The sequence below is a fragment of the Dawidia soli genome (genome assembly GCF_018598185.1).
GTDB lineage: Bacteria > Bacteroidota > Bacteroidia > Cytophagales > Cyclobacteriaceae > Ohtaekwangia > Ohtaekwangia soli.
In genome coordinates, this window is record NZ_JAHESC010000017.1 from 1 (window position 1) to 57,671 (window position 57,671).

45 protein-coding genes (1 of these 45 running past the window's edge) are annotated in these 57,671 nt (G+C 53.5%); 15 read left to right on the top strand and 30 right to left on the bottom strand.

All coding sequences use genetic code 11. The annotated features are described in order from the left end of the window. Positions 1–108: 108 nt before the first annotated feature. The 12 genes from KK078_RS12915 to KK078_RS12970 all read right to left on the bottom strand — a co-directional run bounded on the left by KK078_RS12915 (position 109) and on the right by KK078_RS12970 (position 15,661). Positions 109–489: an Hsp20/alpha crystallin family protein gene (locus KK078_RS12915; protein ID WP_254090695.1), complete on the bottom strand. Its 381-nt coding sequence runs from the start codon at positions 487–489 to the stop codon at positions 109–111. Positions 490–694: 205 nt separating this feature from the next. Then, the gene (locus tag KK078_RS12920; protein WP_254090696.1) at positions 695–2,155 is read right to left on the bottom strand and encodes a glycoside hydrolase family 30 protein; all 1,461 of its coding nucleotides are present in this window, start codon (positions 2,153–2,155) and stop codon (positions 695–697) included. A gap of 47 nt (positions 2,156–2,202) precedes the next feature. Continuing rightward, positions 2,203–3,669, bottom strand: a complete 1,467-nt coding sequence (locus tag KK078_RS12925) for a RagB/SusD family nutrient uptake outer membrane protein (RefSeq protein ID WP_254090697.1) — start codon at positions 3,667–3,669, stop codon at positions 2,203–2,205. A gap of 11 nt (positions 3,670–3,680) precedes the next feature. Then, the gene (locus KK078_RS12930) at positions 3,681–6,626 is read right to left on the bottom strand and encodes a SusC/RagA family TonB-linked outer membrane protein (protein WP_254090698.1); all 2,946 of its coding nucleotides are present in this window, start codon (positions 6,624–6,626) and stop codon (positions 3,681–3,683) included. 310 nt (positions 6,627–6,936) lie between these two features. Beyond that, complete coding sequence (locus tag KK078_RS12935; RefSeq protein ID WP_254090699.1) at positions 6,937–8,826, bottom strand: 7TM diverse intracellular signaling domain-containing protein; 1,890 nt, start codon at positions 8,824–8,826, stop codon at positions 6,937–6,939. Between the two features lie 93 nt (positions 8,827–8,919). Beyond that, a complete protein-coding gene (locus KK078_RS12940) occupies positions 8,920–9,723 on the bottom strand; it encodes an ABC transporter permease subunit (protein ID WP_254090700.1) in 804 nt (267 codons plus the stop codon). A gap of 17 nt (positions 9,724–9,740) precedes the next feature. Further along, positions 9,741–10,631 carry an ABC transporter ATP-binding protein gene (locus KK078_RS12945; RefSeq protein WP_254090701.1) on the bottom strand — a complete coding sequence of 297 codons (891 nt, stop codon included), beginning with the start codon at positions 10,629–10,631 and terminating at the stop codon, positions 9,741–9,743. 57 nt (positions 10,632–10,688) lie between these two features. Then, positions 10,689–11,198 (bottom strand): DUF4252 domain-containing protein, encoded by a 510-nt coding sequence (locus tag KK078_RS12950; RefSeq protein ID WP_254090702.1) that lies wholly within the window; start codon positions 11,196–11,198, stop codon positions 10,689–10,691. A gap of 123 nt (positions 11,199–11,321) precedes the next feature. Further along, complete coding sequence (locus KK078_RS12955) at positions 11,322–11,849, bottom strand: DUF4252 domain-containing protein (RefSeq protein WP_254090703.1); 528 nt, start codon at positions 11,847–11,849, stop codon at positions 11,322–11,324. Positions 11,850–11,889: 40 nt separating this feature from the next. Further along, a complete protein-coding gene (locus tag KK078_RS12960) occupies positions 11,890–12,402 on the bottom strand; it encodes a hypothetical protein (RefSeq protein WP_254090704.1) in 513 nt (170 codons plus the stop codon). Further along, positions 12,392–12,904, bottom strand: a complete 513-nt coding sequence (locus tag KK078_RS12965) for an RNA polymerase sigma factor (protein ID WP_254090705.1) — start codon at positions 12,902–12,904, stop codon at positions 12,392–12,394. The genes KK078_RS12960 and KK078_RS12965 overlap by 11 nt, the downstream gene beginning before the upstream one ends. Before the next feature lie 48 nt (positions 12,905–12,952). Further along, the gene (locus tag KK078_RS12970) at positions 12,953–15,661 is read right to left on the bottom strand and encodes a vWA domain-containing protein (protein ID WP_254090706.1); all 2,709 of its coding nucleotides are present in this window, start codon (positions 15,659–15,661) and stop codon (positions 12,953–12,955) included. A 78-nt stretch (positions 15,662–15,739) separates the two neighbouring features. Between KK078_RS12970 and cls the strand changes: the two genes are divergently transcribed. From cls to KK078_RS12985, 3 genes are all read left to right on the top strand, one after another. Further along, on the top strand, positions 15,740–17,197 hold the full coding sequence (cls, locus tag KK078_RS12975) for a cardiolipin synthase (protein WP_254090707.1): 1,458 nt from the start codon (positions 15,740–15,742) through the stop codon (positions 17,195–17,197). Then, positions 17,194–17,685 carry a putative signal transducing protein gene (locus KK078_RS12980; protein WP_254090708.1) on the top strand — a complete coding sequence of 164 codons (492 nt, stop codon included), beginning with the start codon at positions 17,194–17,196 and terminating at the stop codon, positions 17,683–17,685. The genes cls and KK078_RS12980 overlap by 4 nt, the downstream gene beginning before the upstream one ends. A 62-nt stretch (positions 17,686–17,747) precedes the next feature. Then, a complete protein-coding gene (locus tag KK078_RS12985; RefSeq protein ID WP_254090709.1) occupies positions 17,748–18,254 on the top strand; it encodes an SLOG cluster 4 domain-containing protein in 507 nt (168 codons plus the stop codon). Between the two features lie 519 nt (positions 18,255–18,773). On the opposite strand, the gene KK078_RS12990 is transcribed toward KK078_RS12985, so the two are convergent. From KK078_RS12990 to KK078_RS13000, 3 genes are read right to left on the bottom strand one after another with little or no spacing between them, the layout of a single operon-like run. Beyond that, on the bottom strand, positions 18,774–19,064 hold the full coding sequence (locus KK078_RS12990) for a YtxH domain-containing protein (protein ID WP_254090710.1): 291 nt from the start codon (positions 19,062–19,064) through the stop codon (positions 18,774–18,776). A 28-nt stretch (positions 19,065–19,092) separates the two neighbouring features. Continuing rightward, complete coding sequence (locus tag KK078_RS12995) at positions 19,093–19,668, bottom strand: DUF4142 domain-containing protein (protein WP_254090711.1); 576 nt, start codon at positions 19,666–19,668, stop codon at positions 19,093–19,095. A gap of 37 nt (positions 19,669–19,705) precedes the next feature. Further along, positions 19,706–20,191: a PA2169 family four-helix-bundle protein gene (locus KK078_RS13000; RefSeq protein WP_254090712.1), complete on the bottom strand. Its 486-nt coding sequence runs from the start codon at positions 20,189–20,191 to the stop codon at positions 19,706–19,708. A 309-nt stretch (positions 20,192–20,500) separates the two neighbouring features. On the opposite strand from KK078_RS13000, the gene KK078_RS13005 reads away from it, so the two are divergent. Continuing rightward, positions 20,501–20,980 carry a DUF6232 family protein gene (locus KK078_RS13005; protein WP_254090713.1) on the top strand — a complete coding sequence of 160 codons (480 nt, stop codon included), beginning with the start codon at positions 20,501–20,503 and terminating at the stop codon, positions 20,978–20,980. Between the two features lie 68 nt (positions 20,981–21,048). On the opposite strand, the gene KK078_RS13010 is transcribed toward KK078_RS13005, so the two are convergent. From KK078_RS13010 to KK078_RS13020, 3 genes are all read right to left on the bottom strand, one after another. Then, complete coding sequence (locus tag KK078_RS13010) at positions 21,049–22,095, bottom strand: BON domain-containing protein (protein WP_254090714.1); 1,047 nt, start codon at positions 22,093–22,095, stop codon at positions 21,049–21,051. Between the two features lie 151 nt (positions 22,096–22,246). After that, positions 22,247–22,582, bottom strand: a complete 336-nt coding sequence (locus KK078_RS13015) for a response regulator (RefSeq protein WP_254090715.1) — start codon at positions 22,580–22,582, stop codon at positions 22,247–22,249. 93 nt (positions 22,583–22,675) lie between these two features. After that, the gene (locus KK078_RS13020) at positions 22,676–31,375 is read right to left on the bottom strand and encodes a GH36-type glycosyl hydrolase domain-containing protein (protein ID WP_254090716.1); all 8,700 of its coding nucleotides are present in this window, start codon (positions 31,373–31,375) and stop codon (positions 22,676–22,678) included. Positions 31,376–31,507: 132 nt separating this feature from the next. On the opposite strand from KK078_RS13020, the gene KK078_RS13025 reads away from it, so the two are divergent. Then, complete coding sequence (locus tag KK078_RS13025) at positions 31,508–31,975, top strand: hypothetical protein (RefSeq protein ID WP_254090717.1); 468 nt, start codon at positions 31,508–31,510, stop codon at positions 31,973–31,975. 78 nt (positions 31,976–32,053) lie between these two features. Here the strand turns inward: KK078_RS13025 and KK078_RS13030 are convergent, their stop codons facing one another. Both KK078_RS13030 and KK078_RS13035 read right to left on the bottom strand, forming a co-directional pair. Further along, positions 32,054–33,811 (bottom strand): OmpA family protein, encoded by a 1,758-nt coding sequence (locus tag KK078_RS13030; RefSeq protein ID WP_254090718.1) that lies wholly within the window; start codon positions 33,809–33,811, stop codon positions 32,054–32,056. Positions 33,812–33,918: 107 nt separating this feature from the next. Beyond that, the gene (locus tag KK078_RS13035; RefSeq protein ID WP_254090719.1) at positions 33,919–34,353 is read right to left on the bottom strand and encodes a cytochrome B; all 435 of its coding nucleotides are present in this window, start codon (positions 34,351–34,353) and stop codon (positions 33,919–33,921) included. 120 nt (positions 34,354–34,473) lie between these two features. Here KK078_RS13035 and KK078_RS13040 point away from each other — a divergent pair, with 120 nt between their 5' ends. From KK078_RS13040 to KK078_RS13060, 5 genes are all read left to right on the top strand, one after another. After that, complete coding sequence (locus KK078_RS13040) at positions 34,474–35,325, top strand: ATP/GTP-binding protein (protein ID WP_254090720.1); 852 nt, start codon at positions 34,474–34,476, stop codon at positions 35,323–35,325. A 29-nt stretch (positions 35,326–35,354) separates the two neighbouring features. Continuing rightward, complete coding sequence (locus tag KK078_RS13045) at positions 35,355–36,062, top strand: Bax inhibitor-1/YccA family protein (protein WP_254090721.1); 708 nt, start codon at positions 35,355–35,357, stop codon at positions 36,060–36,062. An 83-nt stretch (positions 36,063–36,145) separates the two neighbouring features. Next, positions 36,146–37,444, top strand: a complete 1,299-nt coding sequence (locus KK078_RS13050; protein ID WP_254090722.1) for a DUF2157 domain-containing protein — start codon at positions 36,146–36,148, stop codon at positions 37,442–37,444. A gap of 17 nt (positions 37,445–37,461) precedes the next feature. After that, positions 37,462–38,034: a GDYXXLXY domain-containing protein gene (locus tag KK078_RS13055; RefSeq protein WP_254090723.1), complete on the top strand. Its 573-nt coding sequence runs from the start codon at positions 37,462–37,464 to the stop codon at positions 38,032–38,034. 90 nt (positions 38,035–38,124) lie between these two features. Next, positions 38,125–39,264, top strand: coding sequence for a PQQ-dependent sugar dehydrogenase (locus KK078_RS13060; RefSeq protein ID WP_254090724.1), 1,140 nt, complete (start codon positions 38,125–38,127; stop codon positions 39,262–39,264). A 138-nt stretch (positions 39,265–39,402) separates the two neighbouring features. On the opposite strand, the gene KK078_RS13065 is transcribed toward KK078_RS13060, so the two are convergent. Next, the gene (locus KK078_RS13065) at positions 39,403–42,252 is read right to left on the bottom strand and encodes a CHAT domain-containing tetratricopeptide repeat protein (RefSeq protein ID WP_254090725.1); all 2,850 of its coding nucleotides are present in this window, start codon (positions 42,250–42,252) and stop codon (positions 39,403–39,405) included. A 116-nt stretch (positions 42,253–42,368) separates the two neighbouring features. Beyond that, positions 42,369–43,289: a hydroxypyruvate isomerase family protein gene (locus KK078_RS13070; protein WP_254090726.1), complete on the bottom strand. Its 921-nt coding sequence runs from the start codon at positions 43,287–43,289 to the stop codon at positions 42,369–42,371. Positions 43,290–43,376: 87 nt separating this feature from the next. On the opposite strand from KK078_RS13070, the gene KK078_RS13075 reads away from it, so the two are divergent. The 4 genes from KK078_RS13075 (at position 43,377) to KK078_RS13090 (ending at position 48,083) form a co-directional block, all read left to right on the top strand. Then, on the top strand, positions 43,377–44,570 hold the full coding sequence (locus KK078_RS13075; protein WP_254090727.1) for an RsmB/NOP family class I SAM-dependent RNA methyltransferase: 1,194 nt from the start codon (positions 43,377–43,379) through the stop codon (positions 44,568–44,570). A 91-nt stretch (positions 44,571–44,661) separates the two neighbouring features. After that, positions 44,662–45,642 (top strand): formylglycine-generating enzyme family protein, encoded by a 981-nt coding sequence (locus KK078_RS13080; protein ID WP_254090728.1) that lies wholly within the window; start codon positions 44,662–44,664, stop codon positions 45,640–45,642. Between the two features lie 145 nt (positions 45,643–45,787). Continuing rightward, entirely contained in the window at positions 45,788–47,116 is a 1,329-nt protein-coding gene (locus KK078_RS13085; RefSeq protein WP_254090729.1) for a Gfo/Idh/MocA family protein, read from the top strand. Between the two features lie 217 nt (positions 47,117–47,333). After that, a complete protein-coding gene (locus KK078_RS13090) occupies positions 47,334–48,083 on the top strand; it encodes a lysophospholipid acyltransferase family protein (RefSeq protein ID WP_254090730.1) in 750 nt (249 codons plus the stop codon). A gap of 137 nt (positions 48,084–48,220) precedes the next feature. On the opposite strand, the gene KK078_RS13095 is transcribed toward KK078_RS13090, so the two are convergent. From KK078_RS13095 to KK078_RS13130, 8 genes are all read right to left on the bottom strand, one after another. Next, the gene (locus KK078_RS13095) at positions 48,221–50,419 is read right to left on the bottom strand and encodes a TonB-dependent receptor family protein (RefSeq protein ID WP_254090731.1); all 2,199 of its coding nucleotides are present in this window, start codon (positions 50,417–50,419) and stop codon (positions 48,221–48,223) included. An 85-nt stretch (positions 50,420–50,504) separates the two neighbouring features. After that, on the bottom strand, positions 50,505–52,115 hold the full coding sequence (locus KK078_RS13100) for a phosphatase PAP2 family protein (RefSeq protein WP_254090732.1): 1,611 nt from the start codon (positions 52,113–52,115) through the stop codon (positions 50,505–50,507). A gap of 12 nt (positions 52,116–52,127) precedes the next feature. Next, positions 52,128–53,042 carry a transporter gene (locus KK078_RS13105; protein WP_254090733.1) on the bottom strand — a complete coding sequence of 305 codons (915 nt, stop codon included), beginning with the start codon at positions 53,040–53,042 and terminating at the stop codon, positions 52,128–52,130. 5 nt (positions 53,043–53,047) lie between these two features. Continuing rightward, positions 53,048–53,593 carry a carboxymuconolactone decarboxylase family protein gene (locus KK078_RS13110; RefSeq protein WP_254090734.1) on the bottom strand — a complete coding sequence of 182 codons (546 nt, stop codon included), beginning with the start codon at positions 53,591–53,593 and terminating at the stop codon, positions 53,048–53,050. 99 nt (positions 53,594–53,692) lie between these two features. Further along, positions 53,693–54,235, bottom strand: coding sequence for a hypothetical protein (locus KK078_RS13115; protein WP_254090735.1), 543 nt, complete (start codon positions 54,233–54,235; stop codon positions 53,693–53,695). Between the two features lie 104 nt (positions 54,236–54,339). Continuing rightward, positions 54,340–54,969, bottom strand: coding sequence for a 16S rRNA (guanine(527)-N(7))-methyltransferase RsmG (gene rsmG / locus KK078_RS13120; RefSeq protein WP_254090736.1), 630 nt, complete (start codon positions 54,967–54,969; stop codon positions 54,340–54,342). A 16-nt stretch (positions 54,970–54,985) separates the two neighbouring features. Beyond that, positions 54,986–55,597, bottom strand: coding sequence for an RNA polymerase sigma factor (locus KK078_RS13125; RefSeq protein WP_254090737.1), 612 nt, complete (start codon positions 55,595–55,597; stop codon positions 54,986–54,988). Beyond that, positions 55,585–56,769 (bottom strand): glycosyltransferase, encoded by a 1,185-nt coding sequence (locus KK078_RS13130; RefSeq protein WP_254090738.1) that lies wholly within the window; start codon positions 56,767–56,769, stop codon positions 55,585–55,587. Before KK078_RS13130 ends, KK078_RS13125 begins: the two co-directional genes overlap by 13 nt. A gap of 160 nt (positions 56,770–56,929) precedes the next feature. Between KK078_RS13130 and KK078_RS13135 the strand changes: the two genes are divergently transcribed. After that, positions 56,930–57,671 carry the beginning of a PKD domain-containing protein gene (locus KK078_RS13135; RefSeq protein WP_254090739.1) on the top strand. The gene runs 3,074 nt beyond the window's last position, so only the first 742 of its 3,816 coding nucleotides appear in the window; it begins with the start codon at positions 56,930–56,932; the stop codon falls past the right edge of the window.

The following is a 57,671-nucleotide window of genomic DNA, read 5'->3' on the forward strand; positions in this document are numbered from 1 at the left end:
GGGGCTCACGCCCGGAATTTACTATTTTCTTCGTACGCGGCAAGCCGCGGGGTATTTACCCGAACGTGAATAAAAAAACGCCCCGGGGTCCCGGGGCGTTATGATCTTTTAGTCTTCGTCTATTGTCAGCTTTTTATGATACCCGCTGGAAAGCTCGTTGAAGGGCATCCGCACGACAAGCTCCTGGCCTTCGTACTCGGCGCGAATGCCGCTGATGTCAACATAGTACGGTATCGTTTTGCTATATACTACTTGCGGCATTTGCACTACTTTTTCGCGTACCGTAATGGGTATGAGGTAAAATACCGACAGTGTATTATTGTGAACTTCTGCCTGCAGCACTTCCTTTTCCATACCGGGCACCCGTGCGCGAAGCTCGCGACCGTCTGCTTGTTGGTGGAAGACTACGCTTGGTTCGCTGATGCCTCCGTTTATGGTGTTCAGAACATCAACCGACGTTAACAGGTCCTGGAAATTGTTCTTTTTCATAATTCATTTCTCCTTCTTGCAACGGATAGGGTCAATCGGTGTACCAACACATTTTTTAAGACATACGGGCAGCCGGCCGGAATGCGTGCCAGAAGCGAATACGCCGTAAATGTGCGGGAAAAGGCGATCAGAAAACAAGTTCCCGGAAGAGCAAAAAAAAAGCCTGCCTTTTAGGCAGGCCATTTTGGCGTTTAACCGGAATGGTCTAGGGCCAGGTATAGGTGGCTACCGCTCCCGGCGACAGCGCCGTGGCAGCTACTTTATCATTGTAGCGAATGCCAAATCGTTTGGCTTCGTTGCTGTCGTTGACCACAATCAGTACTTTTTCGCCCGAGGCATTTAGAAACGCGACATTGTACAAGTCTCCCGTTATGGTCGACGCTATACGCACCGCACCCGGTCGTACAAACTTCGAGGCATGCGCGATAATGTAGTACGACACGTTGCGTGTGACGGCGTCGTTATCGATCGTCAATGCCCCCTGACACATGGTACATCCGCCGTCGTCGGTGTGAGGCTTGAACTCGGGGTCGGCAGCCAGGTTCCACTCCAGCACGTTGCGACTCCAATTGCGCGTAGCCCCGATGATGAGGTGACGGGTATGCCAACGCAGGTCGTCACCGAATGCACTTTGAGGTGAGGTCCACTGCTCGGTGAAATAAACATGTTTGTCGGGATGTGCCTGGTGCACTTCCGATAATGCTTCGATCTCGCCCAGGTAAAGATGGAAGGCCGAACCGTCGATGTATTTCCTGGCCTCTGCATCGTTCAACACTTCGATAGGATAGTTGGGATGATCACAATTGTGATCGAAGACCACGATCTTCGTTTTTATACCAGCCTTTTCAAATGCGGGTCCCAGATTGTTTTTTACGAACGCCGCTTGCTCGGCTGACGTCATCAGCATGCTGGGGGTATTCTTGGGGTTCTCGGGTTCATTCTGCAGCGTGATGGCGTCTATGATTACCCCTTCCGCAGCCATGTCTTGTATATAACGCACAAAGTAGTTTGCATAGGTTTCGTAAAACTCGGTCTTCAGGCTTCCCCCTTTCGGGTGACCGTTGGTCTTCATCCAAGCGGGCGCCGACCATGGGCTGCCCATGATCTTTATGTCAGGATTAATTGCCAGTATTTGTTTGAGCGCCGGTATGAGGTATTTCCTGTCTTCCTCCAGCGTAAAGCCTTTTAGCTCGGGGTCAGTTTTACCGGTGGGCAGATCGTTGTATGAGAAGACGTGGTCGTCCAGGTCGGAGGCACCCATGCTTACCCGCAGGTAGCTTATCCCAATGTTCGTGCCGTCCCACTGAAATAACTCTTTGAGCAGTGCTTCTCGTTTGGCCGGCGTCAGTCGCTGAATGTGGTAGGCACTTCCACCGGTCAGGGCGTAACCGAACCCGTCGATCGTCTGATACCGTTGGGTCGAGTCCACCTCGATTACAGGCAAGTCGCTGGGCTCCGTGCTAAATGCCAGTGGTTGCTGGTCCTTCGCCAGCAGGGATGACCTGTCGCCGGTGGTTAAGTACGAATGGAGGGACGACGCCTCAACTTCTGTTTCGGATGTTGTCTGTTTTTCCTGGTCGTTCCGTTGGCATCCTTGCCATAGAATACTTGTCAGCACCAGTGCTATGCCCAGGGCATTCGTTTTTACGTTTGAATTTATTCTCATCTTTATATGTCAGAAGAACCCTGGTTGTACAGGGCTCTTCCTTTCTTTTAGAAGTATCCGTTGTTTTGTGTCAGCTTTTCGTTCTTATCGCGTTCGTTTTGCGGTATGGGCCAGAACAGTCGGTCTTCCGTTAACGTGTAGCCCAGGCTGTTGCCGTTTCCGTCGCGGAAGGCATTCATTACTTCAAGCGCTCGTCCGGTGCGTTTCAGATCGTACCAACGCTGCCCTTCAAAGACAAGCTCTAAGCGACGTTCCTTTTCGATGGCCAGGAGCATATCGGCTTCCGTCGTCGGCGTGATCGGGTCAAGGTCTACGCGGGCACGGATCTCATTTACCAGATCGGCGGCGGCTTCGAGTTGGCCGTCATGGGTCAACGCTTCGGCCTTCAGCAGCATGATGTCCGCCAGGCGAAACAAAATATAGTTTTGCGTGCCGCTGGTGTTCCTGTATTTATAGGCATAGGGGAAGTTCGTCAGTGGCCAATAACGGTCCGACCATTTCCCGGTAACATCTGCAAAGCGGATGGATGCATCTCTGCGAATCTCATCACCCTCCGCATCAAACGCTGCCACGAGATCGTTGGTGGGTGTATTGAATTTTTTCCAGTCGATGCCGTAGAACATACCCGCGCCCCAGTTGCCTGTGCCGGCGTCCCAGCCGTCATAGGTTATTTCAAAGATTGCTTCCGATGAATTCTCATGCGTTCCGTCCCACAACTGATCGAACTCCGGCAACAGCTCGAATCCGGCCGCCAATACTGCATCGGCGTGTTCATGAACTTTATTCCAGTCGTGCGGTTCGATCGTAGCGTATACCTTTGCCAGCAGAAAATGGGCTGTGCTTTTGGTTACGATGTTCCGGTTAACAGAAGCTGCTCTTGCGTTGGCGACGGCCAGTTCCAGGTCTTGTATGATCTGCTGGTATACGTCGGCTTGCGGCGCGCGTGCTACGTATATTTTATCCAGATCATCAACGTCCCATTCTGTTATTTCATGTATCAGCAATGGCACGTCACCAAACTGACGCACTAGTTCGAAATACATGAATCCACGAATAAATGCGGCTTCACCCTTTATCTCGGCTCTTCTGGCCTCCATCAACGCCGCGTCGGTCACCTCATCGATGTGATCCAGTACCGTGTTCGTCTTGGCGATCGTGCCATACAGATAACGCCAGTCGCGAAGTACATTATTATTTACCGATTCGATAGCATATTCATCGATCTGAAAATTATTAGGGTTGTCGGCGCCAGCATAGGCGTTGTCCGACTGTGCGTCACCATTCACATAATAATCCAATTGAAAATATTCATTTCTAAAATCTCCATAACACCCCGCCAGAACGGCCTCTGCCTGATCTGCTGTTGTGAATCCGGTCGAACCTGGAGTATTCCCTAAATCATCGTTTGTTTGCCTGGAAAGCGGATCTCTTTCCAGGAAATCGTCGCATCTTTGCAGCAGCATGCCCGTTGTCAACAGCATGCTTATATAGCTATATCGCATTATTTTTTTCATGGCTCGTCTGTTTAGAATGTAACATTTAGTCCCAGGATGACCGTTCTCGATTGTGGATAAGTTCCATAGTCGATACCAAGTTCAGTCCCTCTGCCGGTAACGGTTGAATATGCATTCACTTCCGGGTCATAGCCAGAGTAGTTTGTCCAAGTCAACAGGTTCTGACCCGTGGCATAGACGGACAATTTAGTTATCCCCAATTTCTCAAACTGGCTCGTGTTTACGTTGTACGCAAGGGTCACGTTCTTTACACGAAGATAAGAACCATCCTCCACGAATCGTGTCGAATTCCGGATCGCTGCTACACCATAGCCTGCGCGCGGCATATCGGTATTGCGGTTATTTTCCGTCCAACGATTCAGCACCGCTGTCGATTGGTTCTTTGAATCATACATACCTTCCAGTTCCATGCGCGTTGCGTTGTAAATATCGTTTCCATAGGACCCCTGCAAGAAGATATTCAAATCGAAACGCTTATACGACAGATTATTGGTCAAGCCGAAGATAAATTTCGGCTGTGCATTGCCAATAACCGTGCGGTCGGCATCGTTTAACCCGTTACCGGTAAAATCGCGAAAAAGAGGATTTCCGTTGTCGGGATCTACGCCCTCGTAAACGTAGCCAAAGAATGTGCCCAGGGAGCTTCCTTCCGTCATCCGAACAAGGTATTGATCGCCGTTGCTATACATCGGCGCATAGTAATACACGTCATTGTAGTTCAGCTCCATAATCTTATTCCGGTTCATGGAGATATTAAAGTCCGTTGTCCATCGCAGATCGCTCTCTACGTTAATGGACGATATGGCAAATTCAAGACCTTTGTTCTCTACCTTACCCGAGTTTCGGCGAAGATAATCGAACCCTGTATAGTAGGGGAATCCCACGTCCAGCAACAAGCCGTCTGTCTTTTTGAGGTAGGCGTCAAACGTAAAGGTCAATCGCGAATTCAGCACAGAAAGATCGATGCCGATATTTGTCTGTGTTGTTTCCTCCCATTGGATACCCGTGCCGCCCAATGTCGACTCTTTCACAAACTCCGGTCCTTGCCCCAGGTCTGATCTGCGACGGAATCCCCATTGCGTATAGTAAGCGTAGTTATTGATGCCTTCCTGGTTTCCATTCTTACCCCAGCCCGCACGCAACTTCAGGTCGTTGATAAACGTGACACTTTGCATAAACGGCTCTGCCGAAATTCTCCAACCAGCGGATACCGAAGGGAATGTACCCCAGTGACGGCCAGGAGCAAACTTTGAGGATCCATCCCGGCGTACGGTAGCTGTAAACAGGTATTTACCATCATAGTCATAGTTCACACGTGCCAGCATCGATGCCAGCGCCCAATCGTTGGCTTCCGTGTAGGCATTCACAATTTGGTTCGCTGCGTTCAACGTTTGTACACCCGGTACACTCGGAAAGTCCTTTGCCTCGATAAACGTACGTTCCCATGTCGATTCCTGTGCCGTCATACCCGCCAACACGTTCACGTTGTGAACACCGAACGATTTTGTGTAGTTGAATGTATTCTCGCTCAACCATGCAAATGTTGTCGATTGATCCGTACGACCGATGCCGTGATTGGCTGGGTCTCTGCCGAATACGGTTCTAAATGGATCCAGGAAATAGTCATTGCGATGAATGGTATAGTCCACACCAAAGTTCGTTCGGAAGGAAAGCCCTTCGAGAATCTTCACTTCTGCATTGAGATTGCCAATCAGGCGATCATCGGTTGTGCCTTCATCGGCACCTTCCATAAATGCGACGGGGTTTTCCCATGAAGGTTGGAAGGGGTTCGGCGCAAATTGTCCGCTGCCGTCCGGATTGTAAATTGTCAGGAACGGCGGCGTTGTCAATGCACTTAAGATTACACCGCCGCGACCTCCGGCTTTGTTGTCTTCCGTGTTCTTATACTTGGAACGTACGAAGTTGAAATTCGTACCCATCTTGAGCCACTCCTTCACCTGGTTGTCGAGGTTCAGGCGCAACGTATAGCGGTTATATTCCGATGGATTTATGATGCCTTTGTTGTTGAGATAGCCACCCGACACATAGTATTGGCTTTTATCGGTACCGCCGGAATAAGACAACTGGTAGTTTTGAAATGAACCCGTTCCGTAGGTCTCATCCTGCCAATTTGTATTCTGCGTGAGCGCCGGATCCACTATCGTGTTGTTGATCTCGCTCATCAGCTCGCGATATTGTTCGGTGTTCAGCACGTCGAGCTTCCTGGTCACTTCGGTTACACCGACGTTTGCTAAGAACTGAAGCTGGGGTGTATTGGCTTTACCGCGCTTTGTTGTGACCAGTACCACACCGTTGGCTGCACGGGCACCATAGATCGCGGCAGACGAAGCGTCTTTCAATACGCTCATGCTTTCGATGTCATTGGCGTTGATACCTCGGATGTCAGTTGTAGGTACGCCGTCGACTACATACAGGGGCTCGTTGCCGGCTTGTACGGAAGTGGCACCGCGCACGCGAATGGAAATCTCGCCACCCGGCTTGCCGGATGTCTGTGTTACCTGCACACCGGCCGCTTTACCTTGCAGGGCTTCTGCCGCGGAAGTCAGGGGGCGATCTTTGATGGCGGTTTGGTCGACGATGGCCACCGCTGTGGTCAGATCCTTTTTCCGTTGGGTACCGTATCCTACCACCACGACCTGTTCGAGAGTGGTCAGGTCTTCTTCCATTTTCACATCGATGACCGAGCGGTTATCTATGGGAATCTCTAAAATCTGGTAGCCGATGAACGAAAAGACCAGCGTTCCTTCGATCGCTTCCAGTTTGTAGTTGCCGTCGCCATCGGTGATGGTACCGGTGGTCGTACCTTTTAGCACGACGTTTACGCCGGGCAGCGACTGGCCATCCGGTGAAGTAACTTTCCCGGAGACGCTGCTGTTTTGGGCCCACAGGGCGGCCGACAACAGCATGCTCCACAGTAGGAGTAAACCTCTTTTCATATTGTTTTAGTTTGGTTGAGTTGTTGAACCAAATTTAGAGGAGTGTTTTCTAATCGCGATACAACTTACTGATCGGTAGATAGTTACAAAAAATGATACGCTTCAGTCGCAAGTAAAAAATGCCCTTTCTGAGACAGTTTGAGGGATTGCGATCAGAAGCTGAAAGCGGTACTGATACGCCAGGAAAACTGCAAACGTTTACGGCAGCAGTGATGGTAAAAAAAAGAATATCAATCGATTACGATTTCGAACGCAGTGTTCGGATTTATTTTTCAAAATCGCTAAGTGTCTATTAGTCAGAGCACTAAAATCATTTCTCTTCCTCTACTAAAATGGAATTCCAGCCTTCCCGCAGGTGCAGGGCGCCATGGCGGCGTCTTTCCTTCATCGTTTTCTTGATGCGCGAACTATAGGTCCAGCAGGTGCTCTGGCGGATGCCGAGGATCTCGGAAAGTTTGTGAGAAGATATGTTTCCCTGGGAACTGTAAACCAGGAAGATCATGTAAAACGCTTTGTTGATAGGCAATCGGGTGTTCTGCAGCACGGTGTAGGCCGTCACCGACTCGTCGTACCCGCATTTGGAGCAGCGCCGGCTGTAGGGGCTTTTCCCGGCACTGTACTGTGCGTGACCACATTTACGACAGGCATAATCGTTGTGCCATTTTATGTCGGCCAGGAACTTCAGGCAGCTATCATCGTCCGGATACATCGCGCTGAATTCTTCGAAGTCTACTTCTTTGGATAGTATGCGGGCTTCTTTGACCTCGGCTACGTCGTGCTTGAGCTGGTCGTTGTCGCGGGCGAGCAGGATGTTCATGGCGGCGATCTCTTCTGCCTGCCGGGCCAGCCGGACGTTGGCTTCCTCCAACCGGTGATTCTGCTCTTCGATGAGCTCTGTCTTTTGTACGATCTGGGCCGTTTTCATCCGCACCTGCTCCTCCAGCTCCTGGTTCAGGCCGTCTTTGAGGCGTTGGTTTTCGTGCAGCTGTTCGATGGTCTTCTCCTGGGCTTCGGCTTTTTCGATGCGGAGCATGCGAATCTTATCACTGATCGCGAATGACAGGAAAAGCATTTCGAGGATAAAGCAAAAGCCCAGGCTATAATGTGACAGTTGCCCAAAGGGCATCCACTCGAAGTCAAAATACAACGACACTTTGCTTACCACACCGAATAGCAGGATGCTATAGCCTATGACCAAAAACCGGGCGGCGGAATAACCTTTGGCCCACCGGTGCACACCGGCGTAGAACGCCACTGCAAATGGTACGATCTCAATGAACCGGACGGCAAACCAGTCATGCACGATGAACAGACTTACCAGGAGGAATATGGTCCTGAATGCAAAGGCTCCCAGGATAAGCTTAAATAATGGCGGCACCTCTTTTCGGAGGTTGAGCACAGACGCTGCAAAGAAAAGCGCAAAGGTCGAGGCAAGGTATAGGGCTATGCCGGGTGCATATTGGTTCCAGGTTATTGCCCGCGGCCATAAATATTGAAACGCTATGCCGTCGGCGCTCATTTCGTATACACCGATGCCCACCAGGTAGAGCATGTATAACAGGTAGTGGCTTTCGCGCACAGCGGCATACATCAGCAGGTTATAAAAAGAGAATACCAGGATCATGCCGTAGAATATGCCAAAGAAGAAATATTCATCCGTAGCATACTCAAACAGGTAGTCTGCCGAGCGGAGTACCACGATCGCTTCGGCTTGCTGGGCCGAGCGAAGGCGGAAGTAATACGTTACCTCTTCGGCTTTGTCGTTGGCGATGGGGATGACAAAGTTTTTGTGCTTTAGCGGCCTGGCGGAGAATTCCTGGTGGTCACCGTACCTATTGCGTATGTATCCACGCGAGGTCGGTGTGTAAAAATCAATACTGTCTATGGTCTGATCAAAGAATTCAATCACCCAGCGCGTTTGCTGTGTCGGCGCGAGCTTTATTTTCACCCGGTGCCAGTATGCGGCATTTCGGTGTTTGTTTTCCGGGTTAAAGGTTACACTGGGGTTAAAGCGGCTATTCCAGGCCGGGCTGCTCACATCGTCTATGGTAAGCTTGCCTGAAAGATCTTCGAGATATTGAATTTCCTGAAAGGAGAATATGTGTTGCCCCGCTACATTTTCCAGCGCGACGGCGGGTTGAGCCTGGCCAACGTAGCATAGACTCCAACAAGTGGCAAGGGCAATTAGCTTCTTCTTCATGTCTCCCCCGGGGCTTTTCCAAATACAATGTTAAAGCACCCCGGCAAGGGAAACAACTATTGTCGACAAATGGGTTCCGCTACTGGCCGTATGTCAGATATCTGACCGTTTTAGCTTGCGGTAGCTGATATAATTAAAGACGAGTGTCCACGCGAGTACGATCGCTACTGCGCCGGGGCTGATGTAGTCACGGATCTCCGAGAACGCATACCGGGGGAACGGAAATGTGATTAGGTTCCGGATCGATTCCATCGGGAAAAACGGGATCAGACCGGGTAGATAGTCGTCAACGTTTGACGTGATGATAAACTCGATCAATTGCGACAGCAGCAGCAGAATGATGGTGAGACCCGAGCGTTGTATCAGGATGCCGAGCATCAGCGCGTATGACAGGAAGAAAAATACTTCCAGAAAATAGGCCGGGAGGAACTCCAGGTCGGTCACCATTCTGCCCCACTCCAGCGAGGGACTATAGATCATACCTGTCACGAGGCCTATCACGAAGATCATCGTTGCACTCATGAGACTCAGCAACACGTTTGTCAGGATCTTGGATAACAGGAACTCACCCCGGCTCAGGCCGTCAATAATATTCTGCCGCAAGGTGCGATAGGTGTATTCATTGGTGATCGAGATCACCACCATGACGGCCAGGATCACCTTCAGCAGGCCGGCGCACCAGATCAGGTTGAGCCATACGTCGGGAAAGTGATAGAGCGGAATCCGGTTGATGTTTATTTCCTGTCCGAAGCCATCGATGAAGCTGGCGAGCCATTTAAGAAATTCCATGCCGCTGGCGGCACCGAAGCCCAGCGTTAGAAAATATAAACCACATACTACCCAGAAGGTGCGGTAGCTGGACATTTTCTTAAGGTCTATGCGTAACAGGTGAAGCATGCGCGGCGGCGTTGTGTTTATGATTCGGCGAGTATTTCCAAGAACTGTTGTTCCAGGCTTTTCTGGCGGGTGACCAGGTGTGAGGCGACGATATCTTTCTCAAAGAGAAAGCGATTGAGGTCGGCTGCTTTGTACTGCTCACGCAGCTGCACCTGAAAACTGCCGTTTTCACGATTGACAGAGGATGTACCCGGGAAGGCCAGCAGCACGTGTGACAAGTCGGGAGCGTTGGCTTTTACTTCTACGGTCTCCGTGCCCTTGCCGACGTCATGTACGGGCCCATGGTGTATCAATGTGCCTTTCTTCAAAATAGCAAAGTGTGTACATACACGTTGTACTTCGTCGAGTAAGTGGCTGGCCAGGATGATCGTCTTTCCTCCTGCTGCAATCCGAATGATCAGCTCACGAATGCCTGCAATGCCCATGGGGTCCAAACCGTTGGTGGGCTCATCGAGGATCAGCACGTCTGGATCGTTCAACAGCGCCGAGGCAATCGCGAGGCGTTGCTTCATGCCCAGCGAGTACGTTTTGTAGGCATCGTGTTGGCGTTCCGTTAGCTCTACCAATGCCAGTACGTTGTCAATGTTTGCGACCGGGCACTGTTTGATCATGGCATTGAGCTCGAGATTTTTCCGGCCGCTGAGGTATGGATAGAAGATCGGATGTTCCAGCACAGCGCCGATCCGTCTGCGCATGTGGTCGGTCGGTGGCTGGCCAAACCAGGAGAAACTGCCGGCCGTGGGGTTTACTACGCCCATGAGCATCCCCAAGGTCGTTGTTTTGCCGCTGCCATTGGGCCCCAGCATTCCGAATACCTGCCCGGCTTTTACTTGCAAGCTTATGTTGTTGACGGCTTGTATGCGGCCGAAGTTCTTGCCGAGGTTATTTATCGCCAGTACGGTTTCCACCAGTTGAATCGGTTAGTGCTTTTATCTGTAGGTGTCTATAATACGGCTGGCAATACATCACTGGCCATCTTTATTTGTAAAATTTTTGATCTTCTCGCCGATCTCACTGTTTTCATTTACCGTACGGTAAAGGCTACTGATCTTGTCCATGGCGATCCGTCCGAGGATATCGAGTACAAACAGGTTCTCTGCATCGTTGACCAATACGAGCATGCCTTTTGTTACACCGTTCTTTTCTTTTACGAACACATCAAAGTTTTTCCCCTGGTAACGGCTGGACATCATTTCTTCGAATTGCTCGGTTTTATAGTCTGCCACCAGCTTTTGATAATCATTTATCGAAAAACCGTTTGCCTTTTTGATCATCAGGAACCGCATCTTTTCTATATCTTCGATCAGGGCATCGAAGTCCTTGTCGTTCGTCTGGTTAAGCATGCGGAGTGTATTGTTATAGAAAAACAAGGTCAGGGCGTCGCTATGTTTCTTATACAGCGCTTCGGTCACCGGGCTTTGGGCATTGGCCCAGCCTACAGCTGCCAGCAGCAGGAGTGTTATGATGTATCGCATAAGAGGTTGTTGATTGTATAGACAGTTGTTGTGGGAGCAGATACGCCCGTCTGGAGACTAGCGGACGTCACGGTGGACACAAGTCTTCGGCGATGAAGCAAAGACTTGTGCCAACCCGAGCAATTATTCCTGTTTCTTGCCGTCTTTCATGTTCTCGAGCTTTTCGAGCCCGCTCACATTCATCTTACGGCCGATGCGTGATACCTGTTTCAGGTCGATCTCGCCAAAGAGGCTCATAACCATAAAATCTTTCGTGCCACCCATGATCATCACCAGCTCCGAAATCTTGCCGCCGCTTTCTTTAATATAGAATTTCATGTCTTTGTCCTTGTCACGCACGGACATGAGCTCTTCAAACTCTTTGGTAGGAATGAGCGCAAAAGCTTCCTTGTATAGCGAGCGGGCGTCGGATGTATTTTCCTTGCCGAGGATTCGTAGCCCCTTGAGCTTGCTGATGGCGTTCAGCACTTCCTGATCTTCTTTGTTTTCCACTTCCATGTTGGTGAAGAGGCTAAACATTTTGCTGCTGATCGTCACTTGTGTGAATGATTCGTCTCCCTGATACTTATTGAAGAACTTGGAGATAACGTCTTGTGCAAAGACGCCGTGTGCTGCCATCATTACTATGATTACTATATATATCTTTTTCATGGTGTTTCCGTTTACTGTTCGTTCCTGTCTGTTACTCTTTTCAGAGCTTTTGTTCCTGTGTTGTTTTCTCTTTTCTAATTTCTTCCTGTGCCTCGTTAAACATGTTGATCTTCCGGGCTTGCTTTTCGGCTTTTCCAAAGCTTTGGGAAATGAGCAGCAGGGCCTTTTTTGTTTCTTCAAATGCCAGCTTGGGGTCGCTGTAGGTATCTACCACTTCTGGGTCTGTAGATTCCTGCATTTCTTTGTGTACGAACCATGTGGCCAGGCACAGCACCGAGACGCCCGCTGCTATCCGCAGGGTATTATAGACCAGCTTTCGCACGCGCCCTGTCCTGGCCGCGGGCAGATGGCTTACGACGGTGGCGTTAAACGAAGCGTCGTCGAGTGATTTTTTTTTGGTCTCGTCGAAGTAACGGAACATGGCGGCGGTTTCTTTCCACGGTTCTGGGGCCTCGTGGATGCGGAACCATTCGCGTAGTTGCTGCTCTTCTTCTTGCGAGGTCTCGGCCTCCCAATATTTCTTCAGCAGGGCTTCGATCTTATTAGAGTCCATAGGCGTTCATCTTGGTGAGTTTTTCGCGCACTGTGTTCCGTGCTCTGAACAGGTTTACTTTTACCTGATTCATATCCAGTTCCAGTATTTCGCAGATCTCGTTGTAGCTGTATCCTTCTACATCCCGAAGGTGTATGATCTGCCGTTGTTTTTCGGGCAGGGCTTCGATGATTTGACCGATACGGTGCATACTTTCGCGGATCTCCGTTGTTTCGTGCGGTGTCAACGCTTCCTGACGAACGTCGAAGGTCTCTTCCATCGGCCGGGTTTGCCGGCGGCTGTTGGAGCGGATGCGATCCAGCGAGAGATTGCGGGTGATGCGCATACACCAGGCCTCCCAGTTCTGTATCTCGTTCATCTGCTCGCGACCGTTCCAAACCCGAATGAATACCTCCTGGACCACGTCTTTCGCATCTTCTTCGCTCCCCAGAAAGCGTAGGGCGAAGCGAAAGAGCTTGTTTTTGGCAGGCAGCACCCGGTTTTGAAAGGATTCGAGGTTCATGTACTGAATTTCAAAGGCAAGACGCCCGCGCTTCAGGTTTGTTACACATTATTTCTTCTTTTTCGCTTTTACTTCGCGAATCAGCTTAAGATCAACGTTTTGCGGTGAAATAGCGGCGTAGTTGCCTTTGCCCGACGCAGCCAGCTTTTCGAGGCTCTGCGAGGCCCCCATTCCTTTGCCAAAGTTAAAGATGGACAGGAAGATATCTTCCCGCGAAAATTTATCGATCAGTCCTGATACGTCGCTGTCCACCGAAAACTCGCCGTCGGTCGCCAGCAGGATACGGTTGTTCCCGCCGCGTATATAGTGCTGGTCAGCCAGTTTATAGGCCAGCCTCAGGCCTGCGTTACCATCGGTTTTTCCGGATGATTGCAGATCGTCGATTGCCCGGCGTATTTTTTCCTCTTCTTTAAAGGAAGCTGCGGTCAATAGTGTTTTCGGTTTGCCTGAAAAGGCGATGATCGTCACCTGGTCTTCCGTGCGCATCATCGACAGCAGGTCGAGCACTGATTTCTTCAATAGTGGCAATTTGCCGGGTTGGTTCATCGACCCCGATACATCGAGCAGCAGCACCAGGTGGTTAGTTGCGTAGCCTTCCATGGATCGAACGTCTTCCCCGGCGTCTGACAGATAGACGGTGTCACGACGCTCGATGTAAATGGTATCATGCTGTACGGTGTGGGTGTTCTGCCCAACCCCGGGCGTGACCCCAGGGGGATTTTGTTCCGATGTTTTAGCGGGTGGGTCGCTCGCCGGCACCTTTGTCGCTGCCTGGCGCGCGGGGCGCTTCTCCGGCAACGGCTGGCCTGCGTATCGCGGCAAAAATAACTGGGGTTGTTTGACCTTCTTGAGCAGCAGGACCTCGTGCGACAGCGCACAGAATTTATTGTAGTCATCCACTACATCGTTGTAGTGGTATACCATGTAATAATACGGGTGTTCCCGGCGGGCATCGACGGCAGGTGAAAGCTTGCGCAACTCTTCGCTCAACTTGCGCGACGATTCGGGCAGGTCTTCGTATGGAGTATACGGGCAGTTGCCGTTACTACGGCCGATCTTTTCAATCCCCTTCATATTCTCATACTCCCGGGCAATTACGTTGCGGAGGCTTGCGTCAATGGCGGTTGTCGAAATGGTGACGGGGGTTTCATTGTCATAGTGCTGTTTTGCCTGGAACAAGGCATCGCGGTCGAGGTCCGCCAGGTCTTCGAGGGCTTTTCCGGCGATATACCATGACGCCGCCTTGTTTGTCGCCGGCCAGGCATTAAAGGTTTGGCGCACATCGGTGTAAAGCTTTTCCTTTTTTTCGTCCCACACCTTCATGAGCTCTTTCTCACGGTCCAACATTTCCGTCATTCTTGCCAGGCGATCTTTTTCATATCGTTTTTCCTGTACTTCGATCTGGAGTGCCGCCGCCAGGGCATCCATTTCCTGCAGGATGGTGAGTATCTGTGTGGCTTCGGCGTTTAACGTTGCCGCTACTGCGGGCGGCAGGGATTTGCTTGCCGTGATGGCCTGCTGGTGTGCGGAGAGCGGGACGGTGAAGTCGGAATAATTAAAGTTCATGGCCCCGTGCCGTTCGAAAGATTCCAATTTCCGGTAATAGTCGGCACTGCTGCTGAGGTTTGTCAATACCATTTGCATGTACCGTGTCTGGTGCCAGGTTTCATTTATGTAATCGATGTAGCGGTCCAAGGATGTGTATACGGACCTCGACATCGGCGTGGTGGACGGGGTGATGACGAGCGGCGGCACGGGAGCCTCCTGAAAAGGTTTGAGCACGACGGCCGGCGGTATTGCTCTGGTCCGGATGTCATAGAGGGGGAAGTAGGCAAATGCTTTCAGACCACGATACCCGTCGGCGGCGACGTAATCCAGCAGGCTGTTGTATCCCGAGACCAGTGTGCCGTTATAATAGTTGATCAGGTCTGCGTATACCTTGTTGCTATGAGCATCGGATTTTTGCGCATCAAAGTTATATTCATCCCAACCCCGTCGTTTTACATCGAGGATCGTGTTCCAGCTTTCTATCAGGTTGGACCAGGAAAACGACGCCGGGTATTTTAACCCGGTGGTGGTCTTTTTCAGGTCTTCGACCAGCGTCATCGTTGTTAAGACGCTCTGCTGTAGTGGCTGAACCGGCCAGCCGGTGTGCGTTTCCTGTTGCAGGTTAAATGTCCAGGCGTCGAGCAGCGCCCGCTCTTGCGCAAGGGCTGCCCGTAGTTTATCGTCGGCCTGTCGGTATGGGCCTGTGGCGGGTACCAACTTTTTATACGCGACTTCCAACGCGGCCTGCAACGCGGCTTGTTTTTCTTTATAGTCCCTCAGCAAGCCCTGCACGGTTGTTACGACGTCGCGGGCTTTGGCATAGTTGTCTTGCTTATAGTCTTCGAGCTTGTGGTAGGTATCGAGGGCCTTGCATTGGGCATCGATCTTTTCGGCCGCGCCGCGCAGGTCGTTCAGCCGGGCATTCAGGGGGGCGGCCTGGCTGCCGAGGGTGGCGCTGAGTGTCAGGGCGTTTTTGAGGTAGTAGTCTTCCAGTTGCACGGGGCAGGTGTACCGCGGCGCGGACCAACCTGTAGGCTTCGCGAGCGATGGGTAATAACCGATAAGACTTTGGACCACCCGGGTAACTTCACCCGCCGAGTGGTTGGCATATTCCACGTAGCTGTTGAGCGCTTTTTGCTGGGCGGGTGTAATGGCGGTTGCCAGACCCGGAACACATATTAAAAGGAGGGTTTTTATGAGGGGACGCATGGCCCGAACTTACCAAATAAGACAAATAATGTAAAGCCGGTTGTTTCTCTCCAGTCAAGTAACGTTCTTACGCTGGCTATGTTCGCGCTTACTCCCAAACTCGCCTTATTGATCGTTCTGTATTCCATCACGTTGTTTACGGTCGTACGCATTATTATGGATTCGCGGAATCCTTCGAAGGCGTTGGGCTACCTGGTGCTGGCCATTACTGTACCGGTCGTTGGAGCGATCGTTTATTTTTCGTTTGGGGTCAATTATCGCAAAAAGCGGATCTATAATAAGAAGCTGATTGCCAATGACCGGTTATTGCAGCGCATCCGGGAGCGGATCATTACCACTACGCACCAGATCCTGGAAAGCAACCGGCATAAGCTCGACGGCCAGCGGGATATGGTCAACTTACTGCTAAACGATTCGTTCGAGCCATTGTCATCCAACAAGGTCAAATTATTGATCAACGGCGAGTCCAAGTTTCCGGAAGTACTTGCCGAGCTCGAACTGGCTACGCAAACGATTCACCTCGAATATTATATTTATGAGGACGATGTTGTCGGCAATCAGCTAAAGGAGGTGCTGATCCGGAAAGCGCGCGCGGGTGTAAAGGTGCGGTTCGTCTATGACGACTTTGGCAGCAAGGGGTTGAAGCGGAAGTTTTTTCGCGACATGGATGCCGCGGGCGTCGAGTCGTTTCCGTTCTTTAAGGTGCACCTGCCGTTTATCGCCAGCCGGTTAAACTATCGCAATCACCGGAAGATCATCGTCATCGATGGCCATGTAGGTTTTGTGGGTGGTATCAATGTAGCCGATCACTATGTCAACGACCGCCCCGGGCAATCGTTATTCTGGCGCGACACCCATATTAAGATCTCGGGGCCGGCAGTCCAAAGCCTGCAGTATCACTTTCTGGCCGACTGGAATTTCTGCTCACAACAGGATCTGCACCCCGACACCACGATCTTCCCGGATTCCGCCAGAATGCCTAAGGGCGATTCGCTGGTACAAATTGTAGCGAGCGGGCCAGACTACCCGCGGGCGAGTATCATGCTGTGTTATTTTACAGCGATCGTCAATGCCCGGAAACGGGTATATATCACTTCACCCTATTTCATCCCCAACAACAGCATCAACGACGCGATCAAAAAAGCGGCGCTTAGCGGGAAGGACGTGCGCCTGCTTGTCCCACTGGAGGCGGACTTACGGTTTGTCAATGCCGCTTCGCGCTCATATTACGAAGAATTGCTGGAATGTGGTGTGAAGATCTACCGCTACAAAAAGGGGTTTGTGCACGCCAAGACTATAGTGGCGGACGATAACCTGGCTATCGTCGGTACGGCCAATATCGACTTCCGTAGCTTTGAATTTAACTTTGAGGTAGGTGCTGTAGTCTATGGGGAGCGGGTCTGCGCGGAGCTTACGGCCCAGTTCCTGGAAGATCAGGCCCAAAGCGAAGAGCTTTCGTTGGAGATGCTTACATCCCGCAGCTGGTTCCATCATGTTGTGGATAAAGCGGCCCGATTGTTTTCGCCCCTGTTGTGATCTGGCTTTATCCGGCACGGTCGGAACTGATCTGTTTATTTTGCTGTAAAGTCTTTATTTTAGAGAACAATTTGCCTGCAATGGAAACCCGGGGTACGATCGTTGCTTTTCTGGAATTCAACCACGCCATTGAAGCGAACCTTGCCAAGACCAAGTTGGACGCCTATGGCATTCCATGTTTTTTGACGGAGGAGAACCTGTCGAATTTGTATCCGGGGCAGCCTTTTGCGGCCTTCCGGGTTCGGCTGCATTTATTCGCAGAAGATGCGGAACGTGCCCGCCAGGTTCTGGACGGTGGAAATATGCAATTAAGCGAAGATTCCACACCGCGTTGTCCCGCTTGCCAGTCGATTTCGTTGGAACGTGACTTTCCCCAAAAGCTTCATGACACCTTTCTAACAGGTTTGCGGGTCTTATTCTTTGGTATATTCTCGCCTCAAGAAAAGATATACCGGTGCCGGGATTGTCACCATGAATTTACCGGGTGAGGCCTGGTATATATTTGTAAATCGAGAATCGAACAGTAATTTAGCAGTAACTAACTCTTTATATGTCAGCAAAAATTATCATCGGTGTAATGGGACCTGGCGAGAATGCCTCTCCCGAAGACAATGAAATGGCCTTTGAACTGGGGCGTGCTATTGCCAAAGAGGGATGGGCCGTGCTGACGGGCGGCCGCAGCTTTGGGGTGATGGATGCCGCCATGAAGGGTGCACGCGATGTCAACGGTCTCACCATTGGCGTATTGCCCGATGCCCATGATAAAAATGCTTCTGAAAATGCCCAGATCAAGATCGTTACCGGTATGGGTAGCGGGCGTAACATGATCAATGTTCTTTCCAGCAATATCATCGTTGTTCTGGGCATGGCTGCCGGCACTGCCTCAGAAGTGGCGCTTGCGATCAAGTCCAACAAAAAGGTAATTCTGTTGCACCAGGATGAGATTACGATACGGTTCTTTAAGAACATCGGTACCTATCGCGTTCTGATCGCTAAGGACGTGGACGAGACGATTACGCAGATCAAAGATTATCTCGCCGTTCACCAGCTGCGATAAAAAAAGGAGGAGGCTCCAAAGAGCCTCCCAGGATCCTTTCTTCCTAAACCCCAACAGTATTACTGTATATCGGTTTTAATGTGCATGTCCCCAGCTTTACAGAATTTGGAATTCTGTTTAGAACGGCACATTTTTAAGAGGAAAGTGATCTAATCACGTTGATATGGTAAAAAGCTGTGCCATGGTTTTTCCGGCGACGGTGCCGCAGGAAGGCAGCTGAGATACTGTCTACACATGGGCCGAAGGGCTCCGCCGCGGATTGCGACTTCGGCCGGTTGCCACGGGGATTTAGCCATGCCCTCTCCCCAGCCCTTTTAGTACTAGCTCATCACCGGGTTAGCACTGGGATAGATCTAGGCCAACTCTTGCGTAGCCATGCTTCCGCCCTTTTGATGCCAAAAAAGGGGCTTCCCCGGGGGAGCCCCTTGTGATCTTTTGCAGCTTTGCGTCAGCTTCCAGTATCAGTGGATTCCGAGAAAGGCTTACACAAAAGATCGTTATATAAACGGGTTTTATTCGTTAATGATGTGTGGAAGCGCGCCGGCGTGCGGATTCTTTCAGGTTGCTGATGCCTTGCTCGGCTTCCGAGGTCAGATTTTCTGCTTCACCTTCGGCTTGTTCCTTCATTTCCGCCAGGTACTTTCTGCCCTTGCCCATCCATTGTGTGATTTCGCCCAGCCAATCGTCTGTCGTATTCTTGATATTCTTACGCAGATCCGATCCTTTTTCAGGCGCGATCAACATACCCAGTACCACCCCGGCGGCGGCTGCGCCAAGAATGCCTACGATTACTTTTGATGTACTTGTCATGATGTTTCCGTATTTAAAGGTTAAACAATTATCTGGAAGCGGTAACATTTGACTCCAGCGCTTTCACTTTGTCGAGGTGCTCGCGCAGATGGGGCAGTGTTTGTTCTATCCAGATTTTAAGATCGGCATCCTGGGTCTTTTCCAGGCGGGCTTCAAACTCCTTAATGCTTTTTTCGTGTTTATCTACCAGCTCCTTGCTCCACTTCTTATTGAATTCCTGCACGTCCTTTTCTTCACGAAGTTTTTCGATCGTCTTTTGCTCAGCATCGTTCGCCTCGGTCGGAACGGTGATCACTTTTGCACTGGCAAACGACTGGAGCTCGCCGAGGATCTTATTGTGTCCGGCTTCCAACTCCTGGGCTATCTCTTTTACCTCCGGGTTATTCGATTTCTCCTTTGCCAGTATGGCCAGCGAAATCTCCGCGTAGTTCGATGCTACTGTCTCTGCTACGAACGCTGCATCTTTCTCGTCCTTGCGATCTTCAAATTTCTCTTCGTTCGCCTCCTCTGCTACTTCGTTGGTATTTTCAACCTTCTTTGGTCCGCAGCTGAACGCTACTACGCCGGCGATAAAGAGCGGGAATATTCTGGTGATACGTTTCATTGTCGTGTTTGTTTTATGATTACCGATTTATTTTCGATTAATGGGAGGATTTTTCCGCGCTTGCATACTCGTCACGATAACGCTTAATGCGGTCATGCGAAGATTTTAACGATGCGCGTTCCTTCTCGATCATTGCACGTATATCGGTCGGCCAGGTCACGTCGGTCGCCAACGCCGTTTTATAGGCTTCGAGGGCTTTGTCCTCCCCATACTCACACAGTTGTAATGATGCCAATACATCATTACCGGCGAACGTTGTTTTAACATCCATCCACACCCGATAAATGTCGCCGGCGGTTGTCGTATCGGTAGCGGGCTCGCCTCCTAATTGTACCACGGCCTGTGTCAGCTCTGTGCGATGTTTGCGGCTATCGTCTGCCATTTTGATAAAAATGCTTTTTATTTCTGCTTCGGAGAAGTCTCTGATTTCTTCCACTGCCTTTTCATATCCTTCAATGCGGTCGTAGTTAATACGAATAAGGTCATTGAGGACGGCAATCAGCTTTTCATTATTTGCTTTCATAACTTTAACAGTTTATGTGGTCTTTGTTCACGGAACCTTTGAAAAATTGATGCCAGAGCGCGTATTTGCAATACCGGTTTATATTAAACCAAACTTTTTTCTGTTGTGTGGGTGATGACATCCCCAGTATACGGTATATCGTCTACAGTATCGCTTGATGCCATGAAACCATTGACTGAAGCCTCTTTACACAAGCTGTAGCATTTTTTACACAGGCCGTTATCCGCTTTTGAGTGAAATCACTGCATGCGGTTTTGTGGCATGGAGTTTTCAAATACCTTCACAGTAGACAACAAACAATAAAATACTATGATACCGGATAGAGTATTGTATACCGATGGTCACGATGTTACGATCACGGATTCGACGTTTCAGGTAAAGAACACGTCGTATAGTTTAAAGGGCATTATTAAGCACGGGTTGCTTATTCTCAAGCCGCATCGTCTGCCCGGCATTTTGCTGCTGGTGATCGGGCTGCTGCTTTGTATAGCCGGTGTGCTGGCGCTTATTCCGGCCAGCAGCGTTCCGGACTCCTACATCAATGGTACGTACGTCAGCGCCAATACGATGGCGATCTGGATCGGCGGTGCTTTGGCATTGATCGGGCTGCTCATCACCGGCCTGATACGCGAACGTTATGCCGTTCGGATCGCCACTGCTGAAGGAGAAAAAAATGCGGTTGTCAGCACGCAGAAGGAGTATATTACCCAAATTGTCAATGCTCTGAATGAAGGGCTGCGTTTAACGAAGCCTGCTCCGAGCCGGCCTTTTATTACCGTAAAAGAATAACGGCGGGTTCAGACAATAAAAAAGGCCGTCCAACGAAAATCGTCGGACGGCCTTTTTTATTCTACTTGTTACGATTCCACCAGGCCATTGCGGCTTTTGCTTCGTTCTGTGGTCGTTTGCGAGCTTCGGGGTGTGGTGGTAAAAGAGCCTGTGCTCTCTCCTACTTCACTTTGTACACGAATCCGATTCTCGACGTTTCGGACACCCGAGACTCCTTCGGCTATATCTTCCGCACGACGTTTGTCGTGGCGGTCTGTTACTTTTCCGCTGAGTACAACTTCGCCGTTGGTCACGGATACTTCCACGTCGCTGGCGTCGATATACGGGTTATCACTCAGACGGTCGTTGACATCTTCTTTAATCCGGTCGTCGGAGCGGCTATAACCTCTCGGACCTTTACCCCGATGCTGGGCGGTGAAGCGACGGTCCATTTCGCGGCGACGTTCGGCATCTTCATTTCCAAACCAGGACGAAATTTCATCGCGTGTTTTATCCCACATGCCCCGGTCGCGATATTGATCGCTACCATAACTGCCCATGGTGCCGTAATTGCCGATGTTGCTGCCCTGGTCGTAGCGCTGTCCCCGATTATAATCGTAGGACCGGCCATACCCGGATCCGAAGTTGCTGTTTCCGTAGCCTCCCGAGCTGCCATAGTTGCTATAGTTACCGCGATCGTATTGGTGACCGTAGTTGCCATAGTTGCGGTTACCCCGGTCATATTGACCGTATCTTCCGTAGCTGCTATAGTCGTCGTCATCGTGGTATCCGCGGTTGCCGTAGCCACCTTCGTAGCTGCCGCCCTCGTACGACTGGCGATTGCCAAAGTAATCGGTGTTAAAGTCACGGTCATAATTTCTGGACGTATCGCCCGAATTGCCGTAACGTGACTGTCCATAGTTTGTATAGCCGGTGTTGCCATAGTCGCCCTGGCGGCTGCGCCCGTACCAGCTATTTTCGTTGTAGTCATTCCCCTGCTGCGCACCCCAGCTGGTACCGTGCTCATTTCCGTAGTCACGGTTTTCATTGCCGTAGTTACGATTGCTGTCTTCGCGGTTATAATTGTAAGGACGTTGGGATCTCTGACCCCGCTGGCCACGATTGTAGTTTGACATGAGATTTTTTTTAGTTGTGAAACATTTTTTATTGAACGTTCACAACGGGCGTCAAAACTATGCCTGTCGAAATAGCACGATGGAAGTACTCGTTGAGCAGTGCTTTACTCAAACGGTTGAACAACGATTCTACTATGGGACGTGACGGCTGTTATCCAAACATTTTATTGATCTCTTCGAGCACAAGTGGTTTTTCAAGGATGCGGAAAGAGGATGCCGAAGTTTTCGGTACGTGATATGCGCTGATCAGGTTTAGTTGTGACAACGGATAATTTACCAGGATGTATTCTGTCTTACCCCAGCCAAGTCCGTCGGGAAGATTATTGTCTAAAAAGATGAAGTCGGGTTTTTCCTGTTCGAGTAGTTTCATTCCTTCGGCCAGTGTCTGGGCATGGTATACCTCATAGTTCTTCTGTGAAAAGAAATTCTTCATCAGGATACCAAAATCCCTTTCATCGTCGATCAACAGTATCTTCCTGGTCTTCATACAACTATCCACTAAAAACTCTTACCAAACCGATCTCATTAATTTTACGCTAATTTTCGTGCCATCCGTTTAAAACTTTGTTTAAACTGTGCATCATATTACCCATTCCGGCGTCTTTACTGTAATGCGCACGGCGTGACTGGCCTTGTCGTCCAGCAGGTTTATATAGTGGCCCTCCTGGCGCACATTGTCTACCCATACTTCGATCTCTTCGCCCCCTGGTACCCGGTCGAGCTGCAGGGTGTAGATCGTGTCGTGGAACCGATATTGCATACTTACAGAAGGCCATTCGGCCGGCAAGCAGGGTGTTATCAGCAGGCGGTCACCCTGGCGTTTTAAACCAAAGAACCACTCAATGATCAGCTGATATACCCAGCCCGCCGAACCTGTGTACCAGGTCCAGCCGCCGCGGCCTTCGTGTGGTGCGACCCCATAAACGTCTGCCGCGATGACATAGGGCTCCGCTTTGTACACCGCAATCTCTTTCGGGTTGCGTCCGTGGTTTAGCGGGTTGATCATGTCGAGCAGCTCCCATGTGCGTTGATGGTCGCCCAATTTCGCAAAGGCCATGATCATCCACACAGCGGCATGTGTATATTGGCCGCCGTTCTCGCGCACACCGGGTACATAGCCTTTTATATAGCCCGGGTCTTTTTCTGACTTGTCAAACGGAGGATCGAGTAGCTGGATCAGGGCACGATCACGCCGTACCAGATCTTTGTTTACGGCTTCCATGGCTGTCTGCGACCGGTCGGGATCGCCTCCTTCCGACAATACGGACCAGCTTTGTGAGATCGAGTCTATACGGCATTCTGTATTGCGTGAGGAGCCGAGCGGTGTGCCATCGTCGTAATACGCCCGCACGTACCAGCCGCCGTCCCACGCGTTGTCGTGTATATTTCGTTTCAATTGCAGCGCCTGGTGTGCGCACTCGCCCGCGAAGGCAGCGTCGTTGCGCGCGCGCGCAAGCGCTTCTGTACGCCTCAACACATCATACAGGAAGAATGCCAGCCATACGCTTTCGCCCTTGCCATGGATCCCTACCATGCTCATGCCGTCGTTCCAATCGCCGGAACCAATGAGGGGCAATCCGTTCGCACCGAATTGCAGGCCTCTGCGCACGGCGCGGCGACAGTGCTCATAGAGGCTTGCGCGTTCGTCGGACACCGCCGGCAGATCATAGTAAGACTCTTCCTGCATGTTCAGCGGGCGGCCTTCCAGGAAGGATACTTCTTCGTCCAGGATGGCGATATCGTCTGTCGCTTCCACGTACCGGCTTACGGCAAAGGGCAGCCACAGGAAGTCGTCGGAGCATTGCGTACGAACCCCGCGGCCCAGCGGCGGGTGCCACCAGTGCTGCACATCGCCTTCGCGGAACTGGCGCGAGGCGGCCAGCAAGATCTGCTGCCGTGTTAGGGCCGGCGCTGCATGTACCAGCGCCAGCACGTCCTGCAGCTGATCGCGGAAGCCGAAGGCACCTCCCGATTGATAGAAGCCGCTTCGACCCCACAGGCGCGAAGACATGACCTGGTATAACAGCCAGCCATTGGTCAATATATTCAGTGCACTGCTGGGCGTTTGGATGCTGACCGATGACAACGTGTGATTCCAATATTGATGTACGCGTGCCAGCGCCTCCCGTGCCGCTTTAGCCCCCTTGAATCTGCGAACGGTTTCTGTTGCTTCAAACATGGTACGGCCGCCGCCGAGTCGGAAAACGATTTCCTGCTCGGCACCATCTTCCAGTTCCAACGGCACCTGTATCGCGGCGCAAGGATCGAGACCGGCACCTGCTTTCCCGGACAGGTATTGGCGGCGCATGGCGTCAGGTTGTTGCAACGTACCGTTCCGGCCCAGGAATTCCTGTCTGTCGGTGGTATAGGTATAGGTTGAAGCGTCTACGTCCAGGAATGCTGCATAGTTGGAGAATTCCGTACTGTAGGCATTTTTAGCGATGATTGCGCGTGTTGTCACATCCTGTTCTGCGACGACGTGCAGGAGTGATTTCTCCCGCAGATCGGCCAGTACCCACTCGACATAGGCGGTGGCACTCAGTTTGCGGGAACGTCCGGATATGTTCCGGATCTTTAACGTTGTAAATTTCACGGACGCTTCCCGGTCGACATAAATCCATACTTCGGTGCTTACGCCATCGTACTGGTGTTCAAACACCGTATACCCAAAGCCGTGGCGTGTGGTGTATACCGGGCCGGCCGTAGCGGGCTGTGGTGTGGGTGACCAGTAGCGACCTGTGTCTTCGTCGCGTATGTAGAACGCTTCACCGGCGCGGCCGGTAACCGCATCGTTATACCAGGGTGTAAGCCGGTATTCGTGCGCATTTTCTATCCAGGTGTACGACGGGCCGCTTTCGGTCACGACCGTGCCAAAGTGATTGTTCGCGATAACGTTGATCCAGGGCAGGGGCGTGTGCGTGTCCGAGCTGGTGCGGATCACGTATTCGCGTCCGTCGGCGGTAAAGCCGCCGTGGCCGTTGAAGAACTGCAACGGCGGCGCCTCCGTTGTTTCCTCCGCCACGGCGGGCGGGCCGGGCCGGGCCTGCAAATACGCAATGCCAGGCTTTGGCAACGAGCGGCGTTTGATCTGCTCGGCCAGACTTCCGCGCGTGTCGGATATGATCACGCGGGCGATCGTTTGGAGCAGCACCCAATCTTCTCCCGACACCTGGTCGGCCGAGCGGATAAATATTCCACCCTGGCGCCCGGAGTTCATCCCGACGCCGGCGGCGATCAGGCTTTGTATCTGATCTTGCAATACCTGGCGGTATCCGGTGTGGTCTTCGTTTAAGATCACCAGGTCCACGGCCAGGCCTTTTAGTTGCCAGTATGCATGAGCTTGTACCATCTGCCGGGCGAGTGCCACGTTGGTGGAATCTGACAGACGAAGTAATACGATCGGCAGGTCGCCCGATATAGCGTATGCCCACAACGCCGACTGGCCGCGTTGGTTTCGCACCTGCACGGTGCGGCTGGCACGCAGCGTGGGGTTGGCATAGATTACGGCGCTGGCCAGGCGCCCGAATAATTGGGCATCGCCTTCGGTGGCGTTGATCTGCCGTAGCACTACCTGGCTATGCGTCCATGACAACTCAAATGCACGGTCGCGCAGGTACGGGTCCTGGTACTTGTCTACGAGGATTTTTATCTCTTCGCGTGTCCTGGCCATGCCGGTGACGATATCGAAGGTGACGTTTTCTCCGGGTGGCAATGTGATGCGGTATTGTACCGATACAACGGGGTCTAAAACAGACCCTTGCGAGTTACTCAACGGTTCGTGCATGCGCATCACCCGCGGGTTGGCCAGGGTGTGGCCGCGTCCGATAAATTTGTCGCGGTCGGTTTCGTAGGCTACGGTATCGATGCCTTGCCCGATCACCTTCATCATGTGCAGCATCCACGGTGGCTGCTCGTCGTGGCTGCGCGCGCGGCGCGTAGCCAGTATGGCATGCTGCGACTCTTCGATGGATGTCTGCACAAACAGGTTGCTAAAAGCGGGATGGGCGGCATCGGCAATGGGTGCCGCCAGGACTACTTCGGCATAGCTCGTGACCTCTATACGGCGTTTGCGACCGGACCGGTTTATTATATGTATGCGGCGGATCTCGATATCGTCCTCGGGCGATACGATGATCTCTGTATGGGTTTCGATGTCGAGGTCACGGCGGCGGTATTCTACGCGCCCCTGCGAGAACACAGCTTCGTAACGTTCGGCGGGCCGCAATACGGGTTGATGGGCTGTCGACCAACAGGCATCACGATCCAGGTCGCGGATATAGCAGAACATGCCCCAGTTGTCGCAGGTAGTGTCTTCACGCCAGCGAGTCACGGCTACCTCTTTCCAACGGCTGTAGCCTCCGCCGGCGTTCGTGAGCATAACGTGGTACCGGCCGTTCGAAAGCAGCTGCACTTCAGGCACCGGCGTGTCCGCCGTGTTGATAACGCGCATTTCGGGTACGGCCGGTGTGAGTGTAACTTCCTGCATTTCGGTCGCCGCCGAGTAGAAGCTCGTGGTGCGCGGTACCCGCTCCTGCAGCAGCAACAATACCGTCTGGCATTGCGGATCCGCTTCGAACCTTTTTTGCATGGGCTGGTCGAGCAGTACATAGGCCAGCGACAGCAGGCCCATGCCCTGGTGGTGGGCCATGAAGGTTTGGATCAGTACCCGCGATTGTCCGCGGGGCAGGCGCGCGGGAGTATAATCCGCAGCTTCGAAGAACCCGTACTGGCCTTCAAAGCCCTGGTCGCGCAGTGTAGCCAGGTTGTTGTACGCTTCTTCGGGGGCTACCATCAGCGCCATGACGGTGGCATAGGGTGCAATGACGAGGTCGTCGCCGAGGCCGCGTTTAAAACCCAGGCCCGGTACACCAAAGGCCCTGTATTGATACGTGAGATGTGCGTCTACTACGTTATAGCACGATTCTGATATACCCCAGGGTACATTGTGCTGGCGGCCGTACTCTATCTGTCGTTGTACGGTGCCGCGCATGGTCTCGTCGAGCAGGGTGTTGTGGTAGCTCGGCATGACCAGCATTGGCATGAGGTATTCGAACATCGAGCCGCTCCACGACAACAGCACCGGCGTGTGGCCAGCCGTTGTCAGGCGACGCCCCAGTGCAAACCAGCTCTTTTGCGGCAGCTTGCCTTGTGCAATGCCCACGAAAGTAGCCAGGCGTGCTTCGGAAGCCAGCAGGTCGTAATAGCTTGCATCGGCACGGTGGCTTTCGACATTGTAGCCGATGGTCAGCAGGTGTTGTGATCTATCGTACAGGAAATCGTACTCCATGTCGGCCAGGTAGGCACATTGTTCGCCGAGATCGGCGATGCGCGCCAGCTGCCGACGGCTATACGTCGCGGCGGCGTGCAGGGTGGTTCGGAACTGGTCTGCCCACGCCATTTCTTCGGGCGTCAGCATTTTCCCAGACAGTCGTGCGATCTCCTCTTCCACGAGGTGTTCGGCCTGTATAACCTGTGCGAACGTCGGCACGTCCGCCAGTAAGCTCATTTCCTGAAACTTCGCCGGGGGCGGGCCGATGGCTAACCAGGGTGCTACTGCATCCATCTCCGTTAAGAACGTTTGAATTTGTTTGTCAAATACAACGATCCACCGGTGTGTCTCCGTGCGCGCATCGAGCCGATTTAACACTGCCGTTCCCTTTATGCGCACCTGGCTCAGAAGCGTGCGCAGCGCATCCAACGTCAGGAATTCCTTTTGAAGCATTTGTGCAAGCTCCCGGGCAATACTTTGGTATATACCCCGGTGTATTTCGGGAAGCTTTTGCAGTATGATCCGCACGGTATCGTGCAGACCCGCCAGTACGTGCCGCTCGATCACTTTCCGATCGGGCATTTGTAGCAATCCCTGGCGCAGCGTGATCAAATGCCCGGCCAGGTTGCCGCTGTCGACCGTGGACACGTAGCGTGGGTGCAGCACCTGTAAGCTTTGTGTATCGTACCAATTGTAGAAGTGGCCTTTGTAACGTTCCAGGCGGTTGAGGGTTGAGAACGTATGTTCTGTACGTTGCAGAAACTGCGTAGCGGGGATATAACCAAAGTCCACCGCTGTAAGGTTGGCCAGTAGCGACAGGCCTATATTGGTCGGCGACGTACGATGGGCCACCACGGGTATAGGATATTGCTGCAGGTTGTCGGGAGGCAGCCAGTTGTCTGGTTCCGCCACAAGATCTTCAAAGAAGGCCCACGTCTTGCGTGCCAGCTCACGCAGGGTGTCCTGGCGCTCCGCGCTCAGCTCGCCGGAAACCGTCGGCAGGGGTTGGTTCAACCACCAGACGATGGCCGGTGCCAGCGCCCACACCAACAGGAACGGCGCCGCCGCTACCCATGCCGTGGGGTTCCAATGCAGGATGGCTGCGCTCGTGGCGAAGGCAACCAGCGGCGAAATGAACATGGAGAGGTACGTTTCCGGAAGTGTTTCCGGGCGGCCGCTTTGCATAAAGCCCGAGGGGTTCCATTCGAGCAACCGCCGGCGGCTGATCATCATGCGCCATCCGGTGCGCACAATGGCGTCAAGACTGATCAGGGCTTCGTATGGCAGGCATACGATGGTAAAGGCTGCCTGTGCCAGCGTGTGGTAGGTGCTACGTATGTTGTTTATGAGGTGCTGGCGGAGTTTGATCTCCGCAGGTTTATGCATCAGGCCCCACGCCGATACCGCCAGGGCCGGGAATACGATGACGCCCGTTACGCATACGGTCCAAAACCAGGTTGCCGGCAAGACCAGCCATGCGAGCAGATAGAAGACCATCATGGCTATTGGTACAACGCTGCGGCGCAGGTTGTCGAATATCTTCCAGCGTGCGAGGGCGTTCAGTGGGTTGCCGATGAACCGCCCCTTGGCGTCGGGGATCCATGGCAACGACCAGCTTCCTATCTGCCAGTCACCGCGGATCCAGCGATGTCGCCGGCTGACGTCTACGCTGTAACGCGACGGATATTCTTCATAGAACTGTACGTCGCTTGCGTAGCCACACCGGGTGTAGGAGCCTTCCAGCAAGTCATGGCTGAGAATACGGTTTTCGGGGAAGCGGTTGTTTAACACCTTCTCGAAGGTGTCGACATGGTAGATGCCTTTTCCAATAAACGACCCTTCATTGAAGACGTCCTGGTATACATCCGACACCATTTTGGTATAGGGGTCGATGCCGGAGTCGTTTTCATGCATGCGCGTATACCGCGTGCGTGTGGCGCCGTGTAAGCTGATAGCAATGCGGGGCTGGATGATGCTATAGCCTTGTACCACGCGGCGCTTCTTGTCGCTGTACTGGGGTTGGTTTAACGGGTGCGCCATCGTGCCTACCAGGCTCCATCCGGCGTCGCGCGGCAATTGGGTATCGGTATCCAGGGTGATGACATATTGTACGGTCTTATAAAGATACTCCTCCCCGACAATCACAGAGAATCTGTTCTTCGCTCCGCCGCGCAACAGTTGATTGAGCTCCGAGAGCTTGCCCCGCTTGCGCTCGTATCCCATCCATACTTTCTCCACGGAGTTCCACAAGCGGGGGCGGTGAAAGAGAAAGAAGGTATCGTTGACATCCCGGTTATATTTTTTATTGAGGGCGATGACGCCGTCCCGGGCGATCTGTACCAGCAGTGGGTCGGCGGGCAGGTTTTGTTGGTCGGAATCTTTTAAGTCCGTCAGAAGTCCGAAGAGTAAATTGGGGTCACGGTTGGCCAGGTAGCGTACCTCGAGGTCCTCCAGCAACTTCTCGACCTGGCGCGGATTGACCAATAGCGTGGGGACCACGACCAGGGTTCGGTTCTCTTCGGGTATCCCTCCCGAAAAGTCCATTTTGGGCAACTGACAGGGTTTGACGGATAGTGTTGACAGCCAGTTGACGATGGCGAGCGCAATCTGACTGGCACATACCAATGCGACAATACCCGTTACCAGCCACCATCCCCACGCAACGTTACGGGAGAACCCGCCTTCTACTCCTATTGCCATCACCAGCAGGGTCAACGCGGTGGTTCCGATCACATACCAGGCGTAGCGGCGCCGTGCGGTCCAGCGACGCATGCCTTCGGCAGCGGTCAGCCTGATGCGCACGGCGGCTTCGGTCTTCTTTACTCCTTCTCCTATCAGGTAATACCCGACGTGCAACGTCCGTACGTCGCGTGTGCCCCCGGCGTGTTCCTTTGCGAATTCGAGCGCGATGCGCGCCACTTCGTATTCGGCGGCGCCGCTTTGTTTGGCAATTCGCTCTACGGTATGGCGATATTGATCACGGGTGTGAAAATCCATGTTGGCGTATACCGCCGCGGGGTCGGCACGCAAAGTCTGTTCCACCATACTCATGGTTTCGACAAACTCGCGCCAGTCGGTCTTTACCAGGAAGCGCAGGCTGCTGATGCTGTTGCTCATCGATACCTGGTCGGCGGCTTGTTTTTGGTTTTCCTCCTGCACCAGCGCGTTGATGGTCTGTCCGCTCTCGGAAAGGTTTTGCTCGATCCACGAGGCCGGCAGCGTCAGGTCCGGTCCTTTCCATTGCAGCTTGCGTGTAAACGCCGCCACAAAGGCGCTGACCATCGGCGGGTTGGAACGGGCCATGTCGGCGATGTCGAGCACCAGATCTTTGGGATGTTTCTCGGCCGTCTCCAGAATGCGCTGGGCCCAGTCGTTGGCGAGGTCTTCGTCTGCACGGTCGATGGCGATGCGTGCCGCAACGCGGCTGAGGTTTTCGAGTAACGCCAGGCGCAGCATGATCGGTACGGCCCACAGCTCGCCCAATGTCAGGTAGCTGAGCTTCTGATAGGCGGCGATGAAGCTGCTGAGGCTGTGCATGTCCACATGGCCGTCGCTGTGCGCGATGATCTCGATCGCGATGTCGTATACCCGGGGCAGGCCGGCAGACTTGCCTTTTTCCAGCCGCGGTAAACCTTTGCTGTAGCCCTTGGGCAGGTGGCGTTTGGCCAGGCGTATCTGTTCTTCGATGAGATAGAAGTTGTCGAGCAGCCACTCCCCTGCCGGCGTTATGATCTTCTTTTCTTTAACGGCGTCCTGTAACAGCCGGGTTACCTGGAATAACACGTCTTCGTTCACGGCCAGGCGGCCCAGCAACAGCTCGGGAGTTTTGTTGCCTGTGAGTTTGTGCGTGCCTGCCAGAAATTGTGCGTGCTGATCCATTTGCTCCGCGCTGAAAAGCTCCGATCGCAAGGGCGGCTTTTCGTTTACATCCTGACGGTTAATACCGTCTCGCTGCAGGTACTGGCGCAACTGGGAGAAAAACTCTTCGATGGACGTTGTATTTACCTTCATGGATACAGGGCTTAGGGATCGTGGGTATGGTTTTCCCGGATAGATATGTAGAGAATAAGCGTTCCAGCGCCGGATATGACCAGTATGGGGAAAGTCGTCTACAGTGTGCTGATTCGCGTAAACACAATGACCATGAAGGAAGATATCAAACAGAAAACTGAAGCGTTCTTCGGGGAATATGAAGATCGGTTCAATCGGGGACTGTCCGGGAAGCCTGATGTTGAGGGCACGGCTGCCGCTTTCGCGGACAGCTTTATCGAATCAAGCCCCGCGGGTGTGCATGCAGGGAAGAACGGGGATGAATTTCGCAAGGCGATCCCACAGGGGATCGAGTTCTATAAAAGTATTGGAACGCGATCCATGAACGTTAAGAAGCTGGACGTAACGCTCATCGATGACTTCCACGTGATGGCCCGGGTTCACTGGGATTCGCGGTATCGGCAAGAGGGGCGTGACGTGGCGATCGAGTTTGACGTGGTGTATTTTCTAAGAGACTTTGACGGAGGGTTGAAGATCTTTGCATATGTCACGGGCGATGAGCAAAAAGTTTTGGAACAATACGGTTTAGTCTCGAAGAATACGACGCCCCAGGAGGTTTGACATCGAGATCCTTACTTCGTAAAACAAAAAGAGGCTACCGGTAGGCAGCCTCTTTTGTTCTTATTGCTTTTTACGTTCTTATTTCTTGACGATCGTGAATTCTACTCGGCGGTTGTTGGCGCGGCCGGCATCGGTGTCGTTGGTATCGATGGGCTTGGATTCGCCGTAGCCGTGCGCGGTCAGACGGAAGCTTTCGATGCCCTGGCTCACCAGATAATCTACCACGGATTGCGAGCGGCCTTGTGACAGGTTGGCGTTGTAATCGTCGGAGCCTTTGCTGTCGGTGTGGCCTGCGATTTCGATCTCTACGGTCGCATTTTGTTTCAGGAAGTCGGCTACTTTGTTCAGCTCGGTGAAGGACTCTTTCTTCAACGTTGTTTTATCGAAGTCGAAGTATATATTTTTCAGGCGTACGGTGACGCCGATCTCGATCGGTTCGAGGTACAGGTCGCGGGTAGCCGGCGAGAGCTCTTCGCTTTCCAACTGTACGCTGTCGGTGGCATTGAGATACCCTTCGGCGTTGGCACTCAGCATGTACCAGCCGAGCCTGGGCACTTCTTTTTCGAAGGCGCCTTTCTCCGCCGGTACTTTAAAGGTGGTCTTGCGGTCCTGGCGCAGGGTCACGTCTACTCTTGCGGCGATCAGCTTTTCGGTTTTCTTATCGTATACATTTCCCATCACGATCAGTTTCTTCGCTACGGGTTTTAACAAAATTTCCACGAATAGGGTAGTGTCGGCCGTTAATACCGGAAGCTTCAGTGATTGTTCTTTCGGTAAAAATCCTTCCGCGGAAGCGGCCACAGTAATGGCTTGTGTTTCGGGCAATTTGGTTTCGAATTTGCCTGTAGTGTTTGATTTCAGCTTCAGGGGTTCTTTTTCCTTGATCTTGACATCCAAGGCGGCGACGATGGGATCCTGTGTTTTTTCGTTTAACACTACGCCCGTAAGGTTTACCGTGAATGTCTTGGGTACGAGCTGGTATAAGTCGAGCTGCGCTCCTTCCAGGGCCTTGTTGGCGCGGCTGGTAAAGATATTTCCTTCGCGGTCGATGGTGAAGTAAAAGTCGAGGGCGTTGGTGTTGATAGGCTTGCCCATGTTTACGGGATCCGACCATTTTTTCCAGGTGTCGTCCAGGCGTGTCGTTTTATAAATATCGACGCCGCCCTGACGCCCGGGTGCCTGGCGCGCGCTACCGAAGTATAAGGTCTTCTGGTCGGGGCTGATGAAAGGGCCCACTTCGTCGGTGGTGGTGCTGAGGCCCATTTTTTCCGGCCGCGACCAGCTGCCATCGGGTTGCGCATGGCTCAGGTACAGGTCGCTCAGCTGGGCGTTATCTTTCTCGCTGAAGTATAGTATCATGAACTTTTGATCGGCAGACATGCTGGCACCATAAAAGCGCCCTTTGTTCATAGACTTAAAGTCTTTTACGTCCAGCTCTTTCAGTGAGCCGTTGGAGACGATGGAGAATCCTTTTTCACCTTTCGAGCGGCCACCGCGAATGAAGAGGCTTCCATCGTCGAACACGGTAAAGACCTGGTTGGAGGGATGGATGTTATACGGGTTGCCCAAGTGTTCCGCTACGCCCCACACGCCATTCGCATCTTTTTTAGAGACCCAGATATCCTGGGAGTCGTCTTTTCCGAATGTGTTGTCGGGGTGGTTCTGCACAAAGAAATAGAGGGTATTGCCATCGGGCGAAACTACCGGTGCTGCTTCGTGACGGAAGGTGTTTACATTCTTGTCCATTTTCACGAGCTCATACCGCAGCATGGATTGCTGCTGCGCACGAGCACAGAACGTAAGCGACACCAGGAATAAAAGTAATAACGATCTCATAGCGTAGAGGTTAGATATTAGGGAGTAAAGTTAAGACAATAACAGGAATGGCCACACACAAAAAAACCGGGATAAACCCGGCTTCATCGAACGAAAAGTATGTTCTGTTATCTTCCGACAATTTTTACACCTCCCAGCACCAGCACGATCAGGATGATCACCAGGGCAATCGTGTTAAAGAGGAAGAGTCTTTTATGCTTGGCGGCGGGGTCGGTCATGCGCTTGGATGTCGAGCGGGCAATCGTGATCAGCACGACGGCCACCAGCATCCCCGTGATGTGCTCGGCCGTGAAGTAGCGGTAGTAGTCCGTCATGGCCTCGGGGCCGAAGTTTACGCGAGGGCTGACAAAGTAGAGGAACAGGCCCAGCAGCAATTGGATGTGCGTGAAGATGAGCAGAAACAGGCTGAGCAAGTTGTCGCCCTTGGCAAAAGGACGCTTGTTGATCAGGCCCATCAGCGATTTCACGATCACGACGATCAACAGCAACAGCACCAGGTAGCGGACGCCGGAATGTGCCTCTAAAAGAATTTTATAAAGCATAAAAGTTGAATTTTGGCCCAAATTAGCACAGCCGGGCCAAAGTTCCGAACCCTGGGAGGCTTCTTTGGTGCCGGTAAAAAGCTATCTTTGAATAAAGGCGTTCACCCTAACCCCTACCGCATGAACCGACCTGTGTCTTTCCTGTTGTTTTCAGGCTTGCTGCTGCTTTTTTTGGTCTTTCCGGCCGCTGCGCAGAAGCTCACCCTCGCCTGGCAAACCGACACGGTGTTCCGAGTGCCTGAATCTGTTCTGATCGATCCTTCCCGCAAAGTTTGTTACGTTTCCAATATCGACGGTGCCGCTGGTGAAAAGGATGGCAAGGGATTTATCTCGAAAATATCGCCGGAGGGCAAAATCCTGAGCCTGCAGTGGGTCACCGGTCTTGATGCGCCCAAGGGCATGGGCCTTGTTGGCCCCCATCTATATGTAGCGGATCTTTTTCAGGTGGTTGTGATCGATGTGGCCGCCGGCAAGATCGTACGCCGCATCGATGTGCCGGATTCCAAATTCCTGAATGACATTACGGTAGGCAAAGGCAACGCCGTGTACGTTTCTGACTCCGGCACGGGCAGGATCCACGTGATCCGGGATAACAAAGCGACGTTGTATTTTGAAAGCCCGCTTTTCCAGCGCATCAACGGGTTACTTGCCCATCCGGCGGGTATTTATGTGGCCGATGTCGGCAACGGCGTGCTCTACTGTCTGAAGGAGGGGAAAGAACTGGTAAAGATCTCGGACGTGGCGACGGGCGGAAATGACGGTATCGTGCCGGTGGGCAACCAGGAATTTATCGTGTCCTGCTGGCCCGGCGAGGTGTATTTTGTCGATGCCCAGGGAAAATCGCATCCAATGCTGGACACGCGGGAGCAAAAACTGAACTGCGCCGACGTCGACTATGACCCCACCCGAAAATGGCTATATATTCCGACATTTTTTGGCAACCGCATCATGACCTATACGTTTCAAAAATGATTCTATATCTTTAAGCAATTTTTACGAACATGGATTCCTTCAACACGCCTACAGTTCCTTCCGTCGATCAGGTGCTGGCCGAACAACAACGTTACATGGTAAAAGTTTATGGCTGGATGAGCCTCGGGCTGATCCTGACCGGACTGGTCGCCTGGTATACCGCTTCTTCCGAAGCGTTGCTCAATTTTATTTTCGGCACGAAGTGGATGTTCTTCGGCCTGATCATTTTAGAATTGATTTCCGTGGGCATCCTGGTGAGCATGATCAACCGCATGTCCGCCAACCTGGCTACGGCTGTGTTCTTTATCTATGCGGTACTGAACGGGCTCACCCTCTCGTGTATCTTTATTGTTTACACAACGTCGTCGATCGCCTCAACATTCTTCGTTACAGCGGGTACTTTCGCCGTCATGAGCATCTACGGTTATTACACCAAGACCGATCTGAGCAAATGGGGTAACCTCCTGTTCATGGGACTCATCGGATTGATCATTGCTTCGGTGGCGAACTGGTTTATGAAAAGCGAAACGCTGTATTGGATCACGACATACGCCGGTGTATTGATCTTCGTAGGCCTGACCGCATACGACACGCAGAAGATCAAAAACATGAACATCATCGGTAACGAAGGCAGCGATGAAGATCACAAGGAGGCCATCATGGGTGCACTGACCCTGTACCTCGACTTCATCAACCTGTTCCTGTACCTGCTGCGGATCTTCGGTCGTCGCCGATAAGTCGCCTGCGTGCAACCGGTTTTAATACATCAACCTTATAGCCGACGGCACTCCCGTGGGCTATATTTTTTTTCCAGCGTTCTATGAGTAAATTTTTTGTAAAAGAATTGGCCGAGCTGGAGCAAGCCTCCATCATTACGCCCGATACCGCCGAGCGTATTCGCGCGTATTACGCTCAAAAGCCCGGCCTTGCGGCAAACCGTCTGGTGATCGTATTTGGCATCCTGGGTGCGTTGCTGACGGGCCTGGGCGTTATCCTCATCATCGCCCACAACTGGGATGTGCTCGGCAAGGTACCAAAGCTGGCGCTGGCGCTGCTGCCGTTGTTGCTGGGGCAGGCGGCCTGTGCTTTTACGCTGATTAAGAAAGCCGAAAGCACGGCGTGGCGCGAGGGTGCCGCTACGTTCCTCTTTTTATCTATCGGTGCTGCGATCGCCATTGTGAGCCAGGTGTACCAGATCGACGGCTCGCTGGGAGGATTTCTGCTGATCTGGATGTTATTGGCTTTTCCGATCCAGTATATCCTCCGATCGTCCGTTGCGTCCCTGCTATTGCTCGGTGGCATCACGTGGTATGCCTGCGACATCGCTTACTTTGATCGGTCCAACGGTGTTGCCTGGTGGTATCTTGCGCTGCTGGTGTTGTCGTTCCCTTACTATTACCGGTTATACCGCGATCACAGCGGAAGCAATTTCTTTGCTTTTCATGCCTGGCTTCTGCCCCTGTCATTGCTTTGTGCGCTGGGCATGTTCAACCATCTCTTTTCGACTACTGCCGATGAAGAGCTGACTGCTTTATTATATATCAACCTCATGAGCTTGCTGGTGCTGGTGGGGCATTTTGAAAAACTTCGCCAACGCCGGTTGATCGTCAACGGTTTTCTGGTCTGCGGAAGCCTGGGCACCATCGGTATGCTGTTGTTTTTCACGTTCGAAGATTTCTGGGAAAGTGTGTCGCGGTTAGGCATGGCGGAAACCCTGGACGTCCGTGTAGCGGCTCCGTATTGGATCTCCCTCCTGCTCACCCTGGCCTTGTTGGTGTATATGCTGTATCGCTATCGTGGCACCGCGATCAATGCCAAGGTTTCGGCCTTTGCCGTTGTCCTGGCACTTTTTCTTCTCGGATTTACGCAACCGGACGTCAGCCGAATATTGGCCAACGTTGCCGTCTTTGTTTTCGGTGTGTTCACCATTCGTGACGGAGCACAACAGAACAAGCTGAGTATTCTGAACTACGGCCTGCTCATTGTCGCATTGCTGATCGTGTGTCGTTTTTTCGATACCGACATGAGTTTTATAGCCCGGGGGCTGTTGTTCATCGCCGTAGGCGTGGGCTTCTTTGTTGCCAATCTGCGCGTGCTGCGCAACCGGCGTAACGCATAATATTTACGGATCATACCATGCAAAAAACATTGATCATCGTTGCCTTTGTTGCCATGTGCATCGCGCAGTGGTTTATTCCCTTTAACACGATCCTTCATCAGGAGACGATCTTATCGGAGGGCCGGTTATTTAAATTGCGGACGGAACCGATCGACCCGAGTGACCCTTTCCGGGGAAAATATATCACGCTGCGTTTTGCGGAAGATGAAGTGGCGGTAACCGACCCGCAGGCGTGGCAGGATCATGAGTATATGTATATTACGCTGGCGGACTCGGCCGGCTATGGTCGTGTTTCACGGGCCTCGCTCTATGAACAGGAAGGTGACGACTGCATCAAGGTGCGGATCTCGTACGTGTATGAAGGAAATCCGGGAGCGGTCGTATTTGAGTATCCTTTTGAACGCTTTTATCTGGAGGAATCAAAGGCTTCAGCAGCTGAACGACTGTATTGGGAATCACGCTCGGACTCGACACAGCAGGTGTACGCCGTGATCCGTGTGCGCAACGGGCAGGCGGCGTTGGAGAATGTCATGATCAACGAGCGGCCTATTGCTGATATCGTGCGCGCGCTGAACGAAAAGCCGGAGTAACGAACCGTTCATCCGGTACAGGCTGGTATTGGTAAGTCTCTGTTCGGCTGAAGAAGCCGATGTTCTATCTTTGTTCCTTTATATCTATCCATGAAAAAATACGTACTTCTGTTTTTGTCGGGCATGACCTTCGGCCTGACACAATGTTCTGATAAGCCGGGGCAATCCACGACGTTCGACGGCCCGGTGATCACCTCTGAAAAACAAGCATTCGGTGTCGACACGGTAGCAACCGGGTTGGAAAACCCGTGGGGTATTGCATTCCTTCCGGACGGACGCATCCTGGTGACCGAACGCAAGGGCGAGATCCGCATCATCCAGGACGGGAAGCTGCTGGAGGAAAAGATTGAAAATGTTCCCGCTGTCTATGCTAACGGGCAAGGCGGTTTGCTTGATATCGTTGCACACCCCGATTATTCCAATAATGGCTGGATCTATTTAAGCTACGCAAAGCCGGGTGAAGGCGGGGGTGGCACCACCATCGCCCGCACCAAGCTGGAAGGCAACGCATTTACGGATTACCACGAGCTGTTCTCGGCGCAGCCGTTTGCCAACTCCGATGTGCACTTTGGATCGCGCATCGTGTTTGACGGCAAAGGGCACATCTTCTTTTCATCCGGCGAGCGCGGTACAAAAATGAACGCGCAGAAGCTCAGCAACCACCTGGGCAAAGTATTGCGGTTGAATGAAGACGGCACGGTGCCGACGGATAATCCCTTCGTGGGGATTGACAGTGCCCGATCGGAGATCTGGAGCTATGGGCACCGTAATCCGCAGGGCCTGGTGTACGATGCCGCCACGGAAACGCTGTGGGACGTCGAACATGGACCGAAGGGCGGTGACGAACTCAACAAGGTGGAGAAAGGCAGGAATTATGGTTGGCCCGTCATTACCTATGGTATAAACTACGACGGTACGCCGATCACGGATATTACCGCGAAGGAAGGAATGGAACAGCCGGTACATTATTGGGTGCCGTCTATTGCGACGTGCGGTCTCGTGCGAGTAAGCGGTGAGAAATACCCGGGTTGGAAAGGGAATTTCCTGGTAGGTGCATTGGCGCTGACGCATGTGCACCGCGTGGAAGTGAGCGCGGAGAACAAGTCGGTGCACGATGAGAAGCTGCTGGATAAAATCGGAAGGGTGCGCGCGGTGGTGCAGTCGGCGGATGGATTTTTGTATGTGGCGACGGAGAGTCCGGGAATGATTTTGAAGATTATTCCGCAGTAGTTGTATATAGTAAGCCAGGTCTGCGACCTGGCTTTTTAATACCCCTGCGGGTCAACTGCAGTCACAGACTGCATACCGTTTCAGGCACAAGTCACCGCTTCGCTCAGACTTGCGCCAGATGCTTGGCGCACCGTTGTATTACATACCCATCATCACAAAGGCGCCCCAATAATACGGGTCTTTGTACTTTGTCATCAACTGCAGCTGGGCTTGCTTGAAGGCTTTTTGTTTGTTGCCCAGTTTGATCCACTGCGTATAGAAGTTGCTCATCAGCATTTGTGTGGCGGCATCGTCTACTTTCCAGAGGCTCATGATAAGCGCTTCGGCACCGGCCACCAGGAAGGCACGCTGCAGGCCGTACACACCCTCTCCTGCCTTTACGTCGCCAAGGCCGGTCTCACAGGCGCTCAGCACTACCAGGCCGGTACCGTCCAGGTTCAGGTTCATCGCTTCGTAGGCGGTCAGAACGCCGTTGTCGTTGCTCTCCAGGTCCGGCATGCGTGTACCGCTGGCGGTGCCAGAGGCTCCTGCCAGCAGCAGCCCCGAGCGCAGCAACGGATTGTTGCCGGCGTTTTCCAGTTGCACGCCAAAGGCGTTGCCGGTTTGCTCCACATCCTGCAGGAAGTAGCCGTGTGTGGCGACGTGCAGCAGCGTGGGCGCTTTTACCGCCTTGAGGTTCTTTTCCGTAGCGGTCTTCTGCATGTATTGTGTTACCTGGTATGCAGAGGCTTTTAATACTTTGTTGACGTTGTCTATCTCGACTTTCGTACCCGGCAGCGGCGCAATGTCGCCTGCGCCATAGTCGGGAAAGCCCAGCAGTGTCGCATTCTTTTTATTGGCGCGGGGCTTGCGGGCTTTCAGGGCGATCAGGTCTTTGGAATTTCCCAGCACCACGACGTCGTAGCGATTGACGACGTAGTCCCCCCCGGGCTTTTTGAGCGTATTCAGGTTCAGTTGATTGTATGCGCCGTCAAGCGAAACATATAGCAGCTTTTTGCCCGTCAGCGCGGGTTCGATGCGCGCCCAGAATTGATCGTACGAGTAGTCGTCGGCATTGTGCGTCTGGATAGCATTGCGATAAAATTTGGCATAGCGGGTGTCGAGCTGTTGGCCGTTCTCCAGTACCACCAGGGTAGGCGACGCGGCGCCCCGGGTCAATATCAATGCTAAATAGCGTGCGTCGGCAGCAAATTTCTGATCGAACTTCTGCACGCGTACAATCTCTACCACAGCCTCGGCATCGGTCAACTGACCGGCCAGCTGGCCGAACGTGATCTTCTGTGCGGTATAGCCCGACGAGAAGTCTGCCGAGCGTTGCGACAGACTGCGTTCCATGGCATTGGCGGCACGCTCTAACGAGTCGAGGTTGATCTTCTGCAGTTTCAACTCGTCCTTCGAGTAGGCATAGAGACGTGCGAGCGTTTCTTTTTGATCCAGCCAGGTAACGTAGTCGCCGATCAGCACGGGGTCTTTGCTGGCGAAGATCGTTTGTTTCACCTTGTTGGTCGAGTTGAGCAGCAGCGCTTTGGTGGCGATGCGGTAATCGAACAACGCCGCTACCACCTGTGGATTTTCAGGACTGGCTTCGACCGCAAAGTTATAGAACCGCTGAAAGCGCGGCGACAGCACATCCCAGTACTTGGTCTTTTCGGCTTCGCTCATCGGCGGGAAGTATTTGCTGACGAAGTCGAGCGATTTGTCCATCGCCTCGCGATACATCGTAAAGGCTTTGTCCCATACCTTTTGTTTCCAGTAGAGTATCGCCAGGTCTTCCTGCGACTGCACGTACAGCGGGTGGCTCTTGCCCAGCGTTGTTTCGCGTACGCTCAGCGCCTTTTCGAGCAGCGGCCCGGCTTCGCTATACCGGCCTCTGTACCGGTAGAAGTTGCCCTGGTCGCTCACGGCCCGGGCATACGCCGGGCTCTCCTCGGTGAGCTTTGATCTATAGATCGCCGCCGAGCGCTTCAGCAGGTCTTCCACGTTGTCTTCCTTGCCCATGACCATGTACAGCGCGGCCTGGTTGTTGAGCATGGCCGCATAGTCGGGGTTGTTCTTGCCCAGCCGTTTTTCCATGCCGGTATAGATCGTTTCGGCTTCGGTATATTTCCCCATCTGCTGGTATAACAAGGCGAGGTTGGCCAGAAAGCGCAGGTTATTTTTGGATCTGGTGCCCTGGATCTTTTCGGCTATCGCGACAGCTTCCTTCAATTTCTTCTCGGCTTCTTCCAGGCGGCCGATGGTTTGAAACAGCATGGCCTGGTTATTCAGCACGATGGCATGTTGCATGGCCGCCTGCAGGTTGTTGGCGTTGATGACCGCCTCTGCGGCTTCCAGGTCCTTCTCGGCTTCGTTATAGCGGGCCAGGTTATACTTCAATACGCCGTAGTTGTTTTTTGATGCTGCCACGCTCAGGTTATCCGCACCGAACCTGGCCACGCGCATGTCGAGGGCTTCGGCGGTGGCGCCTTCGGCTTGCGTGAAGCGGCCCATGGTATTGTAGAGCAGGCCCTGGTCTGACAACGTTTTGATATAGCCGATATCTTCGCGCAGGCCGGCTTTTTCGTAGGCACCTTTGGCGGCGGTGAATTTGGCTTCCGCCATTTTGAACTTACCGTTGGCGTACCACACCTCGCCCATCTCGCGGTGGAAGCGTGCTTTTTCGGCATCGCTCAGCTCATCGTTTTTGAGATAGGATGAGCCCAGGCCCACGACAGACGTAAAGCGGGCGGCACTTTCACCTTTTTCCTTGAGATCGAACAGACCGGAGTTGTCGCTGACGAGTATGGCGTAGTCAAAGTCGGTGGAGTCGAATTCGGCGCGCGCCTTCTCCATGTCCTTGATCACGATGGTGGCTACCTTGTCGCGATTTTCCTTGGTGTTCAGTTTCTTGCCCGTGTCGACTGCGGCCTTTTGGAGGTCTTTCAGCAGTTGGGCATTCAGGGTAAACGGAAGGGAGAGACACAGGAGGGTTATCCAGCCAAGTTTCATAGACGGGTCTTTTGGGAGACCAAATTTACAAAAGTCTTGTCGCTATCAATTAAAAAAAACAGGCCGTTCCTCACCGAGGAACGGCCTATTTTGAATACCCCCACGGTTATGTAGGGTTAAAAGCTGTCACTTTCGCGATAGGCCTTGATCAACGCCAGCTCGCCTTCCTTGCCGCTTTTGGCGTTGCCATGCTCCATGCCCATGATGCCGCGGTAGCCACGGTCGTGGATGTATTTGAAAATGTTCTTATAGTTGATCTCGCCCGTGGTGGGCTCGTTGCGTCCCGGGTTGTCGCCGATCTGGAAATAGGCGATCTCGTCCCAACATTTCTCGATGTTCGGTATGATGTTGCCTTCGTTGCGCTGCATGTGGTATATATCATACAGGATCTTGCACGACGGACTGTCTACCGCTTTGCAGATCTCATAGGTCTGGTCGGAGTACCGCAGGAAGAGCTCGGGGGTGTCGCTGAGTGGTTCCAGTACCATGATGAGGCCACCCTGTTCCAGGATCTCGGCGCCGCGGCGCAGGGCATCCACGACGTTGGCGGTTTGAATGCCGATGGGCAGGCGGCGTTCGTAGAAGCCCGGCACGACGGTGGCCCACTTGGCGTTGACGCGCTTGGCCAGCTCGACAGAGCGTTTGCAGGTATCGATAAAGGCGTCTTTAAATTCCTGCTTGCCGGAGGTCAGTGATATTTTCCAGTTGTTGCCGGTGTCGACCACAAACACGCCCATGGTCATGCCGAGTTTGGCGAGGGTTGCGCCGATCTTGTCTTGTTGCTCTTTCGGGCGGCCCAGCATGCCGTTGTCTTCAATGCCGCGAAAGCCCTGATCGTGCATGAACTTGATCTGGTCCACGAAGTCCTTTCCGCCGTGGTTGGCGAACATGCCGTCGTGGGGAGCATAGTTGAGCTTGAACGGTTTTTCGGCAGGAGCCGTGTCGCGCGCGGTGGCGGCGGTTGCCAGGGCGCCGCCGAGCGTTACGGTAGAGGCGGCAGCGGCCAGGCTTTTGCTTAAAAAGTTTCTGCGTTTCATGGTTATCGGGGTTTAGAGGCCGGGTCGTTTTGGTACAAGGTAAAAATTCTCTCCTTATTCCCCTAGCCTCGTTATCTTCGCACCCACATGAAACTCTACGTCAACATTGCCCGCGCCGTGATCGAGGCCCTGGACCTGATCTTCGGACAAGGCAAGTACGCCGACAAGGTGATCGAAAAGGTATTAAAGCAAAATCCGAAGTGGGGCGCCCGTGACCGGCGGTTCATTGCCGAGACCACGTACGACATCGTGCGCTGGTACCGGCTGCTGCAGACCCTGACCGACACCCCCTCGAACGACTATTGGTCCATGCTGGGCTGCTGGTGCATTCTGCACAACGTGCCCCTGCCTGACTGGGAGGAGTTCCAACACCTGAAACCTGAAAAGATCCAACAGCGGCTCGAGAAGTTCAAGCAGATCCGCCGCATTTATGAATCCGTGCCCGACTGGCTCGATACACTCGGCGAGCAGGAGCTTGGCTCCCGCTGGGACAGCGAGCTGCATGCCCTCAACGAAGAAGCAGAGGTTGTGCTGCGCACCAATACGCTCAAGACCTCTGCCCGCGCGCTGAAGGCGCTGTTGCTGGAAGACAACGTAGAGACTGCGACGCTGGCGGAGGCACCGGACGCCCTGGTGCTGGAACGTCGGCAGAATGTGTTCCGGCTGCCGGCCTTTAAACAAGGCCTTTTCGAAGTGCAGGACGCCGCGTCACAGCTCATCGCGCCGTTCATGCGCCTGGAGCCCGGCATGCGCGTGATCGATGCCTGCGCCGGCGCGGGTGGCAAGACGCTGCACATCGCGTCGCTGCTCCAGAACAAAGGACGCATCCTGGCCATGGACACGGAGGAATGGAAACTCGACGAGCTCAAAAAACGCGCCCGCCGGGCAGAAGCGAGTAATATCGAGACCCGCGTGATCGAATCGTCCAAGACGGTCAAGCGCCTGGAGAAATCAGCGGACAGGCTACTGCTCGATGTACCCTGCTCGGGCCTGGGTGTCTTAAAACGCAACCCCGACGCCAAGTGGAAACTCTCGCCGGAGTTTGTTCAGAACGTGCGCGAGCTGCAGCAGCACATCATCAACGACTATTGCGAGATGCTCAAGCCCGGCGGCCTGATGGTATACTCTACGTGCAGCATCATGCCGTCTGAAAATGAAGAGCAGGTAAAAAAATTCCTGGCCACGCAAAACGGCCGTTTCGACCTGTTGGAGGAAGCGCACGCCTGGCCGTCAGGAGGATTTGACGGATTTTATATGGCCCTGCTGCGCCGTCTCTCCTAGCGATACGCCCACATGCGGCGTTGGCATAGATGAACGGTTGCAGACGGAGGCGGGTTTCTCTATATTGAGGCCTCTAACCCTTTTTACCGACGTGAAACATACGCCCTTCCGCCTGCTGTACTGCACCGTGCTGACCCTTGTCCTGGCTTTTTCCTGTATCTTTACTATCGCTCCCGCGCAAGAATTTTTGGCGTATGAGCAGGCCGTGCCCGGCTCGTCGGTAAAGTTCAAGATGATCCCGATCCAGGGCGGCAGCTTTACGCTGGGCAGTGCGGCGGCCGAAACCGGGCGCGAAGAAGACGAAGGCCCGCAAAAGAAAGTAGAGGTCTCGGCATTCTGGATGGAGGAGCACGAAGTGACGTTTGCCGAATGGGACGCTTTCTTCAAGAACATGGATGTGCCGCAGACAAAGGCCATCGACGTTGACGCCGTGTCGCGTCCCACCGCGCAGTATATCGACCTGACGTGGGGCATGGGCCGTGAGCCCCAGCACCCGGCCAACAGCATGAGCCAGCAGGCGTGCATCATGTATTGCAAGTGGCTCTATGCCAAGACCGGGATCTTTTACCGCCTGCCGACAGAGGCTGAATGGGAGTATGCCTGCCGCGCGGGCACGACAACGGCCTATAGCTTTGGCAACGACGCCCGGCAGCTGCCGGAGCATGGTTACTTCGCCGGCAACAGCGGTGGCAAATATCACCTGGTAAAACAACTGAAGCCCAATGCGTGGGGGTTGTACGACATGCACGGCAACCTGAGCGAGTGGACGCAGGACCAATACGATGCCGCTGCTTATAACGCGTTGGCCGACGGTGTAAAAGATCCCACCGTGGCACCGGCTTCGCGATACCCGCGAGCGGCCCGGGGTGGCTCCTACGTGGACGACGCCAGCGTGCTGCGCACGGCCAACCGCATTCCGTCCAATGCCGCGTGGAACAAACGCGACCCCCAGATCCCGAAAAGCCGCTGGTGGTTGACCGACGGCATGTATATGGGTTTCCGCATCGTACGTCCGCTGGCGCAGCCTACGGCGGCGGAAGCGGATGCGTTTTACGCGTCGTACCTGAAATAACAGGGCAACGTCAACCCGCATTCCGACCGGGCGTATAAAACCGGGCGGCAGGGAATGCACGAACGTGTATATTCACTTCGCTTCGGACACCACCGGAGTATTGTATACAACAGCCAGTAAACGAACGATACCAAACACTAAAACCATGAAAGAAGATAAACAATCACGCCGGGAGTTTGTGAAGCAATCCTCCCTGCTGGCCGGTGGCCTGGTGGCCGCACCGTTCCTGTCAAATGCCGGCGGCTTTTTCAACTCGGTAGATGATACGATCAAGGTCGCACTCATAGGCTGCGGTGGCCGGGGCACCGGTGCCGCCATGCAGGCGCTGCTCACCAAGCAGAACGTCAAGCTTGTCGCCATGGCCGATGCCTTCCGCGATCGCCTGGACAGCGCCTATGCCGCGCTGACCGATGAGAATTCGGAAGAAGGCAACGTAAAGGCCAAGGTAGCGGTACCCGAAGCAAACAAGTTCGTGGGCTTCGATGCGTACCAGAAAGCCATTCCGCTGGCCGACGTGGTGATCCTCACGACACCACCCGGCTTCCGTCCCATTCACTTCGAAGAGGCCGTTCGCCAGGGTAAGCATATTTTTATGGAAAAGCCTGTGGCGACGGACCCCGCCGGGGTTCAACGCGTGCTGCGCGCGGCGGAAGAAGCCAAGAAGAAAAAGCTCAACGTGGTGGTAGGCCTGCAACGCCACTATCAGAACTCTTACCGCGAGCTGTTGAAGCGCGTGAAGGACGGTATGATCGGCGAGATCACCTCGGGCCAGGTATGGTGGAACAACGACGGCGTGTGGGTGAATATGCGCAAGCCCGGTCAAACCGAAATGGAATACCAAATGCGCAACTGGTATTATTTTAACTGGCTCTGCGGCGATCATATCAACGAACAGCATATACACAACATCGATGTGATGAACTGGTTCAAGGGGGCCTATCCGGTGAAGGCGTTCGGCCTGGGCGGCCGCCAGGTGCGCACCGGCAAAGAGTATGGCGAGATCTATGATCACCACTATGTAGAGTATCACTATGCCGACGGCACCGTGCTGAACAGCCAGTGCCGCCATATCAAAGGTACATACGCTATCGTAGATGAGATGCTCGTCGGTACGAAGGGTGTCGTGAAGTGTGGCGCAGCCGAGATCACCAGCAAGGGCAAGGCCCTGTATAAGTATGACCGGAAGAATGAGAATAATCCTTATCAGACAGAACACGACGAATTGTTCGCTGCGATCGCAAAAGGCGAATTCAAGTTTGCCGATGCAGAGAACGGTGCGAAGTCTACGCTGACCGCGATCATGGGTCGTATGGCTACGTATTCGGGGCAGGTGATCGAGTGGGATAAGACACTTAACTCAGGGCTCAGCATCATGCCGACGACATTTGCCTGGGATGCCGACATGCCGGTGAAGCCGGATGCGAATGGATTTTATCCGATCGCTACGCCGGGCGTGACACGGTATTTTTCTTAGACCACAGGTATTTATTCTATACACGCCCTGAAAGAGCGTGACAATTCGAGACACCTATGCGTCCGATTGTTGCGCCCTTTCAGGGCTTTTTTTCACCTCTGCTGTAAACCCAGGCCTACAGCCTGGGCTGATATGTTTCGCCCCTTCAGGGCTTCTTTCTGCTTGTTTCTTGGGAAAAGTTTCGGAACTTTCGCGGTCGATTTTTTAATACAACGCTTTGAAAGTCATTCGATCCATTCTGCTTACGCTGTACAAGGTGTGGGTTTTCCTGGTGTTTACCGTGTTTATGCTGATCCTGCTGCCCGGCATTATTGTGCCGTTTATGCTGGGGCAGCGCTTCGGACACATCGGCTATGCGTTTTTGTATGCGTGGTCGTGGATCTTCAGCCAGCTCACCTTCATTCGCTACGAGTTCTATGGCACGGAAAATATCCAGCGCGGCGCATCCTACATCTATGTCAGCAACCACACGTCGTTCCTCGATATTCCGGGCATCCGGATGATCATTCCCGGGCAGTTCCGGCCGCTGGCGAAAAAAGAATTGAAGAAGATCCCCGTGTTCGGATGGATTGCACAAGCAGCGACGATCATTGTAGACCGGTCCAGCCCCGAGAGCCGCAAGCGTAGCATCGACAAGCTGAAGATGTTTTTGAAACAGGGCATCTCGATCCTCATCTTTGCGGAAGGCACGCAGAACCGTTCGAAAGAATTGCTGCAGCCGTTCAAAGACGGGGCGTTCCGCATTGCCGTCGATACACAGCAGCCTATATTACCGATGGTGGTATTGGGTGCGGGGCCATTGATGCGACCGGGCACGATCGACATGCGACCGGGTACGATCCGTATTTATGTAGGCCCCCCGATCGAAACCACGGGGCTTACCACCGCAGACACGGTGGCGCTCAAAGACAAGACCTTTGCGATCATGCATGCTATGATCGTACAGAACACCCCTATAAAAAAGTAAATCCGGATAGCCTTCGCAGTATGCATGAAAGCCTATCCGGATAATACTCTCGCTTGGAGCCTAAGCGCGAATGCGTGTGTGTCTGAGCCGTGCGGGTGTGTCTGAACTAACCCAAATCATTAATTCAAGATCTTTATCTATACCTTCAACGCCACCGTCACGTTCATCGAGCGGCCGTCTGAAGACCAGACACCTGGACCCGGATAGAAGCTGGGGCGTTTTGTGAAGTATTGTTTATCCATGATGTTGTTCATATTAACTCTTACCATCCATTGCGGCGTGATGCGAAACGATGCATTGAAGTCCAGCAAACCATAAGAAGGTACCCGGCCCACGGCGCCCGTCTTCGACGGCGTTACCGTGTTTAACGGGTCGGCATAGCTCTCGCCGGTATAACTATACAGTGCCGTCGCGCTCAGGCGGCGCCAGTAGAACGTAACACCGTTGCGCGAGATCACATCGGGCACGGTCTCTACTTTGTTCCCGCGAATGTCTATGTTCTCAGACTGCGCGCTGCCGCCGGCGTTCTTACCCGAACGTACCGCGGCATCGGTATACCGCGCATGGAAGAGGGCTGTCGAAGTGAAGATCGACAGGTTGCTGTAGTCACCCAGCCGCAGATTGTATTCCAGGAATATCTCGGCTCCGGTGGTCATGGAGTTACCGATGTTGGTGCGGTAGATATACGTGGTACCGTTATCAGGGTTCGTCTGCTCGAGTGTACCCAGGCGATTGTCGTAGCGCAGGCTGAATACCCCTACATCCCAGCGCAGGCCGTGGGTGGTGCCCCGATAGCCCGCTTCCAGGTTGTATCCCTTGGCGTCTTTCAGGTCTTTGTCTACGGTTTCATATACAGAGGCCGGTATGATGTCTTTGAAGATCACCGGGCGGTAGGCTTGCGACCAGCCGGCGTAGACGTTGTGCCCCTTGCGGGTGATGTAGTCGATGTTCAGGCCACCCAATGCGAACGTATGATCGATCACATCGGGAAAGTTGCCGGCATCGTAGTAGGAGATGGTGCCGGACATTTTTGACTCCCCGGTTTCAACGCGGATACCGGGCGTGATCGACAGACCGCGCAATACGCGGAATGCATTTTCTGCAAATACCGCCACATTGTTGGTCTTGAAGTGCAGGTCGCGGCCCCACGCAGGGTCGATCAACGACAAGTCGAAGCTCGAGCCGGTCGTGCCCTTGCCCAGCTGACGGCGGTGCAGGTCGTTGTTGAAGAGTTGTACGCCGCCGACCAATACGTGTTCTGTTTTTCCAAGCGTATAGGTGTGCAGCAGGCGCAGCTCCGAGGTATAGCTGTTGAAGTTGTCGATGTCCACCTGGCGCGACGCATAGGTGAGCGTGTTCGGATCGATCACGTCTTGAACCGTAGCCAGTTTATCGAGCTGTACACTGTTTCGGTCGCCCAGTACGGCCGATACCACCCACGACAGCCGGGTGCGGTCGGAGAGCTTCCAGTCGAGGGAGAGTGACGGCACATAGATCTCGGGGTTGAAATAGTTCCGGGAGCGTGTCGACTGCCGGGGATCGGCATGGAACATGCTGTCGGTCAACGGGCCGGGTATCTGATAAATATAGTTCGAGCGTGCTACCTCCGCCTGGATGGTCACGCGGTCGGTGGGACGATAGGCGAGCATGAACGACTGCGCATCGAAGTCCGAGTCGCTGTTATCCCGGTAGCCGTCGGACACACGCTTGTTGTAATATACGTAGTATTGGAATTTGCCGACCGTGCCGCTCAGTGCATGATACGTGCTAAAGAGTCCGAACGAGCCGACGGTATTGATGGTCTCGTAGGCAGCCACGCGCGTGGTATCGGGGCGTTTGGATACATAGTTCAGCATGCCGCCGAACTGTGCGCCGTATTGCAGCGAACCCGTGCCGCGTACCATCTCGATGCGTTCCACCGCTTCCATGGGCATGCTGTAGTGGCTGGCCGGGTAGCCGTACATGTCGGAGTTGGTAATGATACCATTTTTGCGAATGTTATACTCCCAGCCGCGGTGCGGGTCCAGGCCGCGGGTGGAAATGTTGGTTTGGTTGCCCGTGCCGTCCATGTCGTATACAAATACGCCGGGCACTTTGGCAAAGATCTGGCGCGGAGTTTTCTCGGCGATGTTGACGTTCATCTGCTGTACGTTCAGCACTTCGTTCTTGCGGCCGCCCAGCAGGTATGTGCCCTGGGTGGCGGGCAACCGCTCCACCTCATAGCGGCTGGATTGGATCACAACCTCTTTGAGTTGTTTCATCTTCAGCGAATCTGTCTGCGAAAACCCCGCTGTGATGCTGGCAATAAACACGATCGCGGTAAAAAGTCTTGTCATGTACTAATGGTAGTTCGAATTTTATAACCGGGAAAGGCGTTGACCGATAGCCTCTCCCGGTATGATTTAATGCGTTGTCCCGTTATTAATCTGCTCCGTCCGTTGTGGCAAAGTTTATCGTAAAACCGCCGATCACCTGACCGTGCTTTAAGCCCATCTCGGCATCCGAACGATAATGTATCGCGCCATACAGACGTGAGTAGGATGCTTCCGTGGCCTGGAGCAGGAAATACTGTGCTTGCTGCGGAAAGAGATAGGCCAATACGGCGGCCGCTGATCCCGAGAAAGTCGAGTGGCCCGAGGTAAAGGCGGGGAAGTTGGGCACGCCGGTGCCGGTCTTGATGGATGGGTCCATCTGGCTGGGACGCGGGTTGAAGTAAAAGAACTTTGTGTCCCAGCAGGCCACCGCGGCGTCATGCATGGTCATGTTGAGCAGTGCAAAGGCGCGCGCGGCACGCACCTCACTATAACGCGCTTCCTGGACGTACTCGGCGGCAATGTCGTTCCAGTGGCCGGGCGGTGTATAGGTGCCGGCGCCGTCGGCCCATTTGTGCACAATGGCCAGGCGTTCGCGCGTCAGGTTTTCAGAATACCATTTCACCTCTTCGGTTTCTTTTTTCATTTCGGCCGACGATGTCAACGGCGGCGGTACCGGGCGGCATTGTACCAGGTCTGCGTCTGTCATGCACCAGGCACGCGTACCTTTGTTCGCATCCTTGCGCAAGCCAAAGAATGGCAGCATCGGCGGGCGGGCCGGTGTCTCCAGGCTCTTCCAGGCAAGCTCACCGCGCTTGGTACAGCTATCGACCAGTGCCTGCCACAGCGCTTTGTTACCCCCGGCGGTGCCCATGCCATCGCCGCGCGCACGCGCGATGTACAGATTCGCCACGGACTTGCCCAGCGCCAGCCCCGCGGCTATATCACTGGCAGTAGCCTTACCCGACCACAGCGCCGCATTGCGTTGTTCAGCCGCTTTTTTGGTGATTTCTTCTACCGCCGCGGGGAAGAGCAGCTTTAACATTTCTGCGGACACACCCGACATGACCGCATCCCTTGACGGGTAAGCAGGCAGATCCGTCTCCGGCATCAACGACTGGATGGAGGGGTCGTTCTTATACGGAGCCGGGCGATTGTATTGATACATATAATGCCACGCCGCCTTCAACGCTTCGTACTGGGCGACGCTTACGTAGCTATAGGCACGCGCCGCATACGGCGGATTTGCAAACGGGAACATCGGGTCGGAGAAAGGATTTTCAGCATCCGGCGCCGGATACACACCGACGGCATTCGGTTCGGGGGGCAGGTTGAAGCGCGCCACCATGCCACGCAGAATCTGGTTCCAGCGCAGCACGCCGCCTCCGCTCCAATATTCAATGACATCCCGCTGTTCCTTTGTAAGGTTCTTTTGCAGGTCTTTGATCGCCGTCAGCTCTGCTTTATAGGCGTCGGAGTTTACATCGGCCGGCGGGTTAAATACTTTTGGTGTTGAGTTCTCAACAATGCCGGTGATCTTTTCCATCGTCATGACGGACGCGTCCACGGGAGCCCAGTCGGCAGCATCTTCGTCGAGAGCAGCAGGCGCCTGGGGCACAAGGGGTTCGCCGTCTGAAAGGTCTTTGTTACAGCTTGCCAGTAGCAACAGGCTGGCGACGAAGGCTGTCTGTGTAAGGCGATATACGTATTGAGCAATCATGATGGGGTTCGGTTACGGGTTCTTTTTATTGAAGTCGAGGGTATACATGGCTCCGGCCAGGAAGGCGGTAGACTCGCCCACGTTGCGGCCTGTCAATGTGCGGTTAACGGCACCGCGTACCGCCAGACCTTGTGGCTTCGGCAAATAATACATGACGAGCACACCCGCCTTGATATAGTTCATGCGGTTGGACACGAACGGCATGTCTTGTTTGCGAATGTCGGCACCGCCGAGCGTGTTCTGCTGTATGTAATTCAGCTCGGCCTGCAGGGCGCCCTTGTGGTAGCCGGCCGAAACAAAGACATCAAACACGTTGGGCATTTTTACTTCGTCGGTGTTATACTGCTCGTTGCCGTCGAAGTAGGCGGGGCGATCCAGCGTGGTGTTGCTGCGCCAGGTATACCCGCCGGAGCCGTTTACAAACCAGCCTTGCTGCACTTTAAAGTGCGCGGTAAGACGGTACTGCAGGTTGGTGGTCTGGGTACCGATCGACAGCGGGAAGAAGTCCGGCGTATAGTCCGACAACGGCGTCGACACATTGAAGACGGCAAAGGTGTTGAAAGCATTCTTGTCCGTCTTGTGGCCGAAGAAATTATACTTCACGCCTACCGTCAGGTCCTGGATACCTTCCAGGCCGCTCAGCGTGCCGGCGCTGGCCTTGGTCTTGATATACGGCACCATGGCAATGACGTTCACTTTATTAATGATGCCGTACGTACCCATCCAGGCGACGCTTTGTGTCGTCACGTGGCCGATGTTGCCGTTGTCGCGCTTCTTTTCGCCTTGCCAGTAGTCGGTCCACTGGTCATGGGTATAAATAAACCCCGTACAGAATTTTTTGGAGCCCATCATGAGTCCGTCGGTAAAGTTCTGTGCAAACGAGAGGGCCGGTAGCAGCCCGATCAGGATCAGGTAGATTTTCTTCATATAGGTTATTTGGGTGTTGCTTGGGTGTATCCGTCAAAAGCCAACATGCGACCCATGTCGTTGTAGGCGGCATTGTCTCGCGGCGCCCAGGTAGCCAGGCCATCGACATAGCGGTTGTACATACAAAAGGCGGCGGCGATCAGTACCGTGTCGTGCAGCTCGCGGTCGGTGGCGCCCTGCTGGCGCGCTTTGTCGATATGCTCCTTTGTGACGTGCAGGCCACCGCGTTGTACCTGTGCGGCGATGTCGAGCAGCGCACGCATTTTCGGCGACAGGTCGGTGTTCGGTAAACCCGCTTTGATCTCGTCGATCAGCGTCAGATCGCCACCGTAGTGGTGGGCGGCTGCCGCACCATGGCTGGTGTGGCAGAAATGGCATTCGTTCTTATGCGAGACATACGATGCGATGATCTCGCGCTCGCCGCGGGTCAGGGTACTTTCTCCGCGCAGCAGGATCTCTGCCAGCAGGTTTAACGGGGCGGCCGTCTCGGGCCGGAAATGCAGCAACCCTACAATGCCGGGTAGCTGCGCATTTACAGCAATGTGTGCCATCACAAAGGATGATTGATTGAATGAAGAAGAATTGAAATCATCACGCGGGTGTGGACATTGCCAGCACCGCGATCGTGTTACGAAGGATACACCGCAGGATTAAGCCCGTTCGGGCGGGTGTATAATAGAGGCTTGAAATGCGGGAATAAAAACGGTGAGGGCTGCGTGCCGGTAAACAGGTTGCGCCCAGCCTACCGACGACCGGTCCATGTCATGGGCACCGATCAGGTATTCTTTACCAAACGTGGGAACGATTGTTTTCGATTGATCCTGGCCCGACGCATCGTCGCTAAACGTTTTGACATAGTCGGTCATGGCGCGGTGGATGCGTTTGCTCTGCTGGTCGTTGACACATACTACATAGAGCGTGTCCTGGCTGAGCCGTTGTTTGATCATGTGGAAGAACTCCCCGTCGTGCTCGAACTCGCCGTCTACACGCACGTAGTCCTGACGGTCGCCGGCATAGGGAATGGACAGCGGTACCTTGAAGGTGATCGTTTGGGATTCGTCGTACTGGTCGGCATCAAAGCGCTGTACCAGTTGCTGCCGGTTTTGATATTGCAGTCCCATGAAAATACCGTAGAAGCCCAGCACATTAAAGAGCAGGAGCAGCAAGAGAGCTATCGCGACAATTCTTCTCACGGTTCGGTATGGGTGGATACATAGTTAAGGAATTTACACGTATTAAACAACGTACCGAAATCGTTTCCTAAGCCGATAGGCGGTCAAAACGCCTGAAATCTTCCCTACAACGGCACAAATACGACCTTTTTGGTCTCGAAAAATTCTTCCCTGAAATAGTCGGACAGGTTGTAGATCTGGTGCAGCTTTTTGAGCTCGCCCAGCTCCTCGTCCAGGTCGCCACCCTTTAAATACAGAATGCCATTGTCGAGCGGGTGCGTGGACTGCTTGCACGTCTTGCGATGGATCCACTGATAGAATTCCTTGATGCGCGTCACGGCCCGGCTCACGATGAAGTCGTATTCGCCCTTTACCTGTTCCGCACGGATCTGCTCCCCTTTCACATTGGTCAGCCCCAGGCTCTCCGCCACGCCGTTCACGACCGTGATCTTTTTGCCGATGGAGTCCACCAGGTGGAAGCTCGTCTCGGGGAACAAGATCGCCAGCGGTATGCCGGGGAAGCCGCCACCGGTGCCGACGTCCAGCACACGGGCACCGGGTTTAAAGGCCATGACCTTGGCAATGCCCAGCGAGTGCAGCACATGGTTGACGTAGAGATTTTCGATGTCCTTACGGGAAACGACGTTGATCTTTTCGTTCCAGTCCCTGTAAAGATCAAAGAGCGCGGCGAATTGTTGCTTTTGCTTTTCCGTGAGGTCGGGAAAGTAATGGTAAATGATGCTGACGTCTTGCACGACTGGTCTTCAGAAATTAAATATGATCCCGCTTGTTCTTCACCATGTCGAACATCAGCTCGCGGGCACGGTGCAGCTGTGCCTTGACGGTGCCCAGGGGCGCGTCAAGCTCTTCGGCGATCTCTTCGTACGAAAGCTCGTGGAAGTAGCGCAGGCGCACCAGCTTCTGGTACTTCGGCGGCAGCTTGTCCACAAACACCTGGATGAGCTCCGCCTTTTGCATGCGGATCGTTTCCTCCTGCGGGTCGAGGTTCTCATCCTCCACGTCGATGGACACGGACTGGCCATCGTCGTCGGTGAACGAGTTTTCAATGCTCAGGGTGTTGAGTTTCTTCTTGCGGATGAAGTCAATGGTATTGTTGGTGGCGATACGGAACAGCCACGTACTGAACGTAAAGTCTTTCTTAAAGCGGTGCAGGCTGCGAAAAGCCTTGGCAAACGACTCGATGGTGAGGTCTTCGGCATCGTCGACGTTCCGCACCATCTTCAGGATCATGTGATACACGGGGCGCTTGTAGCGCTGCATCAACCGCGCATAGGCGTTATCGTCCCCGTTCACCGCGTTATCTATCAGCCGGAAATCTTCGAGTGCTTTTGAGGAAAACCTGTTTTCTTCTAATTCTTCCATCGTACTTCTTTAGACACTAACGCAGTGAGGCCGGTGACAAGATAATAAAACGCATAAATAAAATCTAAGAGTGGCGCCATCCAGGCCTCAAACTTCTGGCCAAGTTTCTTGGAAGTTATGTGCAAAATCAGGGAAATAAGGCCGGTTCGGAGCACGAGCACGCCAATGACGGCGTACAGCGCGATCCACCACGGCTCGGACTGCAGGGGCAGCGCAACGAGCAAGCCGATGCCGAAAAACCACGTGAGCAGCCAGGTCACGGCAAAGACACCGAGCAGGAACCGATGCTTGAAGCGATAAAATTTGCCGACGGACAGGTGGCGGGTCTTCTGCGTGTAGTAGGCGCCCCAGCGTGTGTGGGGAATGGAATACATCATCGACTCTTCGCCCACCACCACGCGCGTGTTCTTGCCGCGGGCATGCTGGTTCACAAAGAGGTCGTCGTCCCCTCCGGTCACATTCAGAAAGTTGTTAAAGCCTTTATTCTCCAGGAACATCGATCTGCGGTATGCCAGGTTGCGGCCCACACCCATAAACGGGTTGCCCAGCAACGCTAATCCGATATACTGGACCGCGGTCAGCAAGGTTTCAAAACGGATGAAAATATTCAGAAAGCCGGGGATGCGGATGTACGGCGAGAAGCCCAGCACAAAGCTGACGGGCTGGTCAAAGCGTGCCGCCATGCTGCTGATCCAATGGCGGCCGTTCGGACGGCAATCGGCGTCGGTCAGCAGCAGCCATTCGTATTTGGCGGCTTTGATGCCCAGGGTCACGCCGTATTTTTTTCCATTGACGTGCGGCGGGGTACGATTGACGTGCACCATGCGCAGGCGGTGGTCTTTGAGCGCCTCCTCCCGCAGCCAGTCAAACGTGCCGTCGTTGGAACGGTCATCCACCACCACGATCTCAAACTCGGGATAGTCCTGCGCCAGCAGGGCCGGGATCAGCTCCTTGAGATTGGCCTCCTCGTCGTGCGCGCAGATGACGACAGACACCGGCAGCTGCCGGCCGTCAGCCGACGCCGGCTGCTTTTTCGAAAAGGCTACCCAAAAAACGATCCAATAGATGATCTGTACGGCTGCGAGCGCGAAAAAAATGGCGAGTAGGATTTGCAAGGTGTCTTTTCGATTAGCGCTACAAAGATAAAAGGCCGTCTGTAGGATAAAAGCCATGCCAAAGAGGTTTTTTACCGTCTACCGGAATCCTGCAATTGTTACCAAAAACTAACGTATCGCGCACAGATTGCTAAAATGTAACTATACTCGTGGTATAGATTGCCACGGATACACTAATCACCAGTTTACCGACTCCATCTAACCTGCGATCCCCTACATGATACCCCCGATTGTGTCCCGCAAGGACACGCAAAAGCGAATACTTTTTACCGTCGCCGCCTTGTGGCTGGCGGGGCACAGCTTCGCGCAGACCGCTGCCTTCACAGCCGATAAGACCTCGGGCTGTTTTCCGGTAACGGTAAATTTCACCGATCTGTCCACGGGTTCACCCACATCGTGGGATTGGAACTTCGGCAACGGCAACGACTCCGACCTGCAACACCCCAGCGCCGTGTATGCGGGCCCCGGAACGTACACCGTCACGCTACGGGTATCGGGCGGATCGACCGCTGTCAAAACCGCCTATATACACGTATACGATTACCCCACGGCCACCTTTACGACCCTCGCACCACCCACAGGCTGTACACCGCTCAAAGTGGACTTCCGCGACACCAGCACGCCAGGCTCGGGCAGCAACGCTACCTGGCTGTGGACGTTTGGCGACGGCAGCTCCAGCACCGAGCCCAACCCTACCTATACCTACTCCACGCCCGGCAACCGCCCCGTATCGTTGCGCGTCACCAACCAATACGGATGCTCCAAGTCGAGCACACAAAACTTTGTCTCGGAGGCCCACGGCCCCAACGCATCGTTCTCGCCGGACGAAGACGTTTTCTGCCAGGTACCCGCCACGGTAAAATTCACCAATAACACCACCGGCCGCGCGCCCCTCACCTACTCGTGGGACTTCAACGACGGCACCAGCAGCACTGCCGCCGCCCCGTCACACACGTTTC

Bases quoted from the DNA above. Each gene is read 5' to 3' on its own strand.
- KK078_RS12920 (WP_254090696.1), bottom strand. From the start codon at position 2,155: ATGAGAATAAATTCAAACGTAAAAACGAATGCCCTGGGCATAGCACTG.
- KK078_RS12990 (WP_254090710.1), bottom strand. From the start codon at position 19,064: ATGACAAGTACATCAAAAGTAATCGTAGGCATTCTTGGCGCAGCCGCC.
- KK078_RS12930 (WP_254090698.1), bottom strand. From the start codon at position 6,626: ATGAAAAGAGGTTTACTCCTACTGTGGAGCATGCTGTTGTCGGCCGCC.
- KK078_RS13050 (WP_254090722.1), top strand. From the start codon at position 36,146: ATGAGTAAATTTTTTGTAAAAGAATTGGCCGAGCTGGAGCAAGCCTCC.
- KK078_RS13095 (WP_254090731.1), bottom strand. From the start codon at position 50,419: ATGACAAGACTTTTTACCGCGATCGTGTTTATTGCCAGCATCACAGCG.
- KK078_RS13105 (WP_254090733.1), bottom strand. From the start codon at position 53,042: ATGAAGAAAATCTACCTGATCCTGATCGGGCTGCTACCGGCCCTCTCG.
- KK078_RS12915 (WP_254090695.1), bottom strand. From the start codon at position 489: ATGAAAAAGAACAATTTCCAGGACCTGTTAACGTCGGTTGATGTTCTG.
- KK078_RS13060 (WP_254090724.1), top strand. From the start codon at position 38,125: ATGAAAAAATACGTACTTCTGTTTTTGTCGGGCATGACCTTCGGCCTG.
- KK078_RS12955 (WP_254090703.1), bottom strand. From the start codon at position 11,849: ATGAAAAAGATATATATAGTAATCATAGTAATGATGGCAGCACACGGC.
- KK078_RS13035 (WP_254090719.1), bottom strand. From the start codon at position 34,353: ATGCTTTATAAAATTCTTTTAGAGGCACATTCCGGCGTCCGCTACCTG.
- KK078_RS13005 (WP_254090713.1), top strand. From the start codon at position 20,501: ATGATACCGGATAGAGTATTGTATACCGATGGTCACGATGTTACGATC.
- KK078_RS12970 (WP_254090706.1), bottom strand. From the start codon at position 15,661: ATGCGTCCCCTCATAAAAACCCTCCTTTTAATATGTGTTCCGGGTCTG.
- KK078_RS13040 (WP_254090720.1), top strand. From the start codon at position 34,474: ATGAACCGACCTGTGTCTTTCCTGTTGTTTTCAGGCTTGCTGCTGCTT.
- KK078_RS13010 (WP_254090714.1), bottom strand. From the start codon at position 22,095: ATGTCAAACTACAATCGTGGCCAGCGGGGTCAGAGATCCCAACGTCCT.
- KK078_RS13070 (WP_254090726.1), bottom strand. From the start codon at position 43,289: ATGAAACGCAGAAACTTTTTAAGCAAAAGCCTGGCCGCTGCCGCCTCT.
- KK078_RS13100 (WP_254090732.1), bottom strand. From the start codon at position 52,115: ATGATTGCTCAATACGTATATCGCCTTACACAGACAGCCTTCGTCGCC.
- KK078_RS13015 (WP_254090715.1), bottom strand. From the start codon at position 22,582: ATGAAGACCAGGAAGATACTGTTGATCGACGATGAAAGGGATTTTGGT.
- KK078_RS13030 (WP_254090718.1), bottom strand. From the start codon at position 33,811: ATGAGATCGTTATTACTTTTATTCCTGGTGTCGCTTACGTTCTGTGCT.
- KK078_RS13085 (WP_254090729.1), top strand. From the start codon at position 45,788: ATGAAAGAAGATAAACAATCACGCCGGGAGTTTGTGAAGCAATCCTCC.
- KK078_RS12935 (WP_254090699.1), bottom strand. From the start codon at position 8,826: ATGAAGAAGAAGCTAATTGCCCTTGCCACTTGTTGGAGTCTATGCTAC.
- cls (WP_254090707.1), top strand. From the start codon at position 15,740: ATGTTCGCGCTTACTCCCAAACTCGCCTTATTGATCGTTCTGTATTCC.
- KK078_RS13045 (WP_254090721.1), top strand. From the start codon at position 35,355: ATGGATTCCTTCAACACGCCTACAGTTCCTTCCGTCGATCAGGTGCTG.
- KK078_RS13130 (WP_254090738.1), bottom strand. From the start codon at position 56,769: ATGGCTTTTATCCTACAGACGGCCTTTTATCTTTGTAGCGCTAATCGA.
- KK078_RS12985 (WP_254090709.1), top strand. From the start codon at position 17,748: ATGTCAGCAAAAATTATCATCGGTGTAATGGGACCTGGCGAGAATGCC.
- KK078_RS13000 (WP_254090712.1), bottom strand. From the start codon at position 20,191: ATGAAAGCAAATAATGAAAAGCTGATTGCCGTCCTCAATGACCTTATT.
- KK078_RS13065 (WP_254090725.1), bottom strand. From the start codon at position 42,252: ATGAAACTTGGCTGGATAACCCTCCTGTGTCTCTCCCTTCCGTTTACC.
- KK078_RS12925 (WP_254090697.1), bottom strand. From the start codon at position 3,669: ATGAAAAAAATAATGCGATATAGCTATATAAGCATGCTGTTGACAACG.
- KK078_RS12940 (WP_254090700.1), bottom strand. From the start codon at position 9,723: ATGCTTCACCTGTTACGCATAGACCTTAAGAAAATGTCCAGCTACCGC.
- KK078_RS13055 (WP_254090723.1), top strand. From the start codon at position 37,462: ATGCAAAAAACATTGATCATCGTTGCCTTTGTTGCCATGTGCATCGCG.
- KK078_RS13075 (WP_254090727.1), top strand. From the start codon at position 43,377: ATGAAACTCTACGTCAACATTGCCCGCGCCGTGATCGAGGCCCTGGAC.
- KK078_RS13020 (WP_254090716.1), bottom strand. From the start codon at position 31,375: ATGAAGGTAAATACAACGTCCATCGAAGAGTTTTTCTCCCAGTTGCGC.
- KK078_RS12950 (WP_254090702.1), bottom strand. From the start codon at position 11,198: ATGCGATACATCATAACACTCCTGCTGCTGGCAGCTGTAGGCTGGGCC.
- KK078_RS13125 (WP_254090737.1), bottom strand. From the start codon at position 55,597: ATGGAAGAATTAGAAGAAAACAGGTTTTCCTCAAAAGCACTCGAAGAT.
- KK078_RS12960 (WP_254090704.1), bottom strand. From the start codon at position 12,402: ATGGACTCTAATAAGATCGAAGCCCTGCTGAAGAAATATTGGGAGGCC.
- KK078_RS12965 (WP_254090705.1), bottom strand. From the start codon at position 12,904: ATGAACCTCGAATCCTTTCAAAACCGGGTGCTGCCTGCCAAAAACAAG.
- KK078_RS13025 (WP_254090717.1), top strand. From the start codon at position 31,508: ATGAAGGAAGATATCAAACAGAAAACTGAAGCGTTCTTCGGGGAATAT.
- KK078_RS13110 (WP_254090734.1), bottom strand. From the start codon at position 53,593: ATGGCACACATTGCTGTAAATGCGCAGCTACCCGGCATTGTAGGGTTG.
- KK078_RS12995 (WP_254090711.1), bottom strand. From the start codon at position 19,668: ATGAAACGTATCACCAGAATATTCCCGCTCTTTATCGCCGGCGTAGTA.